A 55,688-nucleotide genomic window follows, 5' to 3' on the forward strand; every position below is an offset into this window, starting at 1 on the left:
CGACTACGGTGCTTCATGGCAAGACCAAATTGCAGGGTTTTCAATGCAATAATACAAAACCCTGCGGGAAATGGCTACAGGAATCACAGTTTATTCATTCATTATCAACAGCTTGGGCGTTGTTCAGGACGGACTAAATAGAGACGGAGTGGAATTTGATGGTGCGAAATCGCCAGTGATCGAGTTGATGAAGACTTTCCCGCGCTCGGTACCAAGAAAGGCTTTTAAATCTACTATGGTTTGAATCTTGTTCAACGAAGCAACGCCGTTTGCCACAGCTTCCCCGGCGCGACCGCCTAGTTTCGCGAGTTCTCCAAAACGACCGCCAAGATCGGCGGCAAAGTCGAAACCGCTTCCCGTCACTGCCTCAAGATCCTTTGGGGATCCAACCCCGGTCATCAAAGCAAAAGAGACGCCGCAACTGGCGTGAAGCGCTGCCCCCATTCGCACCCCGCCTACCGCACAAGATACCGAATTGTTCAAGTGTTCAAGGTTCAAGAATTGTAGGATGTATCCTGCTTTTCCGTAAAGAACGGAGGCACCACCGCCGATAGCGATGCCCAGCCACGTCTTATTCAACATCAATATCTCGCCTTGGAAAAATTCGATAAAACACCAAAAAGCTAACGAGAGCGTGTTATCGAGTCCAGTCCCTATTTAGGGCACCGAAATAAGGTTTGAAATACCAATGGCCGGTGATGGCTGAAATCAAACATATGCTGGAATTTGGTGGAGCCTAGGGGGATCGAACCCCTGACCTCTTGCATGCCATGCAAGCGCTCTCCCAGCTGAGCTAAGGCCCCGTTAGTGCGCGTTCAATTACGCAAAGCCGGGGGCGGGATCAAGCGTGATTCCGCCCCTTTTACAGAAATTAATCGTCGTCGTTACCTGCGACATCCGCGATGTCGTCAAGTGAGACGTTGTCGTCTTCATCGTCCTCGAGAACGTCATCGTCATCGAGATCGACATCAACATCGTCATCTTCCAGAACATCGACGTCATCGGTGTCGTCCAGGTTGGACTTGCTCTGGCGGTCTTCGGCGTCTGCCGCGATCATGCGGGTCTTGCCTGTGTCAATCTCGACCACTTCGCCGGTATACGGGCTGATGATCGGAGTGGCGTTCAGGTCATAAAAGCGTTTGCCGGTGGTTGGGCAAACACGTTTGACGCCCCATTCTTCCTTGGGCATGGGTCATCCCCTTTATTGCGTGGTCATATCGACAATCTGCGCCAACTGCCATAACACCGAACCGGTGTCAAAGGCTTTAGGGCGCAGAGGTCATCGAGCGGCATATGGGCGTCACAACCTTTCCCGGCAACCCCGAAATTCCCTTTAAACTTCGGAAGAACGCGCGTGCCCGCCGCATGACGCTGCGGATCTCCAGAGTCGATGGGGGAGTGACCCTGACCGTGCCGCGCGGCGTTTCAGAGCGCGAGGCTTTGGCCTTTGCCGCAGAAAAGCGCGACTGGGTCATGGGGCATCTGTCGAAACGGGCCGGCCCCGCGCTTGTCGGGCCCGGTGACCGGCTGGATGTGGGCGGGCAATCCTTTGAAATTGTTGCGGGGTCGGCACGGCGTCTGGTGGTGGCGGATGGCAGGATCACCCTGCCTGCCCCGGTCGAGACCGGACGTATTCACCTGCAAGGGTGGCTCAAGGAGCAGGCGCGGATCGCGCTGACCCGAGCGTCCGATCACTATTCCGAGCGGTTGGGCCTTCGGTACACCCGGCTGACGCTGCGCGACACGCGGTCCCGTTGGGGCTCGTGTTCGTCAGCAGGCGCACTGATGTATTCGTGGCGTTTGATCCTCGCGCCGAAATTCGTGCTTGATTATGTGGCGGCGCATGAAGTTGCGCATTTGAAGGAAATGAACCACTCGGCCAATTTCTGGCGCGTGGTGGATCAGCTTTATGGCCCTCATCACGATGCGCGCGCATGGCTGCGGCAAGACGGCCCGAAGCTGCATCGCTTCCGGTTTGGTGCTTGACCCGTTCCACAGCTGTGATCACAGTTCAGTATGAGCGTCCTGACCCGCCCCACGGAACCAACCCTGTCCGCACATGACCGCGTCTATCGCGGTCTGCGGAACCGGATCATGTTTGGTCAGATGTCTCCTGGTGAACAGCTGACCCTGCGCGGCGTTGCGCGGGAGTTCGATGTGTCGATGACGCCCGCGCGTGAAGCGTTTCAGCGGCTGGTCGCGGAAGGAGCCTTGTCGATGTCTGCTTCGGGGCGGGTGTCGACGCCTGAACTGTCGAACGACCGGATCGAGGAACTTGCCGCGTTGCGCGCCCTGATCGAAGTGGAACTGGCGAGCCGCGCCCTGCCGCGCGCCCATTTGGCCCTGATCGACCGGTTGCAGGCGATCAACGGGACGATTTCGGACGCGATCTCGAACCGGGATGCCGTGGGCTATATCCGGACAAATCTGGACTTTCACCGGACCTTGTATCTGCGGGCGCAAGCCCCCGCGATGCTGGCCATGGCCGAACAGGTCTGGTTGCAGCTTGGCCCCACGATGCGCGCGCTTTATGGGCGGTTGCGGCGGACGGAAGCACCACAATATCACAGGTTGATCGTGGCGGCGCTGAAGGCCGGGGATGAACCCGGCCTTCGCTTGGCGGTTCGGTCAGACGTGACCCAAGGTCTGCGCCTCCTAACCGGATAACCCGACGTTTAATGTGCCATGACCACCGGTACTTCGCTGGTTTCGAGCATATTGCGCGTTGCGCCACCAAGAATGGCCTCGCGGAACCGGGAATGCCCATAGGCACCCATCACGACCATGTCGGCATTGATGTCCATCACATGACGCCGCATCACATCGGATACCCGTGGCATGGTCTTGGACAACACGTCGATTTCCACCTTTACCCCGTGACGGGCAAGATATTGCGACACTTGCCCACCCGGACCTGACCGGGTCGGCCCGTGTTTGGGTGGGTCGATCACGACGATATGCACGGTGTGCGCGCTGCTCAGAAATGGCAGCGCACTGCGCACGGCCCGAAGCGCCTCGGCGCTTTCGTTCCAGCCAATCGCGATCTTGCCGGGCAACTTCAGTTCGAGACCGCCGTCAGGCAGCACGATCACCGGAGACTGCCCCTCGAACAGCGCACCTTCGACGACGGGTTCAAGTTCAATGCCCCGATCATCGCCATAGGGCCGTGGCACGATCGCCAGATCGGCAAACCGGGCATGAGACGCGACAAACCGCGCGACATCGGCAAGTTGACACACCGCTTCGGTCACACCCCAGCGCAGCTCTGACAGACCCATCTGCTTTTTCGCAGCGGCTGCCAGTCCAGAGGCATCTTCGCGCGCCTGGTTCAGGGTTTCCTGCAGGATGGCCGCGTTCATGCCGGCATAATAGTAGCCGGTTTGCGTGCGATCGACGCCAACACATAGAACATCAAGATGGGCGTCCAGCGCGCTTGCCATGGAAATGGCCTGCGAAAGTGTCTCGGTCAGATGGGCGTGATCGGTGACGACGGTCAGGATCGTTTTGAAAGACATGGTTGGCTCCCTTGGTTGATTTCCCACTGGAACCATCTTCGACCGAAGTCGCATGAGGCGCTTTGACACCCATCAAACAAGTCCCGCAATTCTATTGATGCAGATCAAGGATAGGTTTGGCCAAGTTTCGCATTAAGGGCCCAGTCTGAAAACCGCCCGCGCGGCAGCCGAATCGCGCAGGTAAGACGAAGGGACAAAAAATGTTGAACTATATCAAGCTAATCGCGCTTGGTTTGATCACGCTCTTTGCGATGATTGCAGCAAGTTATGCACGCGATTTGGCCTATCAGGTTCACGCCATTCTGATCATGGCGATATCTGCCGGGCTCTTCCTTTGGGTGCTGCGCAACACGGATGAACCGGTGCCAGCAGCCGTACTTGAAACAAGCTATATGGACGGTGTGATCCGCTACGGCGTGATCGCAACGGCCTTTTGGGGCGTCGTCGGTTTCCTTGTGGGAACCTTCATCGCGTTCCAGCTGGCCTTTCCGGCGCTCAATTTTGATTGGGCTCAGGGCTATGCGAATTTCGGGCGTCTGCGCCCACTGCACACCTCTGCGGTGATCTTCGCATTTGGTGGCAACGCCTTGATCGCGACATCGTTCTATGTGGTGCAGCGCACCAGCGCCGCGCGCCTGTGGGGGGGGAACCTCGGCTGGTTCGTGTTCTGGGGCTATAACCTGTTCATCGTGCTGGCCGCGACCGGCTACTTGCTGGGGGCAACCCAGTCCAAGGAATACGCGGAACCCGAGTGGTATGTCGATCTGTGGCTGACCATCGTGTGGCTGGCCTATCTGGCGGTTTTCCTCGGCACGATCATCAAGCGCAAAGAACCTCACATTTATGTAGCCAACTGGTTCTTCCTGTCCTTCATCGTCACGGTCGCGATGCTGCACGTGTTCAACAACCTGAGCATCCCGGTCTCGATCTTCGGCTCAAAGTCGGTTCAGGTTTTCGCAGGTGTGCAGGACGCGATGGTTCAGTGGTGGTATGGCCACAACGCCGTGGGCTTCTTCCTGACCGCAGGCTTCCTTGGCATGATGTATTACTTCATCCCCAAGCAGGCCGAACGTCCGGTCTTCAGCTACAAGTTGTCGATCATTCACTTCTGGGCGCTGATCTTCCTTTATATCTGGGCCGGTCCGCACCACCTGCATTACACCGCTCTGCCGGATTGGGCCTCGACCCTTGGCATGGTGTTCTCGATCGTGCTCTGGATGCCCAGCTGGGGCGGCATGATCAACGGTCTGATGACGCTGAGCGGCGCATGGGACAAGCTGCGCACCGACCCGGTCATCCGGATGATGGTGATTTCGCTTGGCTTCTACGGCATGTCGACCTTTGAAGGTCCGATGATGTCGATCCGTGCGGTCAACTCGCTGTCGCACTACACTGACTGGACCATTGGTCACGTGCACTCTGGTGCTCTTGGCTGGAACGGCATGATCACCTTCGGGGCTCTGTACTTCCTCGTGCCCAAGCTCTGGAACCGTCAGCGGCTCTATAGCCTGAGCATGGTCAGCTGGCACTTCTGGCTCGCCACCATCGGCATCATTCTCTACGCGGCCTCGATGTGGGTCACCGGGATCATGGAAGGCCTGATGTGGCGTGAAGTCGATGCAAACGGGTTCCTCGTGAACAGCTTTGCCGACACCGTGAGTGCGAAGTTCCCGATGTACGTCGTGCGTGCGCTGGGTGGGGTGATGTACGTCACCGGGGCGCTGATCATGTGCTACAACCTTTGGATGACTGTGAAGCGCAGCCCGGCAAAAGACGCCGTGATGTCGCCCGCAGCCGTCCCGGCCGAATAAGGAGGCTTGGACAATGGGTATTCTTGACAAGCATAAGGTACTTGAAACCAACGCGACCCTGTTGCTGATCTGCAGCTTCCTGGTCGTCACCATTGGCGGACTGGTGCAGATCGTGCCGCTCTTCTATCTCGACAACACCATCGAGAAGGTTGAGGGCATGCGCCCCTACACACCTCTCGAACTGGCGGGTCGGGACGTTTATCTGCGCGAAGGCTGCTATGTCTGCCACAGCCAGATGATCCGCCCGATGCGCGACGAAGTCGAACGCTATGGCCATTACAGCCTTGCGGCCGAGTCGATGTACGACCACCCGTTCCAGTGGGGGTCCAAGCGGACCGGGCCCGACCTCGCCCGCGTCGGTGGCCGCTACTCGGACGACTGGCATGTCGACCACCTGCGTGATCCGCAGTCGGTTGTACCGGAATCGGTTATGCCGAAATACGGCTTCCTCGAAGCGACACTGCTGGAGGGCGAGCATATCGGCGACGTCATGGCGACCAACGCCTTTGTCGGTGTCCCGTACACCAGCGAGATGATCGAAGCGGCGCGCGAAGACTTCCGGGCGCAAGCCGATCCGGACAGCGATTTCGACGGTCTGCTCGAACGCTACGGCGAAGGCGTCAACGTGCGCAACTTTGACGGCCAGCCGGGCGTTTCCGAAGCAGATGCCCTGATCGCCTACCTGCAGGTTCTGGGCACAATGGTCGACTTCTCGACCTTCACCCCAGACGCAAGCCGCTAAGGAGGACTGACATGGAAACCTATTCGTTTCTCCGGGAATTCGCAGACAGCTGGATGTTGCTGGTCCTGTTCCTGTTCTTTGTCGGGGTGATCCTCTGGGCCATTCGCCCCGGCAGCAACAAGACACATCGCGACACAGCCAACATCCCGTTTCGCAATGAAGACAAACCCGCCGCGTCCAAGGAGGCGAGGACATGAGTAAGAAAGACGACGATCTTGATTATGAAACCACCGGTCACGAGTGGGACGGGATCAAGGAATACAACAAACCGCTGCCGCGCTGGTGGCTGTGGACCTTCTACGCGACCATCGTCTGGGGTGTGCTCTACACCATCGCCTATCCCGCATGGCCGGGCATCAAGGAAGCCACACCCGGTATCCTTGGGTTCTCCACACGGGCACAGGTGGCGGAAGAGATCGCGCGGTTCGAAGATGCCAATGCGGGGATCAACGCCCAGCTTGCGTCGGTTGAACTGACCGAGATCGCTCAGGATGCCGACCTCAACCAGTACGCCCAGAACGCGGGTGCTGCGGTGTTCCGCACATGGTGCGCACAGTGCCACGGATCCGGTGCAGCCGGTGCCAAGGGCTATCCGAACCTTCTGGACGACGACTGGCTCTGGGGCGGTGACATCGAGGCGATCCATGCCACAATCGCGCATGGTATCCGCAACGAGGAAGACCCGGACGCCCGTTGGTCTGAAATGCCGGCTTTTGGCGACATGCTCGCTGAAGAGGAAATCAGCCAGGTGGTCAACTACGTGATGTCGCTCTCGGGCGAACCGAACGATGCCTCAATGGTCGCGGCTGGTGAGACCGTGTTCCTCGACAATTGCGCGGCCTGCCACATGGACGACGGAACAGGTGACCGCTTTCAAGGTGCGCCGAACCTGACGGATGCGATCTGGCTTTATGGTGGCGACTACGCGACCCTGACGGAGACAGTGACCTATTCGCGCTTTGGCGTGATGCCGCCTTGGACGGACCGTCTGAGCGAAGCCGAAATCCGTGCCGTGGCCTCCTATGTGCATGGCTTGGGTGGCGGCGAAGCCTCGGTCGAGTGACCTGATACCAGAATACCCTTTGGCCTTCGGGCCAAAGGGGAAAGCGCCGGTTCCTCTTTCTGTTCGCGCGTTTCGAGGCACCGGCGCTTTTGATTTGATCTGTTTTATTGCCATCTGCCACCGCGCCACGGCCACCGCCTGGCGCGATTTTTGTCGGTCGGATCGTGCCAGATCCGCGGCGGCAGGTAGATCACCGGGTCGATCATCTCCAGTCCTCCCAACGCTTGCGCTCGGGCTGGCCGCGCAGGTCTTCACGGTACCAAGAACGCAGGGTGGCGTTGAGCGAATTGGTCGGGGATACGCCGCTTGCCCGGAACAGCGTTTTTGCAAATGTAGTGAACATGTCGGTCTCCTTTGATCGCTGTGGTTCTGCGCTCATACTTGCGTTTTGGTGCTGCAAATGCGACTCAGGGATAAATTTGAAATGTAAGATGAGATTACATGATTGATTGGTCCCGACTGCCCTCCCTGTCTGCGCTGCGGGCGTTCTGTGCATTTGTCCAGACGGGGTCCGTGACCGACGCCGGGACGGCATTGAATGTCAGCCATGCGGCGATTTCGCAGCAATTGCGCAGTCTTGAGACCCATCTCGGAACGCCGCTCTTTGATCGGAAAAGCCGGGCACTGGAACTGACGGATGACGGGCGCGATCTGGCCCGCGCCTTGGACGATGGGTTCGGCCGTATTGCGGCCGGGGTCGAAGCGCTGACAAATGCCGATGCGCAAAGACCGTTGAACGTGGGCTGCACGCCAACCTTTGCCAGTGCGTGGCTGATGCCGCGCCTTGGCAGTTTCCAGATGGAACATCCGGGGATCGACATGATCGTCACCCCCAGCCCGGTTCTGACCGACCCTTCACCGGGCGGCATCGACGTGGCGATCCGTTATGGTTCGGGCGGATGGGCCGGACTTGAGTATGAACGCCTGCTGGACTCACCGCTTGTGGTCATCGGTGCGCCGTCGCTGTTCAAGAGCAAACTGCCGACCGAACCGCGGGATTTGATCGACTATCCTTGGCTGGAAGAGCTTGGGACAACCGAATCCTCTGCCTGGTTGACCCAGCACGGGCTGGCACATGCCAAGGTCCTGTCGCGCACCCATGTGCCGGGCAACCTGATGCTCGACGGGGCGCGGAACGGGCAGGGGGTGGCTGTCTCGACCCGAATCGCGGTGGCCGAGGACCTCGCTGCAGGACGCCTGATTGCCGTTTTCGAAGACCGGTTGGAGGCGGGATACAATCTGGTCACGAAACCCGGTGTCCAGCGTGCCCCGCTGAAAGCGTTTATGCGCTGGATCCGCAGGGAAGCGGCAAAAACCTGAATTAAAGATACAGTATTTGATGCAAGTCAAAGTCTGGCGCGGCGCACCCTGAGAAAAGACGGTCAAGCCAATCCGTCTTTGGGAGCCAATTCTCTCGTGTCTCAAGCAGAAAACCAAACGCCGCCGAACCTTTACGCCGCGCGCGAACCGATCTTTCCGAAGCGTGTGAAGGGCAACTTCCGCAGCTTCAAATGGATCATCATGATTGTCACGCTGGGCATTTACTATGTCACGCCGTGGATTCGCTGGGACAGGGGGCCACAGCTTCCCGATCAGGCGGTGTTGGTCGATCTGGCCAACCGCCGGTTCTTTTTCTTCTGGATCGAGATCTGGCCGCATGAATTCTACTTCGTCGCGGGCTTGCTGATCATGGCGGGCCTCGGCCTGTTCCTGTTCACTTCGGCGCTGGGAAGGGTCTGGTGCGGCTACGCCTGCCCGCAGACCGTGTGGACGGACCTCTTCATCCTTGTCGAACGCTGGATCGAAGGGGACCGCAACGCGCGTTTGCGCCTGCACCGGCAGGAAAAGATGGATTTCCGCAAAGCCCGTCTGCGGCTGACGAAGTGGGTGTCATGGTTCATTATCGGCCTAGCCACCGGCGGGGCGTGGGTGTTCTATTTTGCCGACGCACCGACGCTGCTGCGCGATTTGGTAACGGGGCAGGCGCATCCTGTTGCTTACACCACGATGCTGATCCTGACCGCGACCACGTTCTTCTTTGGTGGCTTCGCGCGCGAACAGGTCTGTATCTATGCCTGCCCATGGCCGCGCATTCAGGCAGCGATGATGGACGAGGATACTTTGACCATCGGCTACCGCGAATGGCGGGGTGAGCCGCGCGGCAAGCATCGCAAGGGCGACGGGGCAGAGCAACTGGGCGACTGCATCGACTGCATGGCCTGCGTCAACGTCTGCCCGATGGGCATCGACATCCGCGATGGGCAACAGATGGAGTGCATCACCTGCGGCCTTTGTATTGATGCCTGCGACGACATCATGGAAAAGATCGGCAAGCCCCGTGGTCTGATCGACTATCTGGCGCTGTCGGATGAACCGCGCGAACGGGCCGGGGAAAAGCCGCGCACAGCGTGGTTCCACATCTTCCGCGTCCGCACGATGATGTACACCACGCTCTGGGCGCTTGTAGGCATCGGCCTTGTTTTCGCGCTCTTCATCCGCCCCGAGATCGACATGACCGTGGCACCGGTGCGGAACCCGACCTTTGTCACGTTGTCTGACGGGTCCATCCGCAACACCTACGACGTGCGCCTGCTCAACAAGCATGGCGAGGATCGGCCCTTCCGCGTCTCTGTCACAGGCCACCCTTCACTTAGGGTTCAGCTTGAGGGCACGCTCTATGAAACGGTGGATGTTCCCGCCAACGAAACCTTCCTGCAGCGCGTCTATGTCGTCGCCGCACCAAGGTCTGATCCGGCCGAGGACGAACGCACCGATATCCGGTTCTGGGTCGAAGACCTCACCAATGGCGACCGCGCCTATACCGACACACTCTTCAACGGGAGAAGCAACTGATGGCCAAGGAAAGCAAACTTACCGGCTGGCATGCTCTGGCCATTTTTGGCGGCTGTTTTGCTGTCATCATTTCCGTCAATCTTGTTCTGGCCTATTCGGCGGTGAAGACCTTTCCGGGGCTTGAGGTGAAGAACTCTTATGTCGCGTCGCAGGAATTCGACGTGCGTCGTGCCGAACAGGAAGCCTTGGGATGGAATGTCTATGCCGAGGCAAAGGGTGGGCTGCTCATTCTGAGCATCAAGGACGACCAAGGGAAGCCTGTGCAGGCCGGAAGTCTGGATGCCGTTCTCGGTCGGGCGACCCATGTGCAGGATGACCGTACACCAGATTTCGCATTTGACGGACGGGCCTATGTGGCGCGGGAAACGCTTGCGCCGGGCAACTGGAACATCCGCATGAAGGCCACGTCGCTGGATGGCGTTCCCTTCGAACAGCGCGTTGTCCTTCACGTCGAAAGCTGAGCCATGACCCTCGCGATGCGCCCTCCCGCCTCGGCCTGTCCCGCTTGTTCTGCGGCACCCGCAGCCGAGGCATTGGCAGAAGCGGCTTTGCCGAAGGATGTAAACATCGTCCTGTCCCTGCCGTCGATCCATTGCGCGGCCTGCATCTCTGGCGTTGAGCGCATCCTCGCAGCGACCGAGGGCGTAAAAGGCGCGCGTGTGAACCTGACGCTGAAGCGAGCGCAGATCGAAGCGGCATCCGACGTTACCGCAGACGATCTGATCGGCGTATTGGAGCGTGCCGGATACGAAGCGCACGAGTTGGACACCACCGCCTTGCGCGCGACGGACACGGACAAGGCGGGACGCGATCTGCTGATGCGCCTGGCCGTATCCTTCTTTGCTGCGATGAACATCATGCTGTTGTCGGTCGCGGTGTGGTCGGGCGCCGATGGTCCGACGCGGGACATGTTCCACTGGATTTCTGCCGCCATCGCTTTGCCGACCATCGCATTCTCCGCACAGCCGTTCTTCAAGCATGCCTGGACGGCCTTGCGGGCCGGGCGGCTCAACATGGATGTGCCGATCTCGCTGGCGATTGCGCTGGCGGTGGCCACGTCGCTTTGGGAAACCTCCCTGTCCGGCGAACACGCCTATTTCGATGCAGCGATCACGCTGACCTTTTTCCTGCTGGCAGGGCGGTATCTGGATCATCGCACGCGCGCGGCTGCCCGGTCGGCTGCGGAGGAATTGGCCGCGCTGGAAGTGCCGCGTGTCTGGCGTGTTACGGATAGGGGTGAAGAACAGATCGCCATGTCCGAACTTATCGTGGGCGACCTGATCCGCGTGCGTCCCGGTGGACGGATGCCCGTTGACGGAGAGATTGTCGAAGGTCAGTCTGAACTGGATCGCTCGCTTTTGACCGGCGAAACCCGCCCCGTCTATGCCGGTGTTGGATCGAATGTCAGTGCAGGAGAGGTCAACCTGACTGGTCCTCTGACGATCCGGGCCAGCGCCGTGGGCCGCGACACCTCGCTGCATCGGATGGCTGATCTGGTCGCTATCGCTGAATCCGGGCGGTCGCGGTATACCTCGCTCGCCGACAAGGCGGCCAAGTTATACGCGCCGGGGGTTCATATCCTGTCGGCGCTCGCGTTCCTGGGTTGGTATTTCTACACCTTTGATCTGCGCACCGCGCTCAATATCGCGGCGGCGGTTCTGATCATCACCTGCCCCTGTGCCTTGGGGCTGGCGGTGCCTGCTGTGACCACGGCGGCGTCTGGCCGTCTGTTCCGCAAGGGATTGCTGATCAAGGACGCGACCGCGCTTGAACGCATGGCGCAAGTCGACACCGTGGTGTTCGACAAGACCGGGACCCTGACCGCAGGCACACCCGAAGTGGTGAACCTTGCCGATCACTCGCGCCGCGATCTTGGGATCACGCTGGCACTGGCAGACGGGTCGTCGCATCCGCTGTCGCAATCCTTGGCCAAGGCGATCCGCGATGCGGGTGTTGCTGCTGCGAAAGTCACCGATCTCTCCGAGGTGCCGGGCCATGGCACCGAAGGCACATGGATGGGTCAGACCGTACGTCTGGGCAGGGCTGTTTGGGTCGGCGGGGGCGAAAGCACAGAGACCTGTGCGTGGTTGCGCGTTGGCGATACGGTTGCCGATCCGTTCCGTTTTGCCGACCAAATCCGCGATGGGGCCGAGGCGCTTGTGACCAAGCTGCAAGACGACGGGTACGAGGTGATCCTGATGTCCGGTGACACCACACCTGCTGTCGAAGCTTTTGCGGCGCGTATTGGGATCACCAAATGGGTGGCCGAGGCATTGCCGCAAGACAAGGCCGCACGCATTGCCCAACTGAGTGACAGCGGAAAACATGTTCTCATGGTTGGCGATGGTCTGAACGATACCGCAGCCCTAGCCGGCGCGCATGCGTCGATCTCTCCTGCCACGGCGCTTGATGCGGCGCGTGTGGCGTCAGACGTGGTGCTGCTTGGCAAATCGCTTGAGCCGATTGCGGATGCCCTGTCCACGTCGCGTGTCGCGATCAAACGCATCCGTCAGAACTTCAGCATCGCGACATGGTACAACATCATTGCGGTTCCGCTTGCGGTGGCGGGTCTGTGTTCGCCTCTGATCGCCGCGTTGGCGATGTCCACCTCTTCGATTACGGTGTCTTTGAACGCCCTTCGCCTCAAGTAACCCGGAGCATTCCATGAACGTTCTTGCCTATCTGATCCCCGTATCGCTGACCCTTGGCGGCATCGGGCTCGTGGCATTTGTGTTCACGGTCAGGTCAAGGCAATACGAAGACCCGGAAGGGGCGGCGCAGCGGATATTGTCAGACGATTACGACTATCATCCCAAAAGTTGACCCGCTGAGGGTCAGCTTGGCCCGATCATGAAGCAGGTCACCTGCCGCGCCTGCAGCCTGCGGCAGGCAAGGTCCGCCGCATCGCGGGTCAGACCCATGAAGTTTGCATCAAAGCCGCGCGCGCCGTTCACCACCTTGCGCAGCGATCCGTCCAGCGTCGCCATTTCCGCCAGTGCAGTTGTGAGCAGCGCCTTCTCGGCAGCATGACGGCTTGAGAAGCGCCCGACATTGATGCCCCAGTGCCGACCGCCAGACGTCGAAATCCGTGTCACAACCTCGGCCTCGCGTTTCACGACGGGCTGGGTGGGCGCGGCTTGAGGTGTCTTTGCAGACGCCAGAACCAATGTGCGCGGTCGCACGACCGGTTTGACCGACGCGCTGGGCGCGGTTTTCTGTTCCGCGATCACAGCTTCGACGGCGGCATTCGAGGCAGGAGCCGCGATCGCCACTTGCGCCGAAGTTGCTGCGATTTCGCGCACTTCGGCGGTCTGTACCTCTTCGAGGACTGACTGGATGTCTTGCTTGAGTTCGGCGACCAGTGCATCCGGCAAGACCGGTTCCGCCACGGGACGCGCGGTGGGGCGGAGGCTTGTTTTGACGGCGGCGGCCACCACGCGGATCGACTTGGCACGGGTATTCGTCGAAGGTGTCTGGCTGCGTGCGATCACAGTCTCTGCGGGTGCCGATGTGTCCGGGCCAAGGTATGGCGGCTTGCGTGGCGTGCGCAGCGCCATGCGACTGGGGGCTTTGTTGAAGCCCAAATCCATCAGCTTTGCCACCTGCGCATTGCGCGACGCGGTGGAATTGCCGCCGAACACTGTCACGATGATCCGTTCGCTGCCGCGTTCGGCTGACGCGACAAGGTTGAAACCGGCGGCGCGGGTGTAGCCCGTCTTGATCCCGTCGGCCCCTTGATAGGAATCGAGAAAGCGGCGGTTCGTGTTTGACACGGCCTTGATGCCAGCATCGGTGCTGCGGCGCTGGAAAAGGTTGTAAAACTGCGGATAGTCATAAAGCAGATGGCGTCCGAGGATCGTCATGTCCCGCGCGCTCGACAGGTGACCACTTTCCGTCAGGCCATGTGCGTTCTTGAAGGTGGTACGGCTCATCCCCAGCGCCTTGGCCGTGCGGTTCATCCGGCGGGCAAAGGCCGCTTCAGAGCCTGAGATCGCTTCGGCAAGCGCGGTTGCCGCATCATTGGCGGATTTGATCGCCGCCGCGCGGACGAGGTAGCGCAGCTGAATCGTGGACCCTGCGCGCAAGCCAAGTTTCGATGGCGGCTCGGCCGCCGCTTTTTGGGAGATGCGAACGGCCGTGTCCATGCTGATCTCGCCGTTCTGAACGGCTTCGAACACGATATAGAGCGTCATCATCTTGGTCAAAGAGGCAGGATGCAGGCGCGTGTCCGCGTTTTCCGAATGGATCACTTCGCCGTTCCGGGCATCCATCACCATAGCGGCGTAGGGCGCTGCCATGGCGCTCATCGGCAGCAGGACTGCCAACCAAAGTGCGGTGATCAAATACAGGCCAATTCGGCCCGGCTTCATGCGCCGTCCCGTCACGATATCTGCCTTCTCTGCCTCAAGCCGCCGGATTTTTCCGGTCAGCATTATTATTGAAACAAAGGTACCACACGAGAGGAAGGCGATAAAGGCCTTATTTTTATATCTTTTTTCCCAATCTCGTAATGTGCGGGCGCAAGATGTTGGGGGCTGCGCCCATCTGCTTACTAGGTCAGCCATTGTGGCAAGAATGTGGCGAATCCGATCAGCCGATATCCGCCACCAAAGGCGGCAAATCACCCAGATCGGCAATCTCGCGGTAACGTGCGCTTTGCGGTGGATCCGCCTTTTCGAGATCCCACTCAAGGTCATGTGGAACGAACACGCCCCAGCTTCCTGCGGCAACGGCAGGCACCACGTCGGACTTCATGGAATTGCCGACCATCATCGCGGCCTCGACCCCGCCTGCATGCCGACCGAAGACGGTGTGATAGGTCGAAACCGATTTCTCCGACACGATGGCCACGTCTTGAAAGAGGTCGCCCAACCCGGATTGCGCCAGCTTGCGTTCCTTATGCAGCAGGTCACCCTTTGTGATCAGAACCAGCCGATGCGTCTGCGCCAAAGTTTCCACAGTGGCACGGACATGGGGCAGCAATTCGATGGGATGGGCCAGCATATCCTGCCCCGCATCCAGAATGTTTCGGATCATATGGCCCGGAACAGCGCCGTCGGTCACGTCGATGGCGGTTTCGATCATCGACAGAACAAAGCCTTTCACCCCGAACCCATAGTGGCCGATATTGCGGCGTTCGGCTGCGATCAGACGGTCATGCAGCAGGGATTTGTCCGTATAATCAGACAGTAACTCTTCGAAACGGTCCTGCGTGAGTTTGAAAAACCGCTCGTTGTGCCACAGTGTGTCGTCGGCATCGAACCCGATTGTTTGCAGCTTTCGCATCATGGCAGGGCTCACGCCTCTTTTCTCGCAGACACGACACGTTATATAGAGCCATCTAGGATATGGAACCCGAGGTCCTGACCCACGCATGAGACAGCTGTCGGCCAACATTCTGTCGTCCCGCCCCAAGGCTGGACCACCGTCGAACGATGACAACGACACCGGCGTCGTTGTCGAGACGCGTGCCAAGACGAAACGTCCGCCGCTCTACAAGGTGATGCTTCTGAACGACGACTACACCCCGATGGAATTCGTGGTGCATGTGCTGGAACGGTTCTTCGGCATGACGCATGCGCAGGCGTTCGAGATCATGTTGACCGTTCACAAAAAGGGTGTTGCGGTTGTTGGTGTGTTCAGCCACGAGATCGCGGAAACCAAGGTGGGGCAGGTGATGGATTTTGCCCGTCGCCATCAGCACCCGCTGCAATGCACCATGGAAAAGGAATAACCGGGGCATTGTCCCGGGTCTCCCATGACGTTAGCAAGATTAGACCATGCGCGCGAGACAGGCGCATTGACCCTGTCCGACGGAACGCGGCTTGCTCTGCTTGAACCTGCGCCTGACGCGGATTTTGGAACGCTGTCCGGCTGCGACATCGTCATTCAGCAGAATTTCAAACCCGCCTACGACCTGTTCGAAGCGATGGGCTATCCAGTCACGACCTATGCCACCGGGCCTGCCGATGCGGTGCTTGTCACGCTGCCACGCAGCCGCGATCTGGCGCGTGGATTGCTGGCGCAGGCCGAAGCGATTGCACCCGGCGGATTGGTGATTGTCGATGGCGCCAAGACTGATGGCATTGACGCGATGCTGAAATTCGCGCGGGAGAGAGTGTCTGTCGCGGGCCAGACCTCCAAGGCGCACGGCAAGGTTTTCTGGTTTACCGCAAGCCACGCGTTTCAGGACTGCGCGCTTCCTGACCCTGCGCCGGTGCCTTCCGGCTGGATCACGCAACCCGGCGTTTTTTCGGCGGATGGGCCCGATGCGGGATCAGAGGCGCTGATCGAGGCTCTGCCAAAGTCGTTAAAGGGGCGTGGTGCGGATCTTGGCGGGGGATGGGGTTACCTGACGCGGCGCCTTCTCGATGTGCCGGGTGTCACCCATGTCGATCTGGTCGAGGCGGACCGGCGTGCTTTGACCTGTGCCGAGAAGAACATAATCGACGACCGGGTCAGTTTTCATTGGGCCGACGCCACGAAATGGGGTGTTGCGGGCAGTCTGGATTGGGTGGTGATGAATCCGCCGTTCCACACAAGCCGAACACCAGACGCATCTCTTGGGCAGGACTTCATCCGCTCTGCCGCGCGTTTGCTGCGACCGAAAGGAACGCTGGTTCTCGTTGCAAACCGTCATTTGCCATATGAAACAACGCTCGCGTCCTGTTTCGCACAAACGCAGGAACTGGACGGGGACAGCCGGTTCAAGGTACTTCAGGCAGACCAACCGCGCACCCCCGACAAACCCGGTCGCACAAAACGGCGCTGAGGGAGACCCAGAATGTCATTCTCTATCGAAGGCAAGACCGCCATCGTTACCGGAGCCGCCAACGGGGTCGGCCTCGCGATTGCACGCCATTTCGTCGATCAGGGCGCCAATGTCATGTTTGCCGACATGGACGAGGCGCGCCTGTCCCACGAATGCGGCGAAATCGTCGAAGAAGAGGGTAACATCCGCTACTTTGCGGGCGACCTGCGCGAACGTCTGACACTGGCCAACCTGCTGTCCGCGACACTCGATGCGTTCGACCGTGTCGATATCCTTGTGAATGGCAGCCGACAGGTCCTGCCCTCCGATCCGCTTTATCTTGATGACACCACGCTTGAAGCGTTGATGTTGCAGAACGTCACTAACACATTCCGCCTGTCGCAGATGGTGGCCAAGCGCATGATCAAGCAGGCCGCCGACAAGCAAGACGGTCAGGCCGGTGCCATCGTCAATCTGTCCTCTATCGCAGCGCGGCGGACACAGCCGGAACTTCTCGGGTTTTCTGTCTCCATGGCGGCTCTTGATCAATTGACCCGGTCCTTGGCGGTGTCTTTGGCAGACCACCGCATCCGCGTGAATTCGGTTGCGCTGGGATCGGTGATGTCGGCCAGCCTTGCGCAGGCACTCAAGGATCATGACGAGTACCGCAAGGAAATCGAAAACAACACACCTCTGTCCCGGATTGCCAGCCCGGCTGAACTGGCACAGGCGGTGCAATTTCTTGCCTCTGAAAGCTCTGGCTTCATCACGGGTCAGATCATGACGATTGACGGCGGCCGAACGTTGATAGATCCGGTCAGCGCCCCGGCACATTGACCGTTTTCGCCGCAGACCCAAGCCTTTGGAGTGGCTTGTGATTCCCGTTATGCGTTGTAGTGTCCTGTCAGAACTATAGGACAGTGACATGACGGAAAACTTTGACACCGAAAAAGCCCGCGCTTCTGCGTGGTTCCGCGAATTGCGCGATCAGATCGTTGCGGCCTTCGAAGGGCTTGAGAACAGCCACGACACCGGACCGATGAGCGATGCCGCTCCGGGGCGGTTCGAAGTGACTGAAACCAAACGCCATTCCGACGATGGATCGGACGCCGGCGGCGGTTTGATGAGCGTGATGCGCGGCGGTCGGGTGTTCGAGAAGATCGGTGTCAATGTCTCGACCGTCTATGGCACTCTGGGCGAACGGGCGCAGCACGCAATGGCCGCGCGCAAGGGCATTCCCGGCATGAAGGACGATCCGCGCTTCTGGGCGTCTGGGATCAGCCTTGTCGCGCATATGCAGAACCCGCATTGCCCCGCTGTGCATATGAACACCCGCATGTTCTGGACACCGCATGCCTGGTGGTTCGGCGGCGGGTCCGACCTTAACCCCTGCATCGAATATGCCGAGGACACCCAGCATTTCCACGACACGCAGAAACAGCACCTCGATCCGCATGGCGGCGAGTACTATCCCAAGCTCAAGGAATGGGCTGACGAGTATTTCTACGTGCCACACCGGGGGCGGGCGCGGGGCGTCGGTGGCATTTTCATGGACGACCACAACACCGGCGACTGGGAAAACGACTTCTCCCTGACGCAGGATATCGGACGGGCGTTTCTCCCGGCCTATGTGCCGCTGGTCGAAAAACGCCGTGTGCAGGACTGGTCAGACACGGACAAGGACGCACAACTGGTGCATCGCGGGCTCTATGCTGAATACAATTTGGTCTATGACCGTGGGACCAAGTTCGGGCTTGAAACCGGGCATGACGCCAACGCCGTTCTGATGAGCCTGCCGCCCCTCGCCAAGTGGGTTTAAATTATTTTTTTGGTGTCGCGAGGCGGGCTTGATACAGCTTAGCCGCATACGCATGTGCTAGGGGCCGGTCGCCGCGTCGCCGGATGGTCCGGCGCGCCAAGGCCCCGGCGTCCCGGTAGTATGGACGCCAACAATGTCTCTTTTCGACATCGATCTCACCTCCCGTGCCAAGGCACGGGCCTCCATCATCATTGCCGCATCGCAAGACGCGATCTGGGCGCGGATCGCGGATCCTGAAACTTGGCCGAACTGGAACAGCGGCGTCGAATGGGTCGGTGCTGTCGGTCGTTTGACGGTCGGCACCAAATTCGAATGGCGCGCTGGTGACATGACCATCCGCAGCATTGTTCAGGCCCTGGATGCCCCGAGTTTCATCGGTTGGACGGGGCGTACGCCGCTGATCTCTGCGCGGCACATCTGGCGACTGATGCCCGAGGGAGCGCACACGCGGGTTGAAACGGCAGAATCGTTTCGGGGTGCGTATGCGGCGCTTCTGCCGGGCCACGCAAAACGGATCATTCAAAACGCTCTGGAACAGGGTCTCGCCGACCTGAAAGTCGAATGTGAGGGGCGCCGCCCACGTCGCGTCGCCTGAACTGTGCCCATAGCTCACGCTACTCAGGCGTCGCGCCATGTCCCCGGTGCGATGCCGTCCAGCGACCATTCGCCAACGGACCACCGCACCAAACGTAGGCAGGGCAGGCCGACATGTGCCGTCATCCGGCGCACTTGCCGGTTGCGCCCTTCGGTGATGGTCAGGCGCAGCCACGCATCCGGAACCGTCTTGCGGTAGCGCACGGGAGGATCGCGCTCCCACAGGTCCGGGGGCGCGATCTGCTCGACTTGTGCCGGTCGGGTTGGGCCATCCTTGAGAACAACGCCTGCGCGCAACTGCTCAAGCTGGTCCTTGGTCGGAGTTCCTTCGACCTGCGCGAGGTAGGTCTTGGGTGACCGGAACTTGGGGTTACTGATCTTCGCCTGTAATTTTCCGTTGTCGGTCAGCACCATAAGCCCTTCGCTGTCCCGGTCCAGCCTACCTGCCGGATAGACGCCCGGTACGGTGATGAACTCGGACAAGGTGCGCCGCGCCGTGCCTTCGGTGCCTTTGTCGGTGAATTGCGACAGAACATCGAAGGGTTTGTTGAACAGGATGATGCGGGTCATACGCCGGTTCCCCGTTTCGCGGCAAAGAAATCGACCAGCAAGTGTTCGGCCTCGGATGCGCTCACCCCGTCATAGATCTCGGGCACGTGATGGCATTGGGGGTGCGAAAACACCCGCGCACCATGTGCGACGCCACCCGACTTGGTGTCCTGCGCTCCATAGTAAAGCCTCCGGATGCGCGCGTTTGAAATGGCACCAGCGCACATCGGACAGGGTTCGAGCGTGACGTAAAGATCGTGGTCGGTGAGCCGTTCCACACCCAGCAGGGCACAGGCATCGCGGATTGCCAGAATCTCGGCATGGGCGGTGGGATCGTTCAATTCGCGGGTCCGGTTTCCAGCCATTGAAACTAAGGACCCATCAGCAGCCACAACAACCGCACCTACAGGGACTTCACCGCGGTCAGCAGCCTCGCGCGCCTGATCCAGCGCCAGTGACATATTCGAACGGAACACCATGCGTCTGTCATAGACCGCGCATTCGGCTTTCCCAAGAGTATGAATTGGACTAAGCCGCTTGGCATGACACAAAACACGCCCCCCGGTGATCGCATCGCCAAAGTCATTGCGCGCGCAGGACTTGCCAGCCGCCGCGAAGCCGAGCAGCTGATTCTGCAGGGCCGCGTTTCCGTGAATGGCAAAGTGATCGACAGCCCGGCGCTGAACGTCACCGCGTCGGACAAGGTTGTGGTCAATGGCAAGGTCGTCGGCACGCCTGACGAGCCGCGCCTCTGGCTCTATCACAAGCCGGTGGGCCTTGTGACGACAACCAAGGACGAACAGGGACGACCGACGATCTTCGACAAGCTGCCAGAGGACATGCCGCGCGTGATGAGCGTTGGGCGGTTGGACCTCAATTCCGAAGGCTTGCTGCTGCTGACCAATGACGGCGGTATCAAGCGCAAGCTGGAACTGCCCTCAACCGGGTGGCTCCGCAAATACCGCGTCCGCGTAAAAGGCGCGCCGAGCGATGAAAAACTGGAACCTTTGCGCAAAGGCCTGACGATCGACGGAGAACGGTTTCAGCCGATGATCGTGACGCTGGATCGCCAACAGGGGGCCAATGCCTGGCTGACCATCGGTCTGCGCGAGGGCAAGAACCGAGAGATCCGTCGCGCCATGGCGGACCTTGGATTGACTGTGAATCGCCTGATCCGGGTGTCTTATGGCCCGTTCCAATTGGGGCAGTTGAAACCCGGTGAGGTCGAAGAGCTGCGCCGCAAGGTGGTCAGAGATCAATTAGGACTTGAGATGCCGACCGACGCGACGCCTGCCAAGTCTCTGAAACCAAAGGGCAATGCAGTTCGGCGCAAACCCCGCCCGACCGGGCCACGAAAGACTCCCTGATCTTTCCCTTTTAGTGCCCATTTTCCGCCCGGTTTGCTGCCGACAACAGCAGCATGTTGATCACCTTCATCACCTCTGCTGTGCTTGTGACGTCTGTGCTGCTGGTTCTGTCGAACCTCGGCACGGTTGCAGATGACACATCGAAAGCGCTCCGCGGCGCGGTGCAGCAAATCCGCACGCATGGCGTGATGGCATCCTGGGTGGCGTTCGCCATCCTATGGCTGACCATCTTTACTTTGGGGCTCCTCTGATGACGCTTCAGCTCAGAAGTTTGCTGGACAATGACCGCAGCGCCGCGCTGGGCAAGACTGCCCCTGCCGAGGACATACCGGTTGGATTTATGGTCCTGGCGACTTGTCCGCTGATTCTCTGGTTGCTGGACGGAACCGTTGCCGGCTTTGCCTCGGCCATTCTGATCATATTGCTTTTTGGGGTTGGTCTGTTGTTTCTGTCCATTGGACAGAAGGCGCATGTCGCCTATGATGCCTGCGAAATCGCCGCGCGGCCGAAAATTCCTTTCAAGCTGATCGGCAGCACGATTGTGGCTTTGGTTGTTGGTCTTCTGGCAACGACCAAGATCGCGGTGCCCGCGATTCCCCTCGTGATTGGTATCTCCACCTTTATTCTATGCCTGATCGCGTTTGGCCTTGATCCGATGCGCGACAAGGGCATGAACAATCCGGCAATGAAGCTTCGGATCATCAACACGCATCTCTACCAGGATTTCGATGATCGCTGCGAAGAATTGCTTCTGGCGCTGGCACGGCTCGAAGATGACGATCTCTACGAGCGGACGCGGGTTTCCGTGAACACCATCATGGGGCTTTTGGGCACCATCGATGTCGCTACCCCGACGCTGCAACGGATCGCGCCCACGGTGAACAAACTGCTCGACAAGATGCAGTTGGAAGTTGCGACTCTGATCGCAGCGCCGGATGGCAACGTCACTCCGTTCCAGCGTCGCAAGTTTCTGATCAAGATCCAGACACTTGTCGATACGTTCGAAACCCGCGCGCGTCAGCGGGGCATAGGACAAGGCCGCGACAATTTCGAACTTCAGACCGATCTTCTGTTCAACCGGATGCACCGTTACCAAGCGGCATGAGCGGAACTGCGCCGACTTCCCCCTAGTAAGCCTTTGGCACATCCCCTAAGTTTCCAACGACACTTGGGAAAGGGGATCTCATGTCCGGTGCCGGCCTGCAAAAAGTCAGCTACGCCTTGTTGCTTGTCGTGCTGTTTGGGGTGACCAGCGGCTGGCTTGGGGGGCTGTAACCATGGCCCAACGCTTTGGCGGCAAGTACAGCCCGGACGGGGCAACGCAGCAATCGTCGAAAGGTGGCCCGTTGAACGCGTTCAAAGGGGCAACCGTTGATCCTGTCGGTGCGCGATCCAACGTCCTGTTTATTCCACCTATCGTTCTTGCCTTCACCTCGATCAACGAAGGTGCGATTGGCATGGGCCTCGGGCTTGTCGGCGCAGGGGTACTGCTGCTGGGCGCGTGGCTGTTGCGGGGCGGTCTGACCGCCGAAGCAGCGTATAATGCCCGAAAGGTGGCGCGACGTCCGGCCTTTCCGCGCAAGATCGCTGCTGCCGTGCTGACAGGCATCGGCGTCGGTATTGCGGCTTTCGCCAATGAACCCGGGTTGATTGCGCCGATCATCTACGGAGCGGCAGCCGCCGCGCTGCATCTGGGCGCATTCGGGATCGACCCGATGCGGGACAAGGGGATGGAAGGGATCGACACTTTCCAGCAGGACCGCGTTGCGCGTGCCGTCGATGAAGCCGAGGCCCATCTTGCGGCAATGCGGGACGCGATCAAACGCTCCGGTGACCGTAGTATGATTGCCCGCGTGGAACGCTTTGAAACCACTGCCAAGGACCTCTTCCGCACGGTCGAGGAAGACCCGAGGGATCTTACCTCGGCGCGCAAGTATCTCAGCGTCTATCTGCTGGGCGCGCGAGATGCGACGATCAAATTCGCCGATGTCTATGCCCGAACACAGGACGCACAGGCACGCACCGATTACGAAGCCTTGCTGGACGATCTGGAACAGAATTTCTCCGCGCGCACGCGCAAGATGCTGCTGGATGACCGCTCTGACCTCACGGTCGAGATCGACGTCCTTCGGGACCGCTTGCAGCGCGAAGGTGTCCGAATTGATCGGGACGTGAAATAGAATAGAAATGTTTTGTAAAGGGAACCTCGATGTCTGAAACAACCCGCGCCAAAGCCCAGGACACATTGGCCCTGGTCGAAGAAGTGAACGCCGTGATTCTGCCTGAACCCAAAGCCGTGGACGCCATTGTCCCGCTGGCACAAGCCGACCCGGTTCTGAGCGACGAAATCCGCTCGCGCATGGCCGAGATCGACATGACGGATACCCAGTCCATCGTGTCCTTCGGTTCCAACGCACAGGCGGAATTGCAGGAAATCTCGCAGGCCATGCTGGCTGATGTCCGCAACAAGGATGTTGGTCCGGCAGGCGATAGCCTGCGCGGCATCGTCAGCACAATCCGCGGGTTTTCGGTCTCCGAACTCGACGTGCGCCGCGAACGGTCGTGGTGGGAAAAGCTGTTGGGTCGGGCCGCGCCCTTTGCCAAATTCACGGCGCAGTTCGAAAAGGTGCAGGCCCAGATCGACAAGATCACCGACGATCTGCTCAAGCACGAGCACACGCTGCTCAAGGACATCAAGTCGCTTGATCTGCTCTATGACAAGACGCTGCAATTCTACGATGAACTTGCGCTCTACATCGCGGCGGGTGAGGAAAAACTGCAAGAGCTCGACACCACGGACATCCCTGCCAAAGAAGCCGAAGTGCAGGCCGCACCCGAAAACGATCAGGTTATGAAGGCGCAGGAACTGCGCGACCTGCGCGCTGCGCGCGACGATCTGGAGCGCCGTGTGCATGACCTCAAGCTGACGCGTCAGGTCACGATGCAATCGCTGCCATCGATCCGACTGGTGCAGGAAAACGACAAGTCGCTGGTCACCAAGATCAACTCAACGCTCGTCAACACCGTGCCGCTTTGGGAAACCCAATTGGCGCAGGCGGTCACGATCCAGCGCTCTGCCGAAGCGGCCGCTGCGGTGCGGGATGCCAATGATCTGACCAACGAATTGCTGACCTCCAACGCCAAGAATCTGCGCGACAGCAACAAGCTGATCCGTGAAGAAATGGAACGCGGCGTGTTCGACATCGAGGCGGTGAAACAGGCCAATGCCGACCTGATCGGCACCATTCAGGAAAGCCTGCAGATCGCGGATGAAGGCAAGGCCAAACGCGCCGCCGCCGAAGCCGAGCTCAAGAAGATGGAAGCGGAATTGCGGGATACATTGGCTTCAGCCAAGGCGCGCAGGGACGGAATTGGCTCGAACACAGCCGCATCCATGCCGGATCAGTAACCACGTGAAGCGGCGTTGGTCTCATATTTTGTGGTCCTGCGCCGCCCTCGCGGCCCTGTCTGCCTGCGATCCGTTCAGCACGGCTCCTGTGCGGACGGACACCAAGCCGCAGGCACGGCCGCAAACTCAGGTTGCCGTTGCGCCGCCTGAGGCCAAAACACCCTCGCCACAGGCGCAGGAACTGCGCCGCTACTATGCCCGCGTTCAGGAAGACCTGCTTGTCCAAGGGTTGCTGCGTGTCGACGGCGGTGGTGTGGATACGCCCTATACCGACCAGATGCTGGCACGGAATTTCGAACGTATCGCCCTAGCCGAGGAATACACACGCGGCGCCGGTCTGCAGCCCTCAAGCGGTGCTCTTGGTGAGATCAAGAAATGGACTGTGCCAGTACGCGTCGGCGTGACCTTCGGCGACAGCCTGTCCGCCCAAGATCAGGTCAAGGACCGTGCGATTCTTGGCAGCTACACCCGGCGCCTTGCCCGCGTTACGGATCATCCGATTTCGCTCGTGTCATCTCAGCCCAATTTCCATGTTCTGGTGATGGGAGAGGACGACAAGGCGCAACTTCGCGACGCTCTTGACCGCATCGCGCCGGGGATGGAGGCGTCAAGTCGGGCGATCTTCCTGAATCTCCCGCGCTCGATCCATTGCCTCGTCGTGGCGTTTGCCGACAGCAATGCCAGCAGCGCCTACCGTCAGGCAGTGGCTCTGGTGCGGACAGAACACCCCGATCTCACCCGCCGCGCCTGCTTCCACGAAGAACTGGCCCAAGGTCTTGGCCTTGCCAATGACGACCAGAACGCACGCCCGTCGATCTTTAACGACGACGAGGAATTTGCGCTTCTGACCAGCCATGACGAACTGCTTTTGAAGATCCTTTATGACCCCCGCCTGCAACCCGGCATGTCCGCTGACGAGGCCCGACCCATCGTGTGGAGCCTTGCACAAGAGCTTGTCGAAGGCGGCCCAAGCTGACTGAACGGAGACCCCAGATGCCGATTTTCGATTTCCTGAGTGGCCAATTCATCGATGTCATCCATTGGACGGATGACACACGCGACCCGATGGTCTGGCGGTTCGAACGCGAGGGCCATGAGATCAAATATGGTGCCAAGCTGACTGTGCGCGAAGGGCAGGCGGCGGTGTTTGTGCATGAAGGCCAATTGGCCGATGTGTTCACGCCCGGGCTTTACATGCTCGAAACCAACAATATGCCGATCCTGACCTCGTTGCAGCATTGGGATCACGGCTTCCGGTCTCCCTTCAAATCCGAGGTCTATTTCGTAAACACCACCCGGTTCCAAGACCTAAAATGGGGCACGAAGAACCCGATCATCTGCCGCGACCCGGAGTTCGGGCCGGTGCGCTTGCGCGCGTTCGGCACTTATTCGGTGAGGGTCACCGATCCCGCGCGGTTCCTGAGCGAAATCGTCGGCACCGACGGTGAATTCACCATGGACGAGATCAGCTTCCAGATCCGCAACATCATCGTTCAGGAGTTTTCCCGCACCATCGCCCGAGCTGCGATTCCTGTGCTCGACATGGCGGCCAACACGCGCGAGCTGGGCAAACTGTTGGGCAAGGAAATCGCGCCCATGCTGGCGGAATACGGTCTTGAACTGCCGGAGCTTTATATCGAGAACATCTCGCTGCCGCCCGCGGTGGAAGAGGTGCTCGACAAGCGGTCGTCGATGGGGGTCATCGGCAACCTGAACCAGTACATGCAATTTCAGGCTGCCGAAGCGCTGGGCAAGGACGGGGCAGGCGCGGCTGCCATACAGGCGGGTCTGGGTGCAGGACTGGGCATGCAGGTCGGTCAAGCCGCAGCGCAGGCCGGTCCGTGGGGTGCGGCACCCCAGGTGCAGAGCGCCGCTGTGCCCCCATCGCGCCAGATGCCACCGCCACCGCCAGTGGAGCATGTCTGGCATGTGGCCGAGAACGGCGAAACCAAGGGGCCATTTTCCAAGGCTGCCATGGGCCGGATGGCCAGCGACGGTGCGTTGACCCGCGACAGCTATGTCTGGACGGCGGGTCAGGACGGCTGGAAAAAGGCGGAGGATGTCATGGAACTGGCCCAGCTTTTCACCGTTTTGCCACCACCCCCGCCCGGCGCGTGAACCTGACGACGGTTTTTCGCGTATTTGAAAAGAGAAGAAGCAGGGGACAGCCATCTTGTCCGAGGACACGTTAACCGAGCCACAAGAGCTGCACCGCTTCCCTTGCGATCAATGCGGTGCAGATTTCCGGTTCGATCCCGCCCAAGGGCGCCTGCTCTGTGATCATTGTGGCAACACAGCAGAGGTGGCCGGAACAGGGCCATGGGCAGGCGGTGCAATCCGCGAGATCGTCTTCCAGACGGCGATTTCCGATCGGCTGCCATCTCAGGAGATGGAAGAGACACGAGTTTCCACTTGTCCGAACTGCGCGGCGCAGGTTGAATTCGACCCCGGCGTTCACGCTGCAGAGTGCCCGTTCTGCGCAACGCCCGTCGTCGCCGACACCGGGGCCAATCGTCATATCAAACCCAAGGGATTGCTGCCCTTTGCGCTGGACGAAAAGGATGCCCGCACGGCCATGACCGACTGGCTGGGCCGGCTTTGGTTTGCGCCCAATGGCTTGCAGGACTACGCACGCAAAGGGCGCAAGATGACCGGGATTTACGTGCCCTACTGGACGTTTGATGCGGATACCAAGTCGTCCTACCGCGGCGAACACGGCACGGTCTACTACGAGACGCGCCAGGTCGTTCGGAACGGAAAGACTGAAACCGTGCGTGTTGCCAAAGTGCGCTGGCGTCCCGCCTCGGGACACGTGGCGCGGTTCTTTGACGATGTGCTGGTGCTCGCATCGCGATCACTGCCGAAGAAATACACCGATGCGTTGGAGCCTTGGGACTTGTCGGCCTTGGAACCCTACCAGCCGGAATTCCTCGCCGGGTTCCGTGCCGAGGCCTATAACGTCGAACTGGACGAGGGCTATCAAGAGGCGCGGTCCTACATGGACAGCATCATCATGCGTGATGTCAAATTTGACATCGGCGGAGACCGCCAGCGCGTGCACAACATCGACACGCGCATTTCCGATATGACATTCAAGCACGTCCTCCTGCCGGTCTGGCTGGCCGCTTACAAGTACCGGGGCAAGAGCTATCGCTTCGTGGTCAACGGGCGCACGGGTGCGGTACAGGGCGAACGGCCCTGGTCTGCGTGGAAGATCGCATTTGCGGTGATCCTTGGGCTTATCGTCGCCGCTGCATTCGGCTACATCGCTGCGATGAACCAATAAGGGTCAGATCAGCATCCCGCCATCTGTGTCGTCACCAGCTTCTTCGAGAAGCAGGGTCATGTCAGGCACCGTGATGTGACGCTTGCCCTCAAGCTGGATGATCCCATCCTTCTTGAGCGCCGACACCTGACGCGACACTGTCTCAAGCGTCAGGCCCAGGTAATCCGCCATGGCTTCGCGGGTCAGTGGCAGGTCGAAGGTGACAGGGCCATCAAGCCCACCCATGTTCAGCGTCGCATCGCGCCGGGCGATGATCGACAGCAGTGAGGCGATCTTTTCGCGCGCCGTTTTCCGGCCCAGCACCAGCATCCATTCGCGCGCAGCGTCAAGCTCGTCCAACGTCATCTGCAAGAGGCGCTGCGCGATATGCGGGGTCCGCTCCATCAGGTCTTCAAAGGGCGCTTTGCGGAAACAGCACATCACCATGTCCGTGGTCGCCACCACGTCATATGCCGCGGTTGGCCGTCCGGGTCGTCCGACAAAATCGCTGGGCAGCAAAAGACCGACCATCTGGGTCCGACCGTCTTCCATCGTTTGGGTCAGGGTTGCGATTCCCGACACGACCGAGCCCACAAAATCCATCCGATCCCCAGACCAGATCACCGTCTGGCCCGCTTCGTAACGGCGGTAGTATTTTATGTTTTCCAGACGCTCGAGCTCGTCCGTCTCGCAACGGGCACAGACGGCGCGATGGCGGATCGGGCAATCGCCGCAATCCTGAGTGACGGAGAGGCTGTCTTCTTTCAACATGGGTCCGTTCTTGATCTGCATCAAAGTTGATTGGGTGTAACTCTCATAATGGTATGCACATGGTAGCGAGAACACAACTTTCCCGTTTGGGACTATTCGACGCGAAGGTACCTCGGTATACGAGCTACCCTACGTCTCCGCATTTCAAGAATGACGTGAAACCGGGGGATTTTTCCAGTTGGATCGAAGCGATCCCGGAAAACTCGGACATATCGCTCTATTTGCATGTGCCGTTTTGTCGCCGTCTGTGCTGGTTCTGTGCCTGTCGGACGCAAGGCACCGCAAGCGGTGAGCCGGTGACCGCCTATGTCGAGACGCTCAAGGATGAATTGTCCTTGCTGAAACGGCATCTGCCGCGCGGTGTGCGCCTGTCACGGCTGCATTGGGGTGGGGGCACCCCGACACTTTTGTCACCGGACCACATGCGCGACCTTTCTGCTGCCGTGCGCGAAGTTGCGGATTTTGCAGAAAGTTACGAATTCTCGGTCGAAATCGACCCGAACGAGATTGATGCGGGTCGTCTGGATGCGCTGTTCGAAAGTGGAATGAACCGCGCGTCCATCGGTGTGCAGGATTTCGACCCGGAGATTCAAAAGACCATCGGTCGCGAGCAAAGCTTCGACACCACCAAACGTGCCGTCGACATGATCCGCGAACGGGGTATCCAAAGCCTGAATGCAGACATCCTTTACGGCCTGCCGGATCAGAGCCGTTCGAAGATCGTCGATTCGGTGCAAAAGCTGCTGTCCCTGTCACCGGATCGTGTGGCGCTTTACGGGTATGCCCATGTGCCATGGATGGCCAAACGGCAGCAGATGATTCCTTCGGACGCGCTGCCGCGTCCCGACGAACGGCTCGATCTGTTCGAAACGGCGCGCAAGCTGTTCGCTTGGGATAATTACGACGAGATCGGGATCGACCACTTCGCCACTAAGGAAGACGGCCTGTCCGTCGCAGCCCGCAAAGGGACGCTCCGGCGCAATTTCCAGGGCTACACCGACGACACATCGGATGTGCTGGTCGGTTTGGGCGCGTCTTCGATTTCAAAGTTCCCGCAGGGCTACGCGCAGAACGCGCCGGCCACGTCGGCCTACACCAAGGCCATCCGGGCGCATGAATTCTCGACCGTCCGGGGCCACAGTTTTACCGAACAGGATAAGCTGCGCGCGCGGATGATCGAGATGCTGATGTGCGATTTCCGCGTCAATACGGCCGAGCTGGTTCGTGACTACGAAACCACCGCAACCGAGGTGACGGAAATGCTCCGACGGGCCAATGGCGAATTCGAAGGTCTGCTTGTTGTCGATGACACCGGGCTGTTCGTACCGCATGACGCCCGTCCGCTGACCCGGATGATCGCGCGCAGCTTTGACGCCTACGATCTGTCCTCAGCGGGCCACAGCTCGGCGATTTAACTGGCCAGATCGAAGGCCGCGGCCATCAGTGTCTTGCTGTACTCCGTCTGCGGATTGGAAAAGATCTCTTCCGCCGTACCGTATTCCACCACATCACCGGCTTTCATCACGATGACCTTGTGGGACATCGCGCGCACGACCTTGAGGTCGTGGCTGATAAAGAGATAGGCAAGGTCGTATTTTCGCTGCAGGTCGCGCAGCAGGTTCACGATCTGCACCTGCACCGTCATGTCCAGCGCAGATGTGGGTTCGTCCAGCACCACCAGCTTGGGGCGCAGCACCATCGCCCGCGCAATTGCGATGCGCTGCCGCTGACCGCCGGAAAATTCATGCGGGTAGCGGTGCATGGTGGCCGGATCAAGCCCCACCTCGGTCATCACCTCGGTCACCAGTTCCCGGTCCGTCCGGCCATCTGGCGACCCGTGGACGCCCAGCCCTTCGGCAATGATCTGTTCGCAGGTCATGCGCGGACTGAGGCTGCCGTAGGGATCCTGGAACACGATCTGCATATCGCTGCGCAACCGCCGCAATTCCCGTGTGGACCAGTCGCGCACATTCTGCCCGCGATAGGTGATCCCACCTTCGGACCCGATCAACCGCATGATCGCCAGCGCCAGCGTCGTCTTGCCCGACCCGGATTCGCCGACGATGCCCACGGTTTCACCAGCCCGCACGGCGATCGTCGCATCATTTACGGCCTTCACATAGCCAACAGTGCGTTTCAGAAAGCCCTGCTGGATGGGGAACCAGATCTTGAGGTTGTCCGTGCGCGCGATTTCCTCTGCGCCTTCCTTGACCGGATTGGGTGATCCGGTGGATTCGGCACTCAGAAGCATCTGCGTATAGGGGTGCTGCGGGTTGCTGAAAATCTCGCGTGTCGGTCCGATCTCGACAATTAACCCGTCCTTCATCACGCACACCCGGTCTGCGATCTTGCGCACGATCCCAAGGTCATGGGTGATGAACAAAAGGCTCATATCCTCGGCCTTTTTGAGGTCGGCCAGCAGATCAAGGATTTGCGCCTGAATGGTCACATCAAGCGCCGTGGTCGGCTCGTCCGCGATCAGCAATTCCGGCCCGTTCGCCAAGGCCATTGCGATCATCACACGCTGGCGCTGACCGCCGGAAAGCTGGTGGGGATACGCCCCAAGACGGCTTTCGGGGTCACGGATGCCTACCTTGTTGAGCAGTTCGATGATCCGTGTCCGCGCCTCAGCCCCCGTCAAACCCTGATGCAGCGCCAGCGACTCGGCCAACTGCTTTTCCAGCGTATGCAGCGGGTTGAGCGAGGTCATCGGTTCTTGGAAAATGAAGCTGATGTCGTTGCCCCGGATACGGCGCAGCTGCGCATTGTCCGCGCCCACCATCTCTTCACCGTTGTAAAGCACCGACCCCGACACCCGCGCGGAATCACCCAAAAGCGACACCGTCGACAATGCCGTTACCGATTTGCCTGACCCGGATTCCCCAACCAGCGCCACGGTTTCCCCGCGCTCGATATGGAAAGACACGCCGCGCACCGCAGCCACCGTCTGTCCGTCTTGCCGGAACCCGACGCTCAGGTTCTTGACCTCAAGGATGTTCGTCATGTGAACGTCTTTCGTGGATCAAACGCGTCGCGGACGCCTTCGAAAATGAACACCAGCAGCGACAGCATCAGCGCGAAAACAAAGAAGGCGGTAAAGCCGAGCCACGGCGCTTGCAGGTTCTGCTTGGCCTGAAGGGTCAGCTCGCCAAGCGATGGCGCCGAGGACGGCAATCCGAAGCCAAGGAAGTCCAGACCTGCCAGCGTGCTGATTGTGCCCGTCACGATGAAAGGCAGCATGGTCAGTGTCGCCACCATCGCGTTGGGCAGCATGTGCCGGAACATGATCGTCGCGTTGGACACGCCCAAGGCTTTCGCGGCCCGCACATATTCCAGGTTCCGCGCCCGCAGGAATTCCGCCCGAACGACGCCCACCAAGGCGGTCCAGCCGAACAGCACTGTGAGAAACACAAGGAGCCAGAAACTTCGCCCCAAGATCGCGAATAGAATGATAATGATGTAGAGCGACGGGGTGGATGACCATATCTCGATCACCCGCTGGAAGATCAGGTCCAGCCAGCCTCCGAAATAGCCCTGCAAAGCACCGGCCACGATGCCGACGACGCTGGCCAGAACCGTCACGATCAGCGTGAACACGATCGACAGGCGGAAGCCGTAGATCACGCGCGCCATCACATCGCGCTTGGTATCATCGGTGCCCAGCCAGTTCTGTTCGTTCGGGGGCAGGGGGGCCGCGCCGGGGCGGTCCACCGGGGTCTGATAGTCGTAGGGAATGGGCGGCCAGATCGACCAGCCCTTGTAGAAATCCCCATCCGGCACAAAACCTTCCTCAACCTGTTTGATCAGGCCTTCGGGGTCGTCAAAGCATTCCTCAAGACCACCTGTCCGAATGAGGCACTGAACCTCGGGATCGCGATACGCGGCCTCGGTCCGGAAATCGCCACCGAACTCGGTTTCGGCGTAGAAGTTGAAGATCGGGGTGTAATATTCGCCGCGATACTGCACGAGGATCGGTTTGTCGTTCGCGATGAATTCAGCAAACAGCGACATCCCGAACAGCACGCAGAAGATGATCAGCGACCAGAACGCGCGGCGATTGCGCTTGAAGTTGTTCCAACGGCGCTGGTTCAGCGGCGACAGGGCGAAACGGCTGCGCACGGGCGCGACTGGCACCGTCGGGCTTGGTTCCGTCACGATGGCGCTCTGGTTCGGCTCAGGATTGGCTGCCATGGGTCAGCCCTCCCGTCTTTCGAAGTCGATGCGTGGATCGACCAGAACATACATCAGGTCCGACAGAATGCCGACCAAGAGACCGATCAGCCCGAAGACAAAGAGTGTGCCAAAGATCACCGGATAGTCGCGCGCCACCGCCGCTTCGAACCCAAGCCGTCCCAGACCGTCCAGCGAAAAGATCGTCTCGATGATCAGCGACCCGGAAAAGAACACGCCGATGAACACCGCCGGAAAGCCCGCGATCACGATCAGCATCGCGTTGCGGAACACGTGACCGTACAGAACCTGCCGTTCCGCAAGGCCTTTGGCCCGTGCGGTGATCACGTATTGCTTTTTGATCTCGTCCAGAAAGCTGTTCTTGGTGAGCAGAGTGAGTGTCGCAAAGGCCGAGATTGTCGAGGCCAGAACCGGCAAGGTGATGTGCCAGAAATAGTCTGCAATCTTGCCAAAGAAGGACAGGTTTTCCCAATTGTCCGAGGTCAGACCCCGGAGCGGGAAGATCTGATAATACGACCCGCCCGCAAAGAGTACGAGAAGCAGGATCGCAAACAAAAAGCCGGGGATCGCATAGGCCACGATGATCGCAGCCGAGGTGTAGGTGTCGAACGGAGTGCCATCCCTGACAGCCTTGCGAATGCCAAGCGGGATCGACACGATATAGGCGATCAGCGTCGACCAAAGGCCAAGCGAGATCGACACGGGCATCTTTTCCAGCACCAGTTCCATCACGCCGATGGACCGGAAATAGCTCTCTCCGAAATCAAGCCGCAGGTAGTTCCACATCATCAGGCCAAAGCGTTCGACCGCGCCGATGGCCTCTTTCTGGCAAGCGGGATCATCCAGATCGGGTTCCCCGGTAAAGCCGTCTTCGCAGACGATCCGGGCAAAACCGAATTCGATCTCAAGCGTTTCGATGAATTCCTTGGGCAGGCCACGGGCACCGATATAGTCGCTGTCGGACCCAAAGGTCTCTTCGACATTCTGGTTGCCACCGCCATCCCCCGAGAACCCGGCGAACACATCACCTTCGCCCTGAATGCGCGCAAGCGCTTGTTCAATCGGGCCACCGGGCACGAATTGCGTCAGGGCGAAGTTGATGACCATGATCCCGAACAAAGTCGGAATGATCAGCAACAGCCGTCGAAGAATATAGGCTCCCAAGGGTCTGTTACCTCAGCGCGCCAGCGGCCTTCAGGGCCTCGTATTTCTCTTCGTTGAACCACCAGAAGTCGAGCACGCCAATACCAAGCGGAGGCAGGTTTTCGGGGCGTTCGAAGATGTCGTAATGGGCAATCCAGTATTCCGGTACATAGCCCGCATGGGCAATCACCCGCTCGTAGCGCAGGGCGCGGTCAAGCGCCATCATCGCGATGACTTCTTCCTCGCGCGATTCCGCGTTCAGCGCCGCTTCGATAATGGCATCCACTGCCGGGCTGCGCAGCGCGGACGGGTTCCATGACGACACCTCGGCCGTTTCCGACCCGAACAACTGCTTGAGACCTGTCCCAATGGTTGAGAAGGTCTGCATGGAGGTCTGAATCAGGTCGTAATCCTTGTCGAGGAACCGCTGCTGGCCCTGTGCTGAATCGACGGCATTGGCGTTCACCTGAATACCCCAGTCGCGGAGGGTATTCACATAAGTCTCGATCGTCGCCTGCCGCGTGTCGTCCCACGTCGAGAGCACAAGGAAGTCGAGCGTCATCTGTTCGCCATTGGCATCGACCATGCGGCCCTGGTCGTCTACCGTCCAGCCTTCGTCGGCAAGGATGCGCAAGGCGGTCCGCTGGTTACGGCGGTCAGACGGATTGTCCTTGTTCGAGGTGTGCGGCATGACAACGGGCTCGGTCAGCATCTCGGGTGGCACAACGTCACCAAGCGATTGCAGGAAGGCCAGTTCCGCGCCCTCGGGGACGCCCTTGGCTTCCCATTCCTGCCCTTCGGCAAACGAGTTGCGCTGTGTTGTCAAATCGAATTCGAGCGACTCGCGCGTCCATTCAAAGTTGAAGGCAAGCGACAGCGCGTGACGCACATTTCGATTATCGACCGGCGCACGCAAGGTGTTGAAAATGATGCCGGAATTCAGCGGTGCCGTCTGGTCCGGCAACGCTTCCTTGATCACCTGTCCCTCTTGCAACGCCGGGAAGTCGTATCCTGTCGCCCAGCGTTTGCTCGATCCTTCGGATCGGAATGTATATTCCCCGGCCTTGAACCCTTCGAATTCCGCCGTCGCATCAGCGAAATATTCGATGCGGATGCGGTCGAAATTGTGCCGCCCGACATTGACCGGGTGATCCCATCCCCAGTAATTCGGGTTCCGCTCGTAGACCACGTAGCGGTTAAATTCGTAATCGCCCACCTGGTACGGCCCCGATCCCATCGGCGACAGAACCGACGGCTCGTCCAGCCGTTCACCGGTTTCCTTGTACCATTCCTCGGACAGTACGATCATTCCGCCCACCTGGCTGATCAGGGACCGGCGCGAAATGCCATCCACGAATTTGTAGCGCAGCGTCAGGTCATCAATGACTTCGACACCTTCGATCCGCTCGCTCACCGACCGCGAGAAGGATCGGATGCCCTGTTCGATGAACAGGTTGAATGTGAAAGCAGCATCCTGCGCCCGCAAAGGCGCCCCGTTGCGGAAAACCACGTCGTCCCGCAGGTGGAACACGCACCATTCCTTGGACTTCGGATATTCGACCTCGCGCGCGATCAGGCAGTATTGGTCGGTCAGCGAATCTGCCGGAACCGACGTGCCGAAGGCGTCGCCTGCCAAAAGCGACTCTCCCACAACATCCGAGTTTGTCTGCGGGTTGCCGCGCCAGGCCCACCGGTTGAAGCCATCGAATGTGCCGCGCGCACTGAGCGTGATCTGTCCGCCCTTCGGGGCATCGGGATTCACGTAGTTGAAGTGTTTGAAATCCGGTGGATAGAGCAGGTCGCCGAAATAGGAATAGCCATGCGCACGGATGATCTCGTCCTCACCCCCATGGCTTGCGGCGAATGCCAACGTCCCCGAAGCGCCTGCACCTGCCGCAACGGCGCTGCCCCCCAGAAGTTTCAGCGTTTGTCGACGATCAATGTCTGCAAAGGAAGGCCGGTTGCGTCTGTTGGACATATTCAAGTCTCCATTGCTCGTGCGTGCGTTTCTGCGCTCTTATGTAAGCTAAAGAACGAATTTGCCCACATTCAAGGTGAGAATGCGCGACCCCGGCCCAAATGCCGATCAAAAAACGTGATTGTGAAAAAGAAAAGCCGCCGCCCAGCGGGCAGCGGCCAAATTTCGCAACGCGATGCGTCGAATTATTCAGAGAACGTCGCGAGGTAGGCGATCAGGTCCTGACGCTCATCGGACTTGCTCAGACCGGCAAAGCCCATCGACGTGCCGGGAGCCCAGCCGCGCGGGTTTTCGAGGAAGTAGTACAGGTTCTCGGGTGTCCACACATCGGCCACTTCGCTCAGAGCGCCGGAGTAGTTGAAGCCCTGCGCGGCACCTACATCACGACCAACGACGTTGAAAAGGTACGGACCAGCCGCGTTCTCGCCTTTTTCCAGCTTGTGGCAGGCACGGCACTTGCCGAACACGCGCTCACCTTTTGCGGCATCCGCTGTCTCGAGCATGGTCTCGAAATTGACGGCTGCGACCTCTTCTGCCGGCGCATCGTCTTCGTTTGTTTCGATGACATAGACCGCAACCTCTTCACCATGGGCACCGCCCACGTGATACAGGGTTTCAGCAGCCCATTTGCCCAGAAGGAAGATCAGAAGCGCGCCACAAAAGCTGCCGACGATCTTGGTGAAGGTCATTGTATCCAACATTGTGTGCGTACCCGTCCGCTAGTGTTTCTTGCGTATCGCGCGGGTATCTATTGCTTCCCCTTCAGCAAGGCAAGGTGTAGAAGCCGCGACCAAACGCCCGGTGGGCCAGATTTTCGGAGTCCGCATGACCAATGCCATCGCTTTCCAGGGGGAACTGGGCGCCTATTCGCACGAAGCCTGCCGATACAAACGCCCCGACATGGAGCCGCTGCCGTGCCGCACCTTTGAAGATGTGATCTCGGCGGTGCAGACGGGCCAAGCGGATCTGGCGATGCTACCCGTGGAAAACACGATTTATGGTCGGGTCGCTGACATCCACCGTCTTTTGCCGAAGAGCGGACTCAAGATCGTCGATGAAGCCTTCGTGCGCGTGCACATCAACCTCCTCGGTGTGCCGGGCGCAAAACTCGAAGACGTGACCGAGGCGCATTCCCATCTGGTGCTTCTGCCGCAATGCGCGACCTTCCTGACCCAGCACAACATCCAGGGGCGCGTGAACGCCGACAACGCCCGCGCCGCGCGTGAAATCTCGGAACGTGGCGACAAACACGCCGCCGCCTTGGCCAGCGAACTCGCGGCCGAGATCTACGGCCTCGACATCCTCGCGCGCCACATCGAGGACACTGACAGCAACACGACCCGCTTTCTGCTGATGGGGCGTGGCGGCGACACGTCCCGCCGGGGTGATCACGGCATGATGACCACATTCGTCTTTCAGGTCCGCAACATCCCCGCTGCTTTGTACAAAGCGATGGGTGGCTTTGCGACCAATGGCGTGAACATGACCAAGCTTGAATCCTACATGGTCGACGGATCGTTCACGGCCACCCAGTTCTACGCCGACATCGAAGGCCACCCGGACGATCCCGAAGTGGCCCGCGCGCTCGAGGAATTGGACTACTTCACAGATATGCTGAACATACTGGGGACCTATCCGCGCGACTCGCGCAGGGATTGATCCGAACAGTTTTGGTCTTGTCACTCTGCCTTGGCGCGGGTTTCCCTATGCCAGACGTAAAGCCCGGCAGCCGCGATCACCAGACTGCCGACAACCGTCCAAAAGTCTGGAATCTCTGAGAAAAAGATCACGCCCCAGAACGCCGCAAAGGCCAGCCCGATGTACGAATATGGCGCCAGCATCGCGGCCTCGCCTTTGGTAAACGCCCGGATCAGCGCAAGCTGTCCCGTTGTGCCTGCAATGGCCACGATCACCATCAGCCCGACATCCGCAGCACTTGGCGTCTGCCATTGAAACGGCACCAGAATGCTCAGCAACACCGTGCCCACGAACCCGGTGTAGAACAGCGATGTCCAAACATCCTCATCCGCACCGACCCGCCGGGTGAGCAGCGCATAGGCCGAATAGCAAACGGCTGCACCCAGCGGGAAAAGCGCGGCCGCACTGAACACGTCGGTGCCCGGTCGAATGATGATCAGCGCGCCGATCATTGCGGCAACGATCCCGCCAATCCGACGGACACCCAGCTTTTCCCCCAGAAAAATCGCAGCCCCTAGCGTGATCAGCATCGGATTGGTCGACATCAAGGCCGCTGCATCCGACAGCGGGATCAGGCTCAGACCTGTAAAGAAACAAGCCGTGGCGCTCATCAGCAGAAGGGATCGAAAGAATTGGAAACCGGGGTATTTTGTGCGCACCACGGTTTCGAGCCTCGGCAGGACCAGCACGAACACCAATAGCATCTGCCCGGCATAACGCGCCCAAAGTGTCGGAAGAACCCCGACATTCGGAGCCAAGGCTTTGACCGTCGCGTCCATGATCGAAAAGCAGAAGATCGCTGCGATCATCAGAAGGATGGCACGGTTCTGTTCTATCATGCTGCGCTTTTTCTTGAGCCGAAGTCAGGTGCAACCCAGTGCGCCTGTTCGGAGTGCGGGATAACCTTCGGACTAGCACACTCAGGGTGACACACAAGCACGGTGCGCGAACAGGGGCTGTGCAGGTCTGGTGTTTACCACTCCTTAAGGGTTTGCAAAGTTAGGTCCGCTTCGGACCCATTGTTTCGCGCGCGGAACGTTTTGGCCTGAAAACGGGCGGAACCCAAAGCGTAGGGTGCGTGCTCGCACGCACCGCCCTCAAATCAACAACCCCGCTGCGCCCTCATGTTTGAGCAGCCAAATCTTGGTTTCGACCCCACCATCACCGGAATAGCCCCCAAGGCCAGTGGCCCCCAGCACCCGATGACAGGGAACAAGGATGGGGATCGGATTGCCCCCACAGGCCTGCCCGATCGCCTGCGCCGGAACACCAAGCTGTCCCGCAAGATCGCCATATGTGCGCGTTTCGCCAACGGGGATCGCTGACATCGCGGCGCAGACACTGCGTTGAAACTCCGAACCGGTCAAATGGATCGGAACGGTGAAGTCCTGCCGTTCCCCGCTGAAATACTCTGAGAGTTGCGCCGCAGCCTGCACCAGAACAGGTGTCCCATCCCGCCGACCGTCCCGCCCTTCCAGTGCGGTGATCCCAACCGCATCTGCGATCAGCGTCAGTGGGCCAAGTGGAGACTCCAAGGCCTGCTCAATCCGGCTCATCCCGGCAAACCCAACCGGATCGGCCCCTTTGCCGTCACGGGATCGACAGTCACGCTCTTCTGGGTCGCTACTAATTCAAGCTGAGCCGCCACGCGCCGCACTTCTGGCATCAAGGGACGCCAGTCGTCTGACAGCCGCCGCGCGGCCTCGGACGGGCAAAAGGTTTTCCCGACCCCACGCTGGTGCGCGAGGTCGAGCAGGACGTCCGCGATGGCGTTATCCGAGGGCGTCATTGCACCGCTGGCAGGTGCCCGGATGCTGGTGCGTGCCGACGTCCGGCAGAATCTTCCAGCAGCGCTGGCACTTGTCGCCCTCGGCTTTCTCGAAGACCACGCCAACCCCCGCCACTTCGGGCAGGCGGAAGGCCTCGGCCGGGGCCGGGTCGCCCGTTAGGGTGATTGCAGAGGTGATGCAGATGTCATCGAAATTCACCGACTTCAAAGCGGCAAGCGTTTCGGCATCCTCGATATGTACCACGGGTGCAGCTTCGAGCGAGGCACCAATCACCTTGTCCGTCCGCTGCACTTCAAGCGCTGCTGTCACCGCACGCCGCGCACGGCGCACCTTGGCCCATTTCGCAGCAAGCGCCTCGTCCTTCCACGACGCAGGCGTTTCCGGGATGTCCTGCAAATGCACCGACGAGTCGTCGCCGGGGAATCGGTCAAGGCAGACATCCTCCATCGTGAACACCAGAACCGGGGCCAGCCATGTGGTCAGGCGGTGGAACAGGATGTCCATCACCGTCCGCGCGGCCCGGCGGCGTTGGGTGTCGCCGTCGCAGTACAACGCGTCCTTGCGGATGTCGAAGTAGAAGGCCGACAGTTCGACCGTGCAGAAGTTGAACAACTGCTGGAACACGCCCTGGAAGTCATAGGAATCGTACCCGTTCCGCACGACCTCATCCAGTTCCGCCAGACGGTGCAGGACGTAGCGTTCAAGCTCGGGCATATCGGCAGGGTCTACGCGGTCCGCCTCGGTGAAGTGCGACAGCGCGCCGAGCATGTAGCGCATGGTGTTGCGCAGACGGCGGTAGCTGTCGGCAACCCCTTTAAGGATCTCCGGCCCGATGCGCAGGTCAGCGGTGTAATCGGCCTGAGCCACCCAGAGGCGAAGGATGTCCGCACCATACTGCTTGGTCACATCCTCGGGGGCCACGGTGTTGCCCAGCGATTTGGACATCTTGTTGCCCTTCTCGTCGAGCGTGAACCCGTGGGTCAGCACGCCGCGATAGGGCGCACGGCCTCGCGTGCCGCAGGATTGCAGCATCGACGAATGGAACCACCCGCGATGCTGGTCGGTGCCTTCGAGGTAGAGATCGGCGAGACCATCCTCGGACCCATCCTCGCGGTCGCGCAGGACAAATGCGTGTGTGGAGCCGGAATCGAACCACACGTCCAGAATGTCGAACACCTGTTCCCATTCTTCGGGGTTGTAGTCGTTGCCAAGGAACCGCTCTTTCGCGCCAGACTTGTACCACGCATCCGCGCCTTCGGCCTCGAACGCTTCAAGGATGCGGGCGTTGACAGTCTCATCCTTCAGCAGGAAGTCGGCGTCCGTCGGCAATGCGCCTTTTTTGACGAAGCAGGTGAGCGGTACACCCCATGCACGCTGGCGCGACAGAACCCAGTCGGGTCGGGCTTCGATCATCGAATAAAGCCGGTTGCGCCCGGTCTGCGGGGTCCATTTTACCAATTGGTCAATACTTGTGAGCGCGCGTTCACGGATCGTTTTGCCATAGGAGTCTTGCCCGTCGCCAACCTCTCGGTCGATGGCGGCGAACCATTGCGGCGTGTTGCGGTAGATCACAGGGGCTTTGGAGCGCCATGAATGCGGATAGCTGTGCGTCATCCGCCCACGCGCCAGCAGGCCGCCTGCCTCGACCAGCTTGTCGATGACGGCGGTGTTGGCCTTGCCTTCCTTGCCCTTGTGATCAAGCACCTTGAGACCCGCAAAGAACGGCACATGCGGCAGGAACTCGGATTCCTCGCCCACATTGTGGGTCATCCGGTCCATCCAGCCACGCGCGACGAAGGCGTCGTAGTCTTCCTGACCGTGGCTTGGGGCCGTGTGGACAAAGCCCGTACCCGCGTCGTCGGTCACATGATCGCCGTCGATCATTGGGACATCGTAGTCCCAGAACCCGTCCGCACCGTCGAGACCCCGGAACGGGTGCGCTAGTGTCAGCGCGCCCAGTTCATCGGCGGACACATCGCGCAGGCGGCGGTACATCGACGGCTCCAGCCGCGCCTTGGCCAGCACGTCTTCGGCCAGTGCATCGGCCAAGAGATAGCGGTCGCCGATCCGCGCCCAGCATTCCTCGGGGCGGCCGGTGACTTCGTATAGGCCGTAGGCGATGGTGTTGTTGTAGGCGACGGCCTTGTTCGACGGGATCGTCCAAGGGGTGGTGGTCCAGATGACGACCTTCACGCCTTGCAGATCACCCGCACCATTGGTGGCTTTAAATGGCACCCAGATCGTGTGCGACTTGTGGTCGTGATATTCGATCTCGGCCTCGGCCAGCGCGGTCTTTTCGACCGGCGACCACATCACGGGCTTGGACCCCTGATAGAGCGTGCCGGTCATGAGGAACTTTTGGAATTCCTCTGCGATGATCCGCTCGGCGCGGTAGTCCATCGTGAGATAGGGCTTGTCCCATGTGCCGGTCACGCCAAGGCGTTTGAACTCCTCGCGCTGGATGTCGATCCAGCCTTCGGCGAATTTGCGGCATTCCTGACGGAAGGCCACGACATCGACCTCGTCCTTGTCGAGCCCTTGGGCGCGGTACTGTTCCTCGATCTTCCATTCGATGGGCAGACCGTGACAGTCCCAACCGGGGATGTAGCGCGCATCGCGGCCCATCATCTGCTGGCTGCGCACAACCATGTCCTTGAGGATCTTGTTCAGCGCGTGGCCGATATGCAGGTGGCCGTTGGCATAGGGCGGGCCGTCATGGAGGGTAAACGGTTTCCGACCCTCTGCCTTCTCGCGGAGACGGTCATAGATGCCCATCTTCGCCCATTTTTCCAACCATGCGGGTTCGCGGTTCGGCAGGCCCGCGCGCATCGGGAATTCAGTCTCGGGCAGGTTCAGCGTGTCTTTGTAATCAGGTGTATCGGCGCACATGTGGAGCGTCCTCGGGTGTTCGGATCAGGAATATGTGAGAGGATCGGCGCGGTGGTCCATACGCCTTGTCCCGGCGGCTCGATTGCTCAGAGCGCCGGGCATGTAATTCGAATGATGATCGCGATCAGATGCGTCATGCGGCGCGTTATAGGAGCGAGTTGGGCCAACGTCCAGACGGTGTTTCCCGGTCGTACCGACCGGGACCGATTGGGGGGCCAGCCCCCCAAACCCCCCGACATATTTGAAAAAAGAAGAAGACAGGAGGATCAGCGCGTCTTGCTTGTCACAAGACCGGACAGCGCGGTCTTGACGATGGACCTGACCGAAGGGCGTTTTCCGGGCGCAAAGGGCAGGGGGCGGCACACCTCGATGGCGGCCACACCAACACGTGCGGTGAGCGCGCCATTGACCAGACCTTCGCCAAACCGGCGTGAAAGCTTGCCCAGAATGGAGCCTCCAAGGATCGGCTCAAGCATGTCATCGCCCACGGCAACCGCACCGGTGGCCACGAGATGGGACAGCACAGCACGGGTCAAACGCCAGCTTCCCAGAGTGCCGGAGCGGCCACCGTAGATTTCGGCGATCCGGCGGATCATGCGGATGTTCGAGCCAAGTGCTGCCACCACATCTGCCAGCGCCAGCGGAACCAGCGCCGTTACAGTGGCCACCTGACGCGCCGCTGCCTCGACCTCGCGGCGGGCAGCGGTATCAAGCGGGCCGAGGAGTTCGTGATCCGCCAGCGCGATAAGGGCTGAGGCGTCAAACATGTCCGCCTCTCGGTCTTTCAGGCGGTCCCGGCCCCATTTGGTATCATCGCGGGAGACGTAGAGTTTGGTCAAATCTTTTACCACGATGCGCGCCGCGGTCAGATCTTCGCTGGCAAGGGCCGCATCTGCAGACAGTTGAATGCGGTCAATCCGGCCAAGACGCGCGAAGGCCGAGAGTTCCTTGATCACGATCAGCAGAACAACGGCGATGAACAGCGCAAAGAGGGCTGCGACGGCATAGCCGAGGTACAGGTTCTGGCTGACCAGATTGGTGACAAAGTTCCATGCCGCCACCGAGGCCACCGTGGTGATCAGCGCAAACAGCAGCGACCAGAACCAGCGCGCCAGCCGCGACACGGGACGCGACGCCAAAGCGGCGACCGTGGTCATCGCCTGTCCCGTCGGGGCGTGGTCCAGCATGTCGGGAACCGGTGGCGCGTCTGCCGGGGTGGGCGCGGGGGCCTCGTCATCAAGATCGAAAAGGACCGGGCCTTTGGCTTTGGTCATGAGGGCGTCCTTTGCCAATGATAGCGGATGTCGGGCAGGCCTTCGTCATTCCCTGCGCCATCAGTCCGTTCGACGGGGGTAAAGCCGTGGCGTTCATAGAAGGCTTGCGCACGGATGTTGGCCTGAAACGTCCAAAGCGTCAGTTGATCGACGCGGCGCATCGCATCGCTGAGCAGCCGAGACCCCACACCCTGACCGCGTGCGGAGGCATCAACATAGAGCGCCTGGATGTCGTCACCGTCGCGGGCAAGAAATCCGTTGATTGTTTCGCTTTCGGAAACAGTGACCCAGCCGCGATCCACCATCATACTGGCAAAGCCGATATCCTCGGCCCGCGTGTGGATGCGCGGCATCCATGGGGTTTCGTCAATCCAGGCCGACAGGATCGCACCGACGCGGCCTGCATCCAGTGGTTGGGCGGGGCGCAGCCGGGTCACAGGCGGTCTCCGATCAGGAACTGCGCCGCGCGGTCGAGGCGGATATGGGGCGGACCTTCGCCGGGTTTCAGGCTGAGCTTCGCGGGCGCAAAACGCATGATCTGGTAGTCCTGATCTAGCCATTTCTCGGCACCGTCGCGCGCCGGGCCGAGCAGATGCGTGGGGTCGACCGGCAATTCACCGGGGTAGAAGGCGGCCTGTTTGCCGCTGTCGAGAAGCGTGCCCCGCACACAGGCCAGTTCGCTGCCCTGATGCGCGCGCATTTCCTCGACCGTTGCACGCAGGCTGGCGATGGATATGGCGCTTGTCTTGGCACCGCTGTACTGCGCACGGTCGCGGGCCTCGCGGGTCAGTGCCTCCATGATCGCGGTCAGGCGGGCATGCTGGGTGTGGTGCAGATGGTCGGCCTTGGTGGCGGCGAAAAGGATTTTCTCGACACGCTTGCCGACGAACAGTTGGCTCAGAAAGGCGTTTTGGCCGGGGCGAAAGGCGCTCAGGATGTCGGACATCGCTTGTCGCATGTCCTCGACCGCTTTCGGGCCTGCATGGATCGCGCCAAGCGCATCGACCAGCACGATCTGTCGGTCGATCTTGGCGAAATGATCCCGGAAGAACGGTTTGACCACTTGGGATTTATAGGCCTCGAACCGCCGTTCCATTTCGCGGGCCAGCGACTTGCGCGGTGGGTTTTGGGTCGGTGGCAAGGGCGCAAAGGTCAGCACGGGGCTGCCCGCCAGATCTCCCGGCAGCAGAAAACGCCCCGGCGTGCAGTCCGAGAACCCGGCCTGACGCGCGGCGGTCAGATAGGCGGTGAACCCGGCGGCAAGGGATTGCGCGCGCGGTTCTTCCAACGGTGCGCTGGCGTCTTCTGCGCGGGCCTGTGCCAGATAATCCTGCGCCGTGTCACGGTTTTCGATCCGCTTAAGGGTTTCTTCAGACCATTGGTCGTAGGTTTTGTCGAGCAACCCCAGATCAAGCAGCCACTCACCGGGATAATCCACTAAGTCGAGATGTATGGTCCGTGGGCCCTGAAGCCCCGAAAGCAGGCCCGAGGGACGCACCTTGAGCGAGAGGCGCAATTCGCTGATGGTCCGCGTGCTGTCGGGCCAGCGCGGGTCCAGTGCCGTCAGATCGCCCAGATGCGATTCATAGTCGAAGCGCGGCAGCGTGTCGTCAGGCTGCGGCTGAAGATAAGCCGACAGGATACGTCCTTCGCCTTCCGCCAGAAGGCCGGGCATCCGCCCGCGATCCATCAGGTTCGCCACGAGTGACGTGATGAACACCGTCTTGCCCGACCGCGCGAGCCCGGTCACACCAAGCCGGATCGCCGGTTCGAAAAACGTGCCCGACACGGTGTCGGCGACGTTTTCGATCCCACGTGTGAGGGTGTCGGCGATGGCGGAAATGACCAATGGGGGCCTCTTTTCATTGTGTTGGTGCCACAGATAAAGGCGCAGGCCCGCGGTTACCAGTGTTGCGCAAGGGGGATTGTTCGGCGCAAAGCCTCAGTATAAGCGGGGCGCATGCCCCGATTTGCACTGAAAGTCGAGTATGATGGCGCGCCGTTTGCCGGTTGGCAAAGACAGGCGGATCAGCCATCGGTGCAGGGTGCCATAGAAGCGGCCTTGGCCAAACTTGAGCCGGGCGAGCACACGATTGCCGCAGCGGGGCGCACCGATGCCGGAGTTCATGGGCGCGGGCAAGTCTGCCATTGCGATCTGGAAAAGGACTGGTCGCCGTTCCGGTTGTCCGAGGCGCTGAACCATCATTTGAAACCCTTGCCGGTGGCGATTGTCGACGCGGTCGAGGTCGAGGGCGATTGGCACGCGCGTTTCTCGGCGGTAGAGCGGCGGTATCTGTTTCGACTGGTGTCGCGGCGTGCGCCGTTGACGCTGGAGGCCGGGGAGGTCTGGCAGGTGAAGCACGATCTGGAGCTTGCGCCAATGCAGGCGGCGGCACGGCATCTGATCGGATTGCACGACTTTACCACGTTCCGGTCCACAATGTGTCAGGCGGCGTCGCCGGTCAAAACGCTGGATGCGTTGGATATAAGTTCCGTCGAGACCGACTGGGGCACCGAATTCCAGTTCCGGTTGCGCGCGCGGTCCTTTCTGCACAATCAGGTGCGTAGTTTCGTCGGCACGTTGGAACGGGTTGGTGCGGGCGCGTGGGGGCCAGAAGATGTGAAGCAGGCCTTGGACGCGCGGGATCGTGCTGCCTGTGGACCTGTATCTCCACCGCAGGGTTTGTATCTGATGGGCGTTGGCTATCCGGACGATCCGTTTCAGCGCTAAGCGTGGTTGCGCTGCGCGGGGCGCATCGCCGGGCATGCAGATTTTGAAAAATCTGCTTGGGGCGCTGCCCCAGACCCCGAAGTATTTTTGAACCAGAGAAGAATGGGACTTGTTTTGAGGGCGGTTTTGCCTGATGACGCGGGTCATGACACATCTGACCGATATCCGACGAGACATCTGATCTTGTTTTGCCGCCCCGCACTGTGGGCGATCTGTCACCTTTTGTCTGAATTCACATCCTTTCCGTTGACTTGGCCCGCGCCGCTTGGCACGGCTTGGGTTTCCTGAAATGAGGTTTCCCATGATCCCCTCTGTTCTGCCGACGTATTCCCGCGCTCCGCTTCACTTTGTGAAAGGTGAAGGCACCTGGTTGATCGAAGCGGACGGGCGACGCTTTCTCGATCTGGGCGCGGGCATCGCGGTAAACGCGCTGGGCCACGCGCATCCAGCGCTGGTGCAGGCGCTGACGGATCAGGCGCAGAAGCTCTGGCATGTGTCCAACCTCTACGAGATCCCGCAGCAGCAGGCGCTGGCTGACAAGCTGGTGGCAACCACCTTTGCCGACACGGTGTTCTTTACCAATTCGGGGACCGAGTCCTGTGAGCTCGCCGTCAAGATGGCGCGCAAGTACTGGTACGAGAAAGGCCAACCCGAGAAGACCACGATCCTGACCTTCGAAGGATCATTCCATGGACGGTCGTCGGCGGGGATTGCCGCTGCCGGATCGGAAAAGATGACCAAGGGGTTTGCGCCGCTCCTGCCGGGATTCAAACATGTGCCTTGGGCTGATCATGAGGCGTTGCACGCCGCCATCGACGACAGCGTTGGTGCGATCCTGATCGAGCCGGTGCAGGGCGAGGGTGGCATTCGACCGCTGCCCGATCAATGCCTCAAGGGGTTGCGCGCACTTTGCGATGAGAAGGGCATTCTTTTGATCCTTGACGAGGTGCAGTGCGGTGTATCGCGCACGGGGCGTCTGTTTGCACATGAGTGGGCGGGTGTGACGCCCGACATCATGATGGTCGCCAAGGGTATCGGCGGGGGCTTTCCTCTGGGAGCGGTTCTGGCCAAAGAAGAGGCGGCGTCGGGTATGACGGCGGGCACACATGGATCGACCTATGGGGGCAATCCGCTCGCTTGTGCGGTGGGCTGCGCGGTGATGGATATCGTCAGCGCGCCAGAGTTCCTCGAGACCGTGAACGCGCGGGCCGGGTTTCTGCGACAGAAGCTTGAAGGCCTGGTTGCTGCACATCCCGAGGTGTTCGAGGGCGTGCGCGGTATGGGCCTGATGCTGGGTCTGAAATGCAAGGTGGCACCGATCGACGTGGTCAAGGCGGGGTATGAATGCGGTGTGATCACGGTCCCGGCTGCGGACAATGTGGTGCGTCTGCTGCCGCCGCTGAACATCAGCGAGGACGAGATATCCGAGGCGGTGAACCGGCTGGACTTTGCCGCGGATGCGGTTCTTGAGGCGCAGGACTGAGATATGAAGCATTTTCTGGATATTCACAAAACCGACGCGGGTGATCTGCGGACGGTGATTGATCAGGCCATCGCCATGAAAGGCAGCCGGAATGGTCGCCCCAAAGGTGCGCCGGATGATGAGCAACCCCTGGCTGGACGCATGGTTGCGTTGATCTTTGAAAAGCCCTCGACCCGGACGCGTGTGTCCTTCGATGTCGGCGTGCGCCAGATGGGCGGGCAGACGATGGTTCTCTCGGGGTCGGACATGCAGTTGGGCCATGGTGAAACCATCGCCGACACTGCGCGTGTGATGAGTCGCTATGTCGACCTGATCATGATCCGCACCTTTGACGAGGCGGTGCTGGAAGAGATGGCGGAAAACGCCACCGTTCCGGTGATCAATGGTCTGACCGACCGCACCCATCCCTGCCAGATCATGGCGGATGTGATGACCTTTGAGGAACATCGCGGGCCGATCAAAGGCAAGAAGGTGGTGTGGTGCGGTGACGGGAACAACGTCTGCGCGTCGTTCCTGCATGCGGCGGCGCAATTCGGCTTTGACTTCACCTTCACCGGGCCGGTGCAGCTTGATCCCGAGATGGAATTCGTGGGGCTGGCGCGGAACGCCGGTGTTCAGGTCGCCATCGAACGCGATCCGTTCAAGGCCGTCGAGGGAGCAGATCTGGTGGTTGCCGACACGTGGGTGTCGATGCACGATGCGCAGTCGGCCAAGGAACGGCGGCACAACATGCTGCGGCCCTACCAGGTGAACGTGGACCTGATGCGCCACGCGAAACCCGATGCGCTTTTCATGCACTGCCTGCCGGCCCATCGCGGCGAAGAGGTGACGTCCGAGGTGATGGACGGTCCGCAATCGGTGATCTTTGACGAGGCGGAAAACCGGCTGCATGCGCAAAAGGCGATCATGCGGTATTGCCTAGGGGTGTGATCCTGTCACCAGGCGTGTCTGATCGAGCAGATCTGAGGCCTTGCGTTTTGTGCGAAGCACGACGCGGGGTCTTTCTTTTCTTAAGGTGATCCCGGCAGTGTCGAACCGTCATGCAAGGTCGGGCCGGTGGGCCGTTCAGCGCTTGGTCGGTGTCCTGAGATTTGGGAAACACCCGATAGATGCCAAGACGTTCGCGTGGTGTCAGTCCGGACATCGCCATTCCGCCCAGCAGCAGCGTTTCCGAAAAGCAGCCTTGCGCGAAGACAATTTCGTGCCGCGCGCACGCGAAATGAACCCACGTCACGGCACGTTTCCCCTGCATCTGGCGAATGCCGGGCAGGATGGTGAGGGCTTTGGCCGGAACGAACGTTTCGCTTGCGAAACTGTTGGATAGCTGCATCTGGCCGCCAACAAGCATCCGATGCTGGGGTGACACGATCAGGTCTCTGAAGGGACGATTCGGACCAAGTGCCGAGGCTTGGATCAGGATTGGCGCAGATTTTTCCGATGTCTGATCCAGCACCTCGACATGTCGGCGGGTCCACATGACCGGTTGCACGCCATTATCGAGAGTCAGGACTGGATCGCCTTCCCGCAGGTTCTGTACTGCGCGTGGTCCCGAAGGAGTGTCGATGAGTGTGTCTTCGGCAAAGCAAATCGTTTGGTATGTCGCGGACGGGTCCCGATCAGATGTCCAGAAGGCGTTCGGGGTGGAGGGACTGCCGCCATTTGCAAAATACCACCCTTCGAGGTCGAATCCCGGCGACCAGACCAACTGAACCAGTTCGCCTGAGCTGGTATCCGTGCCTTCGAAGACAACAGCGCCTTGACCCGGGCCGACGTAATCGCTGCGAATGATGGTTGCGTCTTCCAGCGCGCTGGTCCCGCCATTGCCGGTCCAGCTCAGGTCATAGCGGTCACCTACGCCGAATTCGTATGGGGACGGATCCCCGTCGTTCGAAGTGATCACAAGATCCTTGGTCGAGTTCGGTGGGTAATCGAAATAACTGTAGGCCGTCCTCACATTGACATTGCTGCCGGACGAGACTGCGAATTCATTATTGATGGCATTGATGACGACAACCACGACACTGCTCCTTTGCAGGGCACAGTGTCGGGCGAAATCATTGACGTTGGCTTAAGTGCCAGCGGGCACCCCACGCTCGAGGCCTCTTACCCGCCTGAGGGCGTTGATGTGCCAGTCTCGGGGTCCACAAGAAAACGGCGGCCGCGTATGTCTTCGACTTCGATCATGTTACCGGACATGCTGATGCGTTTCATCGCGATCATGTTGCGTCCGCCACCGGGAAGGAACGGGTCCACCGGATCGGGATTGGTGTAGACCTGGGCCAGCCAGAGAACCTCGCCTGATGCGATGTTCGTGGCGCGCATCCATCCACTGACATCTGTTGCGTCCAGAGGCAGGCCGGACAATGCCGGTTCGTAGCGGATGCCGTTCCGTTCGAGCGCATCGACCTTGGGCGGAGGAACTCGGCTCGCTCCGGAGCCGGGAAGATCTGGACTCATGGTGTCGATTTCCTTGTCAGCCGAGGGGTTTTGCGAGTCTTGTGCGCCGCCCGCCCAGAGGGCAAGCGATACCGTGACCATGATCAGCGCGGCGCCTGTGCCGAGAGAGGCGCGCCGCGGTATCATGGCTTTGGATTGAGCGCGACATTGCGTTCCGAGTTGGTGAGCATTCCAGCCGCATCGACGGCGAAGAAGGCCCAACTGTCGGCATTGTTCATCGCGTATTCAGTGTGAAAGCTGTCCTTACGCGGCTTGATGCCCTGTGGATGCCACGAATAGCGCGGATGTGCATCGCCGGGCACGGTCACGTCGTCGGTGTTCAGCTGCGAATGCGTCAACTCGTGGATTAGTATGCGCGCCCAATTCTTGGACCCTTCCAAAGTGTTGCCTTTGCCGAAAAACGCTTTTTCGATGTAGATCACGTTCAGGCGCTGGCCACCCAGACGGTAGGCAAAGGCTTCGCTGTTCTCCCAGTTGCCGTCCCCCCGGACGGTCGGGTCGTCCGTAAGAATCATGCGCCCGCTGTTGCAGGCGCGGGAGATCTTCTGGAACCCTGTAGACAGGCGCGCGGCTAGGGCCGAAATCTTGGCATCAGACTGATGATCTTCGTCCGCGAACCAACGCTGGATCAGTTTGCGTCCGATCGTATTGGGACCAACCGAGTCGCAGATCACATTCGCTTTCTGAGACCAGGCGAGCGCCTTTTGGGAGGCGTGTTGAAGATTCTTCAGATCGCGTTTCGTGTGGTATTCGTTGATGTCCTTGAGTTTGGTCTTGAGGCTGTCCGCATCGGCATTTTCAAGTTCGCCCGTCGCCCAGTTACGATAGGATTTGGGCAAAGACAGCGCCCAAGCATCGTGACCGCCGAATTTGGACAGCAGATAGAGATGTCGGAGTGTCTTGAGAGCGGCGGCTTTCTTGTTCTTGGTGGCATCCGTTCTGGAAAGGTCGAGGATGCCATTCGCTTCGCGGTCCTTGTCCATCCCGAAAATCCGTTTGAACAGACCGCGCTGGCACTGTTCACGTAGGGTGTCGAGAGCTGCGGCATGGCCGGGGGCGGGACCCGACGCTTCCATGAGAAGGATCAGATTGTCGATCAGTTTTTGCTCTTCTGCGCTCAGCTTGTCCGTATTGCTCGGAATCGCGAGGTTGGCTTTGACCCGATCATATTCATCGGTGAATTTCGACGGCATAATTGGATTCCTTCAAAACAGGTCCGTGGTCTTTCTGGCTATGCACTATTCGGCCGCAACCCTCGGCGTGACCTATGAATACCGGTCAAAACTCGTCATTCAGTTAAAACGACCAAGTGCACAGAAGCCCTTGGCAGGCGGTGCAGGATGATAAAGTGACTTAACGTCACCGTGCGTCCAAACGAGACTACGCGCAAGGTTTTTGTTGGAACTGCAGCGAGTGGCTGAAGCGCTCTCAGGGCACATTATCTATGCCGCTTTTGCCCCATGGATGGCAGCGGGCGATGCGCTTTGCGGCCAGCCAGCCGCCTTTGAAGCCACCGTGCTTCTGCAACGCCTCGAGCGCATAGGCCGAACAGGTTGGGTGATAGCGGCAGTTGTGCCCGACCCAAGGGCTGAAGATCAGGCGATAGGCGCGGACGGGCAGGGCGAGTGTCCAGGCCAGAGGGGTCATGTGGAAGCGTGGATCTTGCGCAGGGCATACGCCAAGTCTTTCTTGAGCGCCTGAAAATCGCGGTCGATCGTGACGCCGGGGCGGCCGATCAGCACGTAATCCCAGCCGGGTTGCGCACCGGGCAACAAGGCTTCGGCCACAACGGCCCGCAGGCGGCGCTTGGCGCGGTTGCGGGCCACGGCATTGCCGATCTTCTTGGAGCAGGTATAGCCGACGCGGATCGTCGGATCGCCGTCATCGCGATACCGTGCCTGCACCAGCATCCCGTCGGTGCCCCGGCGCAGGGCACGGGCGGCGCGCAGGAAATCGGCGCGATGGCGCAGAACGGTCACGGGCGAACATGACAACACCGCCGGAGGCGTGTTTCCCCTTGTGTCCAAGGAGGCCTCCGGCGGTGTCATGTCAGATTGCCTGCGCTGTCGCGGACGCTTACGCGCTCAGCGACTTGCGGCCACGTGCGCGGCGCGCGTTCAGGATTTTGCGGCCGCCCTTGGTGGCCATGCGCGCACGGAAGCCGTGGCGGCGCTTGCGAACGAGGTTCGAGGGCTGATAGGTGCGTTTCATCGCGTCCAACTCCGTTTGATCGGGCCGGGCCGCGCGGATTCGGCGACCGGTCATGTTCGAAGCCCGTGCTATAGGCAGGTGCTTTTGGGTTGTCAAACGCTGTGTCAGGGAATTTCAGCGTTTTCTTGGTCCCTGCGCAGGATCCCACTCGTAACATGGGTCTATCCTGGCGGAAAGAGGTGGGGGTGTTGCACCCATTGCCAGATCGGGCGCGCCCCTCCGGGATATTTTTGAACCAGAGAAGATCATCGGGCAGGGCTTTTCAGCGTGGCGTTTTGAAACAATGGCACACGGCGGCGTGTGGGTTTGACACAGTCTGCAATATTGGCCGGGGGTGCGCGGGTCTAATGTTTCAATACGGGCCGCTGAGCAGGGGATTCTCACGTAAATCGGAGCCAGCGATCAACCGGGCGTGAGCCGGGTGTTGCTGGAGTGCTGCAAGGGGCATGTATCAGTCAACGCAAACACATCAGTTCAAGAGGTGGCCCTCCCCGGCCTGTATGACATGACAGATATGACAAACACCCAACATACCCCCGCATGGAAGCGCTTTGCGCCCCTGATTGCCATTGGCGCGGTCGCGCTGATTGGTGCCTTTACCCTGCGCGATTACCTGAGTTTCGAGACACTGGCAGCCAATCGTGAGGCGCTCGAGGCGTTCCGCGACGCCAATTATGTCCTGACGGCAGGTGTGTTCATGTTGGCTTATATCGCGATTGTCGGGTTTTCCCTGCCAGGAGCGACGATTGCGACGCTGACGGGGGGCTTTTTGTTCGGGGTGTTTCCGGGTGCGTTGTTCAACGTCCTCGCGGCCACTGTCGGCGCGACGATGATCTTCCTGGCGGCGCGCTATGGTCTGGGTGAAAAGCTGGCGGCCAAGATGGAAGCCAGCGATGGCGCGGTCCGCAAGATCAAGGACGGGATCGACGAGAACCAATGGTCGATGCTGTTCCTGATCCGACTGGTGCCCGCCGTGCCGTTCTTCGTCGCAAACCTAGTGCCTGCACTGGTTGGCGTCCCGCTCTATCGCTTCTTCGTTTCCACCTTCCTTGGCATTATTCCCGGCGGTGTTGTCTATACTTCGGTCGGGGCCGGTCTGGGTGAAGTGTTCGCGCGTGGCGAGACACCGAACCTCGGCATCATCTTCGAGCCGCACATCCTGCTTCCGATCCTTGGTCTCTGTGTCCTTGCGGCGCTTCCCATCGTGCTGAAGGCCGTGCGCGGCAAGAAAGGACTGTGATCATGGAAACCATCAAGACAGATGTTCTGATCATCGGCGCGGGGTCCGGCGGATTGTCGGTAGCAGCAGGTGCGGTGCAGATGGGGGCCAGCGTGGTCCTTCTCGAGGCACACAAAATGGGCGGCGATTGCCTGAACTATGGCTGCGTTCCCTCAAAAGCGCTGATCGCTTCGGCCAAGACGGCCTATGCCATGACCCATGCAGACCGCTACGGCATCGCGAATGTCACCCCTCAGGTGGACTACGCTGCGGCCAAGGATCATGTGGCCGACGTGATCGCCCAGATCGAACCCGTCGACAGCCAGGAACGGTTCGAAGGGCTGGGGGTCCGGGTGATCCGCGAATTCGGGCGCTTTGTCTCTCCGACCGAGGTCGAGGCCGGTCCGTATCGTATCAAAGCCCGTCGTGTCGTCATCGCCACGGGCTCTTCTCCCTTCGTGCCGCCGATCCCCGGCTTGGACAAGGTGCCCTACATCACCAATGAATCGCTTTGGGAGCTACGCGAACAGCCCGAGCATTTGCTGGTCATCGGTGGTGGCCCCATCGGGATGGAAATGGCGCAGGCGCATCTGCGGCTTGGATCAAAAGTGACGGTGATCGAAGGCGCGAAGGCGCTGGGCAAGGATGACCCGGAAATGGCTGCCATCGTGCTGGACAGTCTGCGCGAAGAAGGGCTTGAGATCGCCGAAGGATCGAACGCGAAAGAGGTGCGCGGCACAGCGGGTGCGATCGAGGTGGAAACCGAAGACGGCCGCGTGTTCAAGGGAACGCATATTCTGGTTGCTGTTGGTCGCAAGGCAAACACTGCAGGGCTCGATCTGGAAAAGGCGGGCATCAAGACGACACGGACAGGGATCGAAGTGGATGCGTCGATGCGGACCTCGAACAAGAAGGTCTACGCCATCGGCGATGTGGCGGGTGGGCTGCAGTTCACTCATGTGGCTGGCTACCATGCCGGGGTCATCATCCGGTCCATGCTGTTTGGTCTGCCGTCCAAGGCCACCACGCGGCACATTCCTTGGGCGACATATACACAACCAGAGCTGTCGCAGGTCGGTTTGACCGAGGAACAGGCCCGCAAGGAGCATGGAGACAAGCTCGAAGTCGTGCGCTTCCACTACAGCCACAACGACCGCGCGACTGCCGAACGCAAGACACGCGGCTTGATCAAGGTGATGGTGGTCAAGGGACGACCCGTCGGCGCGTCGATCGCCGGTGAACAGGCAGGCGAGTTGATCAATCTGTGGGCGCTGGTGATTGCCAATAAGATGAAAATGACCCAGATCGCCAACATGGTTGCGCCTTACCCGACCATTGGGGAGCTTAACAAACGGGCTGCGGGCGCTTATTTCTCTCCTCGACTGTTTGAAAGTGACACTGTGAAGAAAGTGGTTGGATTTGTTCAGAAATGGCTGCCCTAACGTGACCGGGCCGGGATTGCATCCATGCTGAATTCGCTGTCCGGCCGCTTCCTGATCCTGACCACCGTCTTCGTGATGTTGGCAGAGGTGTTGATCTTCGTTCCGTCCATCGCGCGGTATCGCGAAGACTTTCTTCTCAATCGGCTGGAACGGGCGCAGATCGCATCTCTGGCGCTTTTGGCGGACGACATGATCGACAGCGAGCTTGAAGCGGAACTGTTGCTCAATGCCGGTGTGTACAACGTGGTGCTGCGGCGCGACGAGTTGCGGCAACTGGTGCTGTCCTCTCCTATGCCTAGCGAGGTGTCGCAGACATTCGATCTGCGCGATGCCAACGCGCTCACCCTGATCCGCGATGCGATGGCCCGCTTGATCGACCCCGAGAACGAAACGATCCGGGTGATCGGCAACCCGTTCCGGGATGGCGGTCTGCTGATCGAGATCACGTTGGACACCAGCGAGCTGCGGATGGCGATGATCGATTATGGCTTGCGCATTCTGGTGCTGTCGGCGGTGATTTCGATCGTGACTGCGGGCCTCTTGTTCCTTGCAGTTCGGATATTGCTCGTGAAGCCGATCAAGGGTGTCGTTGGTCATATGCAAAGCTATGCCAAGGCACCCGAAGACGCGCGGCGGATCATTCAGCCCTCGGCAAGCGTGACCGAACTCCGCG

58 protein-coding genes, 1 tRNA gene and 1 pseudogene are annotated in these 55,688 nt (G+C 60.0%); 32 read left to right on the plus strand and 28 right to left on the minus strand.

The features are described from left to right. Positions 1-123 precede the first annotated feature (123 nt). The 3 genes from JJ869_RS01610 to JJ869_RS01620 all read right to left on the minus strand — a co-directional run bounded on the left by JJ869_RS01610 (position 124) and on the right by JJ869_RS01620 (position 1,189). The gene (locus JJ869_RS01610) at positions 124-582 is read right to left on the minus strand and encodes a hypothetical protein (protein ID WP_292264227.1); all 459 of its coding nucleotides are present in this window, start codon (positions 580-582) and stop codon (positions 124-126) included. A gap of 145 nt (positions 583-727) precedes the next feature. Further along, positions 728-803 (minus strand) — tRNA-Ala (locus JJ869_RS01615). 68 nt (positions 804-871) lie between these two features. Beyond that, on the minus strand, positions 872-1,189 hold the full coding sequence (locus JJ869_RS01620) for a TIGR02300 family protein (RefSeq protein ID WP_292264228.1): 318 nt from the start codon (positions 1,187-1,189) through the stop codon (positions 872-874). Positions 1,190-1,293: 104 nt separating this feature from the next. Between JJ869_RS01620 and JJ869_RS01625 the strand changes: the two genes are divergently transcribed. Next, positions 1,294-1,986, plus strand: coding sequence for a SprT family zinc-dependent metalloprotease (locus JJ869_RS01625; protein WP_292264229.1), 693 nt, complete (start codon positions 1,294-1,296; stop codon positions 1,984-1,986). Between the two features lie 30 nt (positions 1,987-2,016). Then, entirely contained in the window at positions 2,017-2,667 is a 651-nt protein-coding gene (locus JJ869_RS01630) for a GntR family transcriptional regulator (protein WP_085628340.1), read from the plus strand. A gap of 8 nt (positions 2,668-2,675) precedes the next feature. Here the strand turns inward: JJ869_RS01630 and JJ869_RS01635 are convergent, their stop codons facing one another. Further along, positions 2,676-3,515, minus strand: a complete 840-nt coding sequence (locus JJ869_RS01635; protein ID WP_292264230.1) for a universal stress protein — start codon at positions 3,513-3,515, stop codon at positions 2,676-2,678. 200 nt (positions 3,516-3,715) lie between these two features. Between JJ869_RS01635 and ccoN the strand changes: the two genes are divergently transcribed. From ccoN to ccoP, 4 genes are read left to right on the plus strand one after another with little or no spacing between them, the layout of a single operon-like run. Next, on the plus strand, positions 3,716-5,326 hold the full coding sequence (gene ccoN, locus JJ869_RS01640) for a cytochrome-c oxidase, cbb3-type subunit I (RefSeq protein WP_292264231.1): 1,611 nt from the start codon (positions 3,716-3,718) through the stop codon (positions 5,324-5,326). Positions 5,327-5,339: 13 nt separating this feature from the next. After that, positions 5,340-6,068, plus strand: a complete 729-nt coding sequence (gene ccoO, locus JJ869_RS01645; RefSeq protein WP_292264232.1) for a cytochrome-c oxidase, cbb3-type subunit II — start codon at positions 5,340-5,342, stop codon at positions 6,066-6,068. Between the two features lie 11 nt (positions 6,069-6,079). Continuing rightward, entirely contained in the window at positions 6,080-6,265 is a 186-nt protein-coding gene (locus JJ869_RS01650; protein ID WP_292264233.1) for a cbb3-type cytochrome c oxidase subunit 3, read from the plus strand. After that, positions 6,262-7,131 carry a cytochrome-c oxidase, cbb3-type subunit III gene (ccoP, locus tag JJ869_RS01655; RefSeq protein WP_292264234.1) on the plus strand — a complete coding sequence of 290 codons (870 nt, stop codon included), beginning with the start codon at positions 6,262-6,264 and terminating at the stop codon, positions 7,129-7,131. The genes JJ869_RS01650 and ccoP overlap by 4 nt, the downstream gene beginning before the upstream one ends. Before the next feature lie 202 nt (positions 7,132-7,333). Here ccoP and JJ869_RS01660 read toward each other — a convergent pair whose 3' ends face one another. Further along, positions 7,334-7,474, minus strand: a complete 141-nt coding sequence (locus JJ869_RS01660) for a hypothetical protein (protein ID WP_292264235.1) — start codon at positions 7,472-7,474, stop codon at positions 7,334-7,336. 98 nt (positions 7,475-7,572) lie between these two features. Here JJ869_RS01660 and JJ869_RS01665 point away from each other — a divergent pair, with 98 nt between their 5' ends. From JJ869_RS01665 to ccoS, 5 genes are all read left to right on the plus strand, one after another. After that, positions 7,573-8,451, plus strand: coding sequence for a LysR family transcriptional regulator (locus tag JJ869_RS01665; RefSeq protein ID WP_366510393.1), 879 nt, complete (start codon positions 7,573-7,575; stop codon positions 8,449-8,451). Positions 8,452-8,547: 96 nt separating this feature from the next. Beyond that, a complete protein-coding gene (ccoG, locus tag JJ869_RS01670) occupies positions 8,548-9,984 on the plus strand; it encodes a cytochrome c oxidase accessory protein CcoG (RefSeq protein ID WP_292264236.1) in 1,437 nt (478 codons plus the stop codon). After that, the gene (locus JJ869_RS01675) at positions 9,984-10,445 is read left to right on the plus strand and encodes a FixH family protein (RefSeq protein ID WP_292264237.1); all 462 of its coding nucleotides are present in this window, start codon (positions 9,984-9,986) and stop codon (positions 10,443-10,445) included. Before ccoG ends, JJ869_RS01675 begins: the two co-directional genes overlap by 1 nt. A 3-nt stretch (positions 10,446-10,448) precedes the next feature. After that, entirely contained in the window at positions 10,449-12,635 is a 2,187-nt protein-coding gene (locus JJ869_RS01680) for a heavy metal translocating P-type ATPase (protein ID WP_292264238.1), read from the plus strand. Positions 12,636-12,648: 13 nt separating this feature from the next. Further along, positions 12,649-12,807 (plus strand): cbb3-type cytochrome oxidase assembly protein CcoS, encoded by a 159-nt coding sequence (ccoS, locus tag JJ869_RS01685; protein ID WP_292264239.1) that lies wholly within the window; start codon positions 12,649-12,651, stop codon positions 12,805-12,807. An 11-nt stretch (positions 12,808-12,818) separates the two neighbouring features. Here ccoS and JJ869_RS01690 read toward each other — a convergent pair whose 3' ends face one another. Both JJ869_RS01690 and JJ869_RS01695 read right to left on the minus strand, forming a co-directional pair. After that, positions 12,819-14,291: a serine hydrolase gene (locus JJ869_RS01690; protein ID WP_292264282.1), complete on the minus strand. Its 1,473-nt coding sequence runs from the start codon at positions 14,289-14,291 to the stop codon at positions 12,819-12,821. Between the two features lie 283 nt (positions 14,292-14,574). Beyond that, positions 14,575-15,273 (minus strand): HAD family hydrolase, encoded by a 699-nt coding sequence (locus JJ869_RS01695; protein ID WP_292264240.1) that lies wholly within the window; start codon positions 15,271-15,273, stop codon positions 14,575-14,577. 85 nt (positions 15,274-15,358) lie between these two features. On the opposite strand from JJ869_RS01695, the gene clpS reads away from it, so the two are divergent. From clpS to JJ869_RS01720, 5 genes are all read left to right on the plus strand, one after another. After that, positions 15,359-15,718: an ATP-dependent Clp protease adapter ClpS gene (clpS, locus tag JJ869_RS01700; protein ID WP_292264241.1), complete on the plus strand. Its 360-nt coding sequence runs from the start codon at positions 15,359-15,361 to the stop codon at positions 15,716-15,718. 24 nt (positions 15,719-15,742) lie between these two features. Beyond that, on the plus strand, positions 15,743-16,756 hold the full coding sequence (locus tag JJ869_RS01705) for a methyltransferase (RefSeq protein ID WP_292264242.1): 1,014 nt from the start codon (positions 15,743-15,745) through the stop codon (positions 16,754-16,756). A gap of 12 nt (positions 16,757-16,768) precedes the next feature. Further along, positions 16,769-17,572 (plus strand): SDR family oxidoreductase, encoded by an 804-nt coding sequence (locus JJ869_RS01710; protein ID WP_292264243.1) that lies wholly within the window; start codon positions 16,769-16,771, stop codon positions 17,570-17,572. An 88-nt stretch (positions 17,573-17,660) separates the two neighbouring features. Beyond that, positions 17,661-18,554 carry an oxygen-dependent coproporphyrinogen oxidase gene (hemF, locus tag JJ869_RS01715; protein WP_292264244.1) on the plus strand — a complete coding sequence of 298 codons (894 nt, stop codon included), beginning with the start codon at positions 17,661-17,663 and terminating at the stop codon, positions 18,552-18,554. Between the two features lie 133 nt (positions 18,555-18,687). Beyond that, complete coding sequence (locus tag JJ869_RS01720) at positions 18,688-19,149, plus strand: SRPBCC family protein (RefSeq protein ID WP_292264245.1); 462 nt, start codon at positions 18,688-18,690, stop codon at positions 19,147-19,149. 23 nt (positions 19,150-19,172) lie between these two features. Here the strand turns inward: JJ869_RS01720 and JJ869_RS01725 are convergent, their stop codons facing one another. Further along, positions 19,173-19,718 (minus strand): pseudouridine synthase, encoded by a 546-nt coding sequence (locus tag JJ869_RS01725; protein WP_292264246.1) that lies wholly within the window; start codon positions 19,716-19,718, stop codon positions 19,173-19,175. Then, positions 19,715-20,176 (minus strand): nucleoside deaminase, encoded by a 462-nt coding sequence (locus JJ869_RS01730; protein ID WP_292264247.1) that lies wholly within the window; start codon positions 20,174-20,176, stop codon positions 19,715-19,717. The genes JJ869_RS01725 and JJ869_RS01730 overlap by 4 nt, the downstream gene beginning before the upstream one ends. Positions 20,177-20,239: 63 nt before the next feature. On the opposite strand from JJ869_RS01730, the gene JJ869_RS01735 reads away from it, so the two are divergent. The 8 genes from JJ869_RS01735 (at position 20,240) to JJ869_RS01770 (ending at position 27,759) form a co-directional block, all read left to right on the plus strand. Further along, positions 20,240-21,064, plus strand: coding sequence for a pseudouridine synthase (locus tag JJ869_RS01735; protein WP_292264248.1), 825 nt, complete (start codon positions 20,240-20,242; stop codon positions 21,062-21,064). Between the two features lie 53 nt (positions 21,065-21,117). Continuing rightward, the gene (locus tag JJ869_RS01740) at positions 21,118-21,315 is read left to right on the plus strand and encodes a hypothetical protein (protein WP_292264249.1); all 198 of its coding nucleotides are present in this window, start codon (positions 21,118-21,120) and stop codon (positions 21,313-21,315) included. Continuing rightward, entirely contained in the window at positions 21,315-22,169 is an 855-nt protein-coding gene (locus tag JJ869_RS01745) for a hypothetical protein (protein WP_292264250.1), read from the plus strand. Before JJ869_RS01740 ends, JJ869_RS01745 begins: the two co-directional genes overlap by 1 nt. Positions 22,170-22,341: 172 nt before the next feature. Beyond that, positions 22,342-23,244, plus strand: coding sequence for a 5-bromo-4-chloroindolyl phosphate hydrolysis family protein (locus tag JJ869_RS01750; protein WP_292264251.1), 903 nt, complete (start codon positions 22,342-22,344; stop codon positions 23,242-23,244). 29 nt (positions 23,245-23,273) lie between these two features. Further along, positions 23,274-24,473 (plus strand): toxic anion resistance protein, encoded by a 1,200-nt coding sequence (locus JJ869_RS01755; protein WP_292264252.1) that lies wholly within the window; start codon positions 23,274-23,276, stop codon positions 24,471-24,473. A gap of 88 nt (positions 24,474-24,561) precedes the next feature. Beyond that, positions 24,562-25,449, plus strand: a complete 888-nt coding sequence (locus JJ869_RS01760; RefSeq protein ID WP_292264253.1) for a DUF2927 domain-containing protein — start codon at positions 24,562-24,564, stop codon at positions 25,447-25,449. 17 nt (positions 25,450-25,466) lie between these two features. Next, entirely contained in the window at positions 25,467-26,591 is a 1,125-nt protein-coding gene (locus tag JJ869_RS01765) for an SPFH domain-containing protein (RefSeq protein ID WP_292264254.1), read from the plus strand. A gap of 55 nt (positions 26,592-26,646) precedes the next feature. Next, entirely contained in the window at positions 26,647-27,759 is a 1,113-nt protein-coding gene (locus JJ869_RS01770; RefSeq protein ID WP_292264255.1) for a TFIIB-type zinc finger domain-containing protein, read from the plus strand. A 3-nt stretch (positions 27,760-27,762) separates the two neighbouring features. On the opposite strand, the gene fnrL is transcribed toward JJ869_RS01770, so the two are convergent. Then, positions 27,763-28,509: a transcriptional regulator FnrL gene (fnrL, locus tag JJ869_RS01775; protein WP_292264256.1), complete on the minus strand. Its 747-nt coding sequence runs from the start codon at positions 28,507-28,509 to the stop codon at positions 27,763-27,765. A gap of 59 nt (positions 28,510-28,568) precedes the next feature. Here fnrL and hemN point away from each other — a divergent pair, with 59 nt between their 5' ends. Beyond that, positions 28,569-29,924 carry an oxygen-independent coproporphyrinogen III oxidase gene (hemN, locus tag JJ869_RS01780; RefSeq protein WP_292264257.1) on the plus strand — a complete coding sequence of 452 codons (1,356 nt, stop codon included), beginning with the start codon at positions 28,569-28,571 and terminating at the stop codon, positions 29,922-29,924. On the opposite strand, the gene JJ869_RS01785 is transcribed toward hemN, so the two are convergent. The 5 genes from JJ869_RS01785 to JJ869_RS01805 form a co-directional block, all read right to left on the minus strand. Then, entirely contained in the window at positions 29,921-31,513 is a 1,593-nt protein-coding gene (locus JJ869_RS01785) for an ABC transporter ATP-binding protein (RefSeq protein ID WP_292264258.1), read from the minus strand. The two genes, hemN and JJ869_RS01785, sit on opposite strands and share 4 nt — an antisense overlap. After that, positions 31,510-32,700, minus strand: coding sequence for an ABC transporter permease (locus JJ869_RS01790; protein ID WP_292264259.1), 1,191 nt, complete (start codon positions 32,698-32,700; stop codon positions 31,510-31,512). Before JJ869_RS01790 ends, JJ869_RS01785 begins: the two co-directional genes overlap by 4 nt. A 3-nt stretch (positions 32,701-32,703) precedes the next feature. Beyond that, on the minus strand, positions 32,704-33,864 hold the full coding sequence (locus JJ869_RS01795; protein WP_292264260.1) for a microcin C ABC transporter permease YejB: 1,161 nt from the start codon (positions 33,862-33,864) through the stop codon (positions 32,704-32,706). Between the two features lie 7 nt (positions 33,865-33,871). Then, positions 33,872-35,821, minus strand: a complete 1,950-nt coding sequence (locus JJ869_RS01800; RefSeq protein WP_292264261.1) for an extracellular solute-binding protein — start codon at positions 35,819-35,821, stop codon at positions 33,872-33,874. 185 nt (positions 35,822-36,006) lie between these two features. Next, positions 36,007-36,522, minus strand: coding sequence for a cytochrome c family protein (locus JJ869_RS01805; protein ID WP_292264262.1), 516 nt, complete (start codon positions 36,520-36,522; stop codon positions 36,007-36,009). A gap of 124 nt (positions 36,523-36,646) precedes the next feature. Here JJ869_RS01805 and JJ869_RS01810 point away from each other — a divergent pair, with 124 nt between their 5' ends. Beyond that, positions 36,647-37,480 carry a prephenate dehydratase gene (locus tag JJ869_RS01810; RefSeq protein WP_292264263.1) on the plus strand — a complete coding sequence of 278 codons (834 nt, stop codon included), beginning with the start codon at positions 36,647-36,649 and terminating at the stop codon, positions 37,478-37,480. A gap of 20 nt (positions 37,481-37,500) precedes the next feature. Here the strand turns inward: JJ869_RS01810 and JJ869_RS01815 are convergent, their stop codons facing one another. From JJ869_RS01815 to JJ869_RS01845, 7 genes are all read right to left on the minus strand, one after another. Next, complete coding sequence (locus tag JJ869_RS01815; RefSeq protein WP_292264264.1) at positions 37,501-38,358, minus strand: DMT family transporter; 858 nt, start codon at positions 38,356-38,358, stop codon at positions 37,501-37,503. A 258-nt stretch (positions 38,359-38,616) separates the two neighbouring features. Next, positions 38,617-39,075 carry a methylated-DNA--[protein]-cysteine S-methyltransferase gene (locus JJ869_RS01820; protein WP_292264265.1) on the minus strand — a complete coding sequence of 153 codons (459 nt, stop codon included), beginning with the start codon at positions 39,073-39,075 and terminating at the stop codon, positions 38,617-38,619. Further along, entirely contained in the window at positions 39,072-39,308 is a 237-nt protein-coding gene (locus tag JJ869_RS01825; RefSeq protein WP_292264266.1) for a DUF3253 domain-containing protein, read from the minus strand. The genes JJ869_RS01820 and JJ869_RS01825 overlap by 4 nt, the downstream gene beginning before the upstream one ends. After that, positions 39,292-42,198, minus strand: coding sequence for an isoleucine--tRNA ligase (gene ileS, locus JJ869_RS01830; RefSeq protein ID WP_292264267.1), 2,907 nt, complete (start codon positions 42,196-42,198; stop codon positions 39,292-39,294). The genes JJ869_RS01825 and ileS overlap by 17 nt, the downstream gene beginning before the upstream one ends. 266 nt (positions 42,199-42,464) lie before the next feature. Further along, complete coding sequence (locus tag JJ869_RS01835) at positions 42,465-43,472, minus strand: TIGR01620 family protein (protein WP_292264268.1); 1,008 nt, start codon at positions 43,470-43,472, stop codon at positions 42,465-42,467. Then, positions 43,469-43,909, minus strand: a complete 441-nt coding sequence (locus JJ869_RS01840) for a GNAT family N-acetyltransferase (RefSeq protein WP_292264269.1) — start codon at positions 43,907-43,909, stop codon at positions 43,469-43,471. Before JJ869_RS01840 ends, JJ869_RS01835 begins: the two co-directional genes overlap by 4 nt. Further along, positions 43,906-45,321, minus strand: coding sequence for a YcjX family protein (locus tag JJ869_RS01845; RefSeq protein WP_292264270.1), 1,416 nt, complete (start codon positions 45,319-45,321; stop codon positions 43,906-43,908). Before JJ869_RS01845 ends, JJ869_RS01840 begins: the two co-directional genes overlap by 4 nt. A 111-nt stretch (positions 45,322-45,432) precedes the next feature. Here JJ869_RS01845 and truA point away from each other — a divergent pair, with 111 nt between their 5' ends. The 3 genes from truA (at position 45,433) to argF (ending at position 48,616) form a co-directional block, all read left to right on the plus strand. Beyond that, on the plus strand, positions 45,433-46,203 hold the full coding sequence (truA, locus tag JJ869_RS01850) for a tRNA pseudouridine(38-40) synthase TruA (RefSeq protein ID WP_292264271.1): 771 nt from the start codon (positions 45,433-45,435) through the stop codon (positions 46,201-46,203). 301 nt (positions 46,204-46,504) lie between these two features. Next, complete coding sequence (locus tag JJ869_RS01855; RefSeq protein WP_292264272.1) at positions 46,505-47,686, plus strand: aspartate aminotransferase family protein; 1,182 nt, start codon at positions 46,505-46,507, stop codon at positions 47,684-47,686. A gap of 3 nt (positions 47,687-47,689) precedes the next feature. Continuing rightward, on the plus strand, positions 47,690-48,616 hold the full coding sequence (gene argF / locus JJ869_RS01860) for an ornithine carbamoyltransferase (protein WP_292264273.1): 927 nt from the start codon (positions 47,690-47,692) through the stop codon (positions 48,614-48,616). Here argF and JJ869_RS01865 read toward each other — a convergent pair. The 6 genes from JJ869_RS01865 to rpmH form a co-directional block, all read right to left on the minus strand. Next, positions 48,591-49,703, minus strand: coding sequence for a Hint domain-containing protein (locus tag JJ869_RS01865; protein ID WP_292264274.1), 1,113 nt, complete (start codon positions 49,701-49,703; stop codon positions 48,591-48,593). The two genes, argF and JJ869_RS01865, sit on opposite strands and share 26 nt — an antisense overlap. 86 nt (positions 49,704-49,789) lie before the next feature. Further along, positions 49,790-50,143: a hypothetical protein gene (locus JJ869_RS01870; RefSeq protein WP_292264275.1), complete on the minus strand. Its 354-nt coding sequence runs from the start codon at positions 50,141-50,143 to the stop codon at positions 49,790-49,792. A 122-nt stretch (positions 50,144-50,265) separates the two neighbouring features. Further along, positions 50,266-51,336 (minus strand): M35 family metallo-endopeptidase, encoded by a 1,071-nt coding sequence (locus JJ869_RS01875; protein ID WP_292264276.1) that lies wholly within the window; start codon positions 51,334-51,336, stop codon positions 50,266-50,268. Positions 51,337-51,571: 235 nt separating this feature from the next. Next, positions 51,572-51,790: a membrane protein insertion efficiency factor YidD gene (yidD, locus tag JJ869_RS01880; protein WP_292264277.1), complete on the minus strand. Its 219-nt coding sequence runs from the start codon at positions 51,788-51,790 to the stop codon at positions 51,572-51,574. After that, the gene (gene rnpA / locus JJ869_RS01885) at positions 51,787-52,191 is read right to left on the minus strand and encodes a ribonuclease P protein component (RefSeq protein WP_292264278.1); all 405 of its coding nucleotides are present in this window, start codon (positions 52,189-52,191) and stop codon (positions 51,787-51,789) included. Before rnpA ends, yidD begins: the two co-directional genes overlap by 4 nt. 28 nt (positions 52,192-52,219) lie before the next feature. Continuing rightward, on the minus strand, positions 52,220-52,354 hold the full coding sequence (rpmH, locus tag JJ869_RS01890; protein ID WP_089233247.1) for a 50S ribosomal protein L34: 135 nt from the start codon (positions 52,352-52,354) through the stop codon (positions 52,220-52,222). A 505-nt stretch (positions 52,355-52,859) separates the two neighbouring features. Between rpmH and JJ869_RS01895 the strand changes: the two genes are divergently transcribed. The 3 genes and pseudogenes from JJ869_RS01895 to JJ869_RS01905 form a co-directional block, all read left to right on the plus strand. Continuing rightward, on the plus strand, positions 52,860-53,594 hold the full coding sequence (locus JJ869_RS01895; protein ID WP_292264279.1) for a TVP38/TMEM64 family protein: 735 nt from the start codon (positions 52,860-52,862) through the stop codon (positions 53,592-53,594). A 2-nt stretch (positions 53,595-53,596) separates the two neighbouring features. Next, the gene (locus JJ869_RS01900; RefSeq protein WP_292264280.1) at positions 53,597-55,015 is read left to right on the plus strand and encodes an FAD-dependent oxidoreductase; all 1,419 of its coding nucleotides are present in this window, start codon (positions 53,597-53,599) and stop codon (positions 55,013-55,015) included. A 24-nt stretch (positions 55,016-55,039) separates the two neighbouring features. Next, a pseudogene (locus tag JJ869_RS01905) lies at positions 55,040-55,688 on the plus strand (sensor histidine kinase); the annotation flags it as partial.

Source organism: Marivita sp., assembly GCF_017643905.1.
Lineage (GTDB): Bacteria > Pseudomonadota > Alphaproteobacteria > Rhodobacterales > Rhodobacteraceae > Marivita.

Coding starts and splice junctions, on each gene's coding strand:
- JJ869_RS01610 (WP_292264227.1), bottom strand. CDS start 582: ATGTTGAATAAGACGTGGCTGGGCATCGCTATCGGCGGTGGTGCCTCC.
- JJ869_RS01620 (WP_292264228.1), bottom strand. CDS start 1,189: ATGCCCAAGGAAGAATGGGGCGTCAAACGTGTTTGCCCAACCACCGGC.
- JJ869_RS01625 (WP_292264229.1), top strand. CDS start 1,294: ATGGGCGTCACAACCTTTCCCGGCAACCCCGAAATTCCCTTTAAACTT.
- JJ869_RS01630 (WP_085628340.1), top strand. CDS start 2,017: ATGAGCGTCCTGACCCGCCCCACGGAACCAACCCTGTCCGCACATGAC.
- JJ869_RS01635 (WP_292264230.1), bottom strand. CDS start 3,515: ATGTCTTTCAAAACGATCCTGACCGTCGTCACCGATCACGCCCATCTG.
- ccoN (WP_292264231.1), top strand. CDS start 3,716: ATGTTGAACTATATCAAGCTAATCGCGCTTGGTTTGATCACGCTCTTT.
- ccoO (WP_292264232.1), top strand. CDS start 5,340: ATGGGTATTCTTGACAAGCATAAGGTACTTGAAACCAACGCGACCCTG.
- JJ869_RS01650 (WP_292264233.1), top strand. CDS start 6,080: ATGGAAACCTATTCGTTTCTCCGGGAATTCGCAGACAGCTGGATGTTG.
- ccoP (WP_292264234.1), top strand. CDS start 6,262: ATGAGTAAGAAAGACGACGATCTTGATTATGAAACCACCGGTCACGAG.
- JJ869_RS01660 (WP_292264235.1), bottom strand. CDS start 7,474: ATGTTCACTACATTTGCAAAAACGCTGTTCCGGGCAAGCGGCGTATCC.
- JJ869_RS01665 (WP_366510393.1), top strand. CDS start 7,573: ATGATTGATTGGTCCCGACTGCCCTCCCTGTCTGCGCTGCGGGCGTTC.
- JJ869_RS01675 (WP_292264237.1), top strand. CDS start 9,984: ATGGCCAAGGAAAGCAAACTTACCGGCTGGCATGCTCTGGCCATTTTT.
- JJ869_RS01680 (WP_292264238.1), top strand. CDS start 10,449: ATGACCCTCGCGATGCGCCCTCCCGCCTCGGCCTGTCCCGCTTGTTCT.
- ccoS (WP_292264239.1), top strand. CDS start 12,649: ATGAACGTTCTTGCCTATCTGATCCCCGTATCGCTGACCCTTGGCGGC.
- JJ869_RS01690 (WP_292264282.1), bottom strand. CDS start 14,291: ATGAGCGCCATGGCAGCGCCCTACGCCGCTATGGTGATGGATGCCCGG.
- JJ869_RS01695 (WP_292264240.1), bottom strand. CDS start 15,273: ATGATGCGAAAGCTGCAAACAATCGGGTTCGATGCCGACGACACACTG.
- clpS (WP_292264241.1), top strand. CDS start 15,359: ATGAGACAGCTGTCGGCCAACATTCTGTCGTCCCGCCCCAAGGCTGGA.
- JJ869_RS01705 (WP_292264242.1), top strand. CDS start 15,743: ATGACGTTAGCAAGATTAGACCATGCGCGCGAGACAGGCGCATTGACC.
- JJ869_RS01710 (WP_292264243.1), top strand. CDS start 16,769: ATGTCATTCTCTATCGAAGGCAAGACCGCCATCGTTACCGGAGCCGCC.
- hemF (WP_292264244.1), top strand. CDS start 17,661: ATGACGGAAAACTTTGACACCGAAAAAGCCCGCGCTTCTGCGTGGTTC.
- JJ869_RS01720 (WP_292264245.1), top strand. CDS start 18,688: ATGTCTCTTTTCGACATCGATCTCACCTCCCGTGCCAAGGCACGGGCC.
- JJ869_RS01725 (WP_292264246.1), bottom strand. CDS start 19,718: ATGACCCGCATCATCCTGTTCAACAAACCCTTCGATGTTCTGTCGCAA.
- JJ869_RS01730 (WP_292264247.1), bottom strand. CDS start 20,176: ATGGTGTTCCGTTCGAATATGTCACTGGCGCTGGATCAGGCGCGCGAG.
- JJ869_RS01735 (WP_292264248.1), top strand. CDS start 20,240: ATGACACAAAACACGCCCCCCGGTGATCGCATCGCCAAAGTCATTGCG.
- JJ869_RS01740 (WP_292264249.1), top strand. CDS start 21,118: ATGTTGATCACCTTCATCACCTCTGCTGTGCTTGTGACGTCTGTGCTG.
- JJ869_RS01745 (WP_292264250.1), top strand. CDS start 21,315: ATGACGCTTCAGCTCAGAAGTTTGCTGGACAATGACCGCAGCGCCGCG.
- JJ869_RS01750 (WP_292264251.1), top strand. CDS start 22,342: ATGGCCCAACGCTTTGGCGGCAAGTACAGCCCGGACGGGGCAACGCAG.
- JJ869_RS01755 (WP_292264252.1), top strand. CDS start 23,274: ATGTCTGAAACAACCCGCGCCAAAGCCCAGGACACATTGGCCCTGGTC.
- JJ869_RS01765 (WP_292264254.1), top strand. CDS start 25,467: ATGCCGATTTTCGATTTCCTGAGTGGCCAATTCATCGATGTCATCCAT.
- fnrL (WP_292264256.1), bottom strand. CDS start 28,509: ATGTTGAAAGAAGACAGCCTCTCCGTCACTCAGGATTGCGGCGATTGC.
- hemN (WP_292264257.1), top strand. CDS start 28,569: ATGGTAGCGAGAACACAACTTTCCCGTTTGGGACTATTCGACGCGAAG.
- JJ869_RS01785 (WP_292264258.1), bottom strand. CDS start 31,513: ATGACGAACATCCTTGAGGTCAAGAACCTGAGCGTCGGGTTCCGGCAA.
- JJ869_RS01790 (WP_292264259.1), bottom strand. CDS start 32,700: ATGGCAGCCAATCCTGAGCCGAACCAGAGCGCCATCGTGACGGAACCA.
- JJ869_RS01800 (WP_292264261.1), bottom strand. CDS start 35,821: ATGTCCAACAGACGCAACCGGCCTTCCTTTGCAGACATTGATCGTCGA.
- JJ869_RS01805 (WP_292264262.1), bottom strand. CDS start 36,522: ATGTTGGATACAATGACCTTCACCAAGATCGTCGGCAGCTTTTGTGGC.
- JJ869_RS01810 (WP_292264263.1), top strand. CDS start 36,647: ATGACCAATGCCATCGCTTTCCAGGGGGAACTGGGCGCCTATTCGCAC.
- JJ869_RS01815 (WP_292264264.1), bottom strand. CDS start 38,358: ATGATAGAACAGAACCGTGCCATCCTTCTGATGATCGCAGCGATCTTC.
- JJ869_RS01820 (WP_292264265.1), bottom strand. CDS start 39,075: ATGAGCCGGATTGAGCAGGCCTTGGAGTCTCCACTTGGCCCACTGACG.
- JJ869_RS01825 (WP_292264266.1), bottom strand. CDS start 39,308: ATGACGCCCTCGGATAACGCCATCGCGGACGTCCTGCTCGACCTCGCG.
- ileS (WP_292264267.1), bottom strand. CDS start 42,198: ATGTGCGCCGATACACCTGATTACAAAGACACGCTGAACCTGCCCGAG.
- JJ869_RS01835 (WP_292264268.1), bottom strand. CDS start 43,472: ATGACCAAAGCCAAAGGCCCGGTCCTTTTCGATCTTGATGACGAGGCC.
- truA (WP_292264271.1), top strand. CDS start 45,433: ATGCCCCGATTTGCACTGAAAGTCGAGTATGATGGCGCGCCGTTTGCC.
- JJ869_RS01855 (WP_292264272.1), top strand. CDS start 46,505: ATGATCCCCTCTGTTCTGCCGACGTATTCCCGCGCTCCGCTTCACTTT.
- argF (WP_292264273.1), top strand. CDS start 47,690: ATGAAGCATTTTCTGGATATTCACAAAACCGACGCGGGTGATCTGCGG.
- JJ869_RS01870 (WP_292264275.1), bottom strand. CDS start 50,143: ATGAGTCCAGATCTTCCCGGCTCCGGAGCGAGCCGAGTTCCTCCGCCC.
- JJ869_RS01875 (WP_292264276.1), bottom strand. CDS start 51,336: ATGCCGTCGAAATTCACCGATGAATATGATCGGGTCAAAGCCAACCTC.
- yidD (WP_292264277.1), bottom strand. CDS start 51,790: ATGACCCCTCTGGCCTGGACACTCGCCCTGCCCGTCCGCGCCTATCGC.
- rnpA (WP_292264278.1), bottom strand. CDS start 52,191: ATGACACCGCCGGAGGCCTCCTTGGACACAAGGGGAAACACGCCTCCG.
- rpmH (WP_089233247.1), bottom strand. CDS start 52,354: ATGAAACGCACCTATCAGCCCTCGAACCTCGTTCGCAAGCGCCGCCAC.
- JJ869_RS01895 (WP_292264279.1), top strand. CDS start 52,860: ATGACAGATATGACAAACACCCAACATACCCCCGCATGGAAGCGCTTT.
- JJ869_RS01900 (WP_292264280.1), top strand. CDS start 53,597: ATGGAAACCATCAAGACAGATGTTCTGATCATCGGCGCGGGGTCCGGC.